The sequence below is a fragment of the Vibrio sp. R-1 genome (assembly GCF_035615595.1).
GTDB classification, from domain to species: domain Bacteria; phylum Pseudomonadota; class Gammaproteobacteria; order Enterobacterales; family Vibrionaceae; genus Vibrio; species Vibrio cholerae.
In genome coordinates this window covers 1-42,408 of sequence record NZ_WPDC01000028.1, presented here as the reverse complement: position 1 = coordinate 42,408, position 42,408 = coordinate 1, and the positions used below count along the sequence as shown (strand labels likewise).

The following is a 42,408-nucleotide window of genomic DNA, read 5'->3' as shown; positions in this document are numbered from 1 at the left end:
GTGTTTCGCGCCAGCTTTGCGAAAATGTTGGTACCTTTTACATCAGCGAATGCGAAAATACCCCACCCTCCCCCTCCCCTAGAAGGGGAGGGAACTGAATGGTGATCGTTTGAAGTTTACTGCTTATTTTGAATATCGAGAGCTGACACGTTTGTGGACAGAACCTTGTTAGACCTGATGCTCTAAAAGGGTTCTGTCATATTAGGAAAAGTATGTTGATTCCTTGATCGTTTGCTATGTGTTCCTCAGAACGGAAACTGCGACAATAATAAATTCTCACTAGTGGCAGGTAGGTGCATAACACCTTAACAACAAAAGAATATATGGGTATTTTTGTATGGAAAGCATCGATAAACGCCCAAAAAAATCAAGCAACCTACAACAATAATTATCTCTAGTCCGAGTTGAACTTTTGAATTTTGAGTATGATTTCTTCACCGTACTTTTGACACATGCGACGAACAAAAACGGGTTCAATATGTTTAGCAAAGCCTAACATTCCCTTTAGTTCATTGACCTCCTCATCGCACCTCAATTGCTGCAAGCTAAAACGATGTATCAACGAACTTATTTTTCTTTTACGCTTTCGTCCAAGCGACAATCGCCCATCATTCGTGATCGTGACTCCAGTGATATGCCTATTCACTTTCTTTGACGCGAATACAGTTTTATCAGTGTTAAACCGTAAGAAAGACATACTCGGCTGCTGCACTAACTCATTCAAGAACTTAGGGAGTTCAAACAAAATATCTGCGGTATTAGTACTAAAAGCTAAGTCATCTGCATAGCGCGTGTAAGTTATACCTTTACGTTCACAATACTCCGTAACTGCAACATCAAAGAAGTACATAACCGCATTTGATATAAATGGAGAGCTTGGCGCACCTATACTCAACTCTAAGGTTGACTCGCTTCTACTTGGCTTCCAAAACAACAATGAACTGAGTACAAATTTATCCACCTCAGTCAATGCCACATTGTGTTGTTCAAAGGTACTCAATAAAACATCAGGCTTAATTGATGGAAAAAAGTTAGTAAAATCCATCTTCAACAAGTACCTGTTGTAGCGATGCTTATTTGCATTTCTTTTAATACCAGTACCTGCTTCATAAGCCAACGCAGATCCATGTATAGGCAACACGCCCCTAAGCTCACTTATACATACTCTTTGTAGAGGCTTAACACTTTTTGATGGTTGAGCTATGAGTCTAGTGCCTCCACCGTTTCTTTTTGGTATTTCATACCGTTTGTAGCGAACGGGAGCTGATACGACAAATCTAGCGCACATAGCTTGAGGCATACCTGATAACTCTGAAATCTTATCCAAGATATTCATATCTATGATTGCCCCTTCAGAATTTCGTTAATTTTACCCTGTACAAGTCTACGTTTCTTGGTCGATTGACTTTCACCTTCCTGGTGAAGCATGAACGTCTGCTTTATCTCGACGAACTTAGATGACCTATCAAAAGTTGACATGTCTTTACATTTGCCAAATGTGAGTTTAGTAAGTGAAGGTTGGGTAGAAAAAAAGTAATCAACATGGCTATACGTTTTTTGTCCAACCAAGCCAATTTTCATCAATAAATACAACAAAGTAGACAATCTACGTTCAGTAATCCCCTCTATCCCTAAATCAGTCATACACTTCATAATTTCCTGCTTTTTGATTGGGGTACATAAAGAAACAATATCATGAATTAGAAAAGCGAGATGACCTGAGTTTTCCTCATCAAACTGACCTGTTTTAGGGCTGCTGTCTAACTTTTCTACAAGATCTCCGACAACTAGGTCGATGTCTTCATATGCTAGTTTACTTGAGTCTGGAAAGGGATAAGCTAGTACAGATTTACTCGAATTTGCTTTGAGTTGAGCTAATGGCCCTAGGGCAATAAAAGAATCCACACCATCGTAGTGCTCTTCGGGAATGTATACTAATAACTTATCAGATGTGCTCGCATGATTGCAGAACAACCCAAACTCGACCAAGGAGCCTGCGCTTTCAAGGCAGATAACAATCAGTGATGCAACATTTGCTATATCTTCTTCAAATTGTAGTAAGTTCGAATATTGACCTTTTTGAAAATAATCAGCAAAAGACTCAGCAACGACAGTATTCCTTTCAATTTCATCATGATGCTCATCGAGGTAAAGTAAAATTCTCTCTCTAAGGCTAGCTGGATATACAGAGGAACTAGACTCTATTGGGCCACCACAGATGAAAGTTATTCGAGGGGTAAAATGGACTGTAAATTTCCTAAAATCAAGATTCGTAAAGATACTAGAAAGTGCTAGCAAATAAGAATCTTGATTGGAAGGAGTAGAAGGCAACTGGCTGTCCTTTCTCAGTTGTTGTTATTGGACGTAAATTGTTAGTAATCGGAAATAACACAAGGCGAACTAGTCGCCTTGTGTTGCCTTTACCTAAAGGAAGCGCAAGCATCGCTTTGTGCGCTCCTGAGGAACGAAGGATCGTGCAAAGCGATGCTTGCGCAGCCCTAAATATCCTCAATAAACATTTGTCTGGCTGAGCGCCCGACAAGATTGAACAACGAATTCTCGTTTTTCAAATCCACGCGTAAAGGTGTAAGTATTATAACGGATATATAATTTCCCATCAAAGCTCTTTGTTTTAAATGAGCTAGATAATCACAAATTTGTACTACTAAAAGTAGTCCGTCATATACCACCCCAGTGCAAGACCCTCTTGCACTACTCCGTATTAGGGTTTGCACAGCAAGCTCTAGACTCAACATATCTTATGTAGGTTTTCTGTTGCTTAAACGCGTTTTGGGGCAAAAGTGGTATTCCCCCATCACTATCCCCCCATTCTTCTTAGAGAAAATTCCTCCACTCTTTTTATTTGTCGCACAAATATCTTTGGCCAACCAATAAAACCCAACTATGATGCATGGCGATTTTCACCACATAACGACAGAGAAATATTCATGAGTAAAAAAAGCATCGCGGCTTTGCTAGGCATTGGCCTTGTATCCATCGGCTTGCTTTATCAATTTTGGGGACGGGAGTTTATCGCTCAAGATCGCTGTTTAGATGCGGGAGGTGCTTACCAGCAAGCAACGCAAAGTTGTGATCACAGCATGGATGATATTGCCTACGATGCCTTCGATGGTGTGACCTACTATGGCGTGGTGGATGGTAAATCCGTCAGCTTGGAGATCATTGGTCACGGTGATGGCTATCGGATGTCTGTTGATGGGCAGGTGACGCTTGGGGAACTCAATACCGAGCGCGGCTTTGAACAAGATGAGAATGCATCACTGTTTATTCTTAATTGGCGTCAGCCAGAAATTGAGCAGATCAAATGGGTCAAACTCTCAAGTGATCATCAACGTCTGGTTTTGGTTGATAAGGATGGCAAGCTCGACACAACCGCGACATTGGCAGCCACAGACGCCACATCAAACTGAACCCTAAAATCCGTGTATAAAAAAGCCCGCTGACGAGCGGGCAAAGAGGTTGTCAGAGAGGCCTTGAGCCTCTCTTGTTGTAATACCAATTAAGCTTGGTTCGCTTTTACACGCGCATGCAGCTCTTGTACTGAAGTGACGGATGCTTTGGCATCTGCCGTTTGTGACATACAAGTTGCAAAGGCGGCGTTCAGTGTGGTGGTGTAGTTCACTTTATGAGCCAATGCACCACGGCGTAGCACTTTTGAGTCTTCAATTGCTTGGCGGCCAGAAGCCGTGTTCACAATGTAGGTGTACTCATGGTTTTTGATGCGATCCAGAATGTGTGGACGACCTTCATGCACTTTGTTAACCAGACGTGGGTTGATGCCCGCTTCGCCCAGAATCACCGCTGTACCGTGAGTCGCATCCAACTGGTAACCCAGTTTCACTAGCTTAGAAGCCAGATCCACCACACGCTGTTTGTCACCTTCACGCACTGAAAGTAGCGCACGACCACCTTCAGGGTAAACCGAGCCACAGCCCAACTCTGCTTTAGCATAGGCTTCAGCAAACGTGGCACCGACACCCATCACTTCACCAGTTGAACGCATTTCAGGGCCAAGCAGTGGGTCAACACCCGGGAACTTGTTGAACGGCAGAACCACTTCTTTAACTGAGTAGTAAGGTGGAATGATCTCTTTGGTGAAGCCTTGTTGCTCCAGAGTTTGTCCAACCATCACGCGCGCCGCGATTTTCGCTAGCGGAGCACCGGTTGCTTTAGAAACAAACGGTACAGTACGCGCAGCACGTGGGTTTACTTCAATCAGGTAAACTTCGTTGTCTTTGACCGCAAACTGAATGTTCATCAGGCCGCGAACACCGAGTTCAAACGCCAACTTCTCAACTTGCTCACGCATCTTGTCTTGGATTTCTTGGCTCAAGGTGTAAGCTGGCAGAGAACAGGCTGAGTCACCAGAGTGAACACCCGCTTGTTCAATGTGCTCCATGATGCCGCCAATCACAACACGCTCACCGTCACAAATCGCATCCACGTCCACTTCTGTTGCATCATCAAGGAAGCGATCCAGTAGGACTGGTGATTCATTCGACACGCTCACCGCTTCGTTGAAGTAACGACGCAGATCTTGCTCATCGTACACAATCTCCATCGCACGGCCACCCAGAACATAAGAGGGGCGAACCACGAGTGGGAAACCGATTTCACGCGATTTTTCAATCGCTTGCTCGATAGCGGTTACAGTTGCGTTGTCTGGCTGTTTGAGGCCTAAACGCTGTACCGCTTGTTGGAAACGTTCACGGTCTTCCGCACGGTCAATCGCATCAGGGCTGGTACCAATTACCGGTACGCCCGCCGCTTCCAGCGCGCGAGCCAGTTTCAGTGGTGTTTGACCGCCGTACTGCACGATCACGCCTTTTGGCTTCTCAACACGTACGATAGCCAGCACATCTTCTAGAGTTACAGGCTCAAAGTAGAGGCGATCTGAGGTGTCGTAATCGGTTGATACGGTTTCTGGGTTACAGTTAACCATAATGGTTTCGTAACCATCTTCACGCAGGGCAAGCGCGGCGTGTACACAGCAGTAGTCAAACTCGATACCTTGACCGATACGGTTTGGACCACCGCCCAGCACCATGATCTTGTCTTTGTCAGTCGGATTGGCTTCACACTCTTCATCATACGTGGAGTACATGTAAGCCGTGTCTGACTTAAATTCTGCCGCGCAGGTATCCACACGCTTGTAAACTGGGTGGATGTTGTATTGGTCACGCAGGCGACGGATTTCGTTTTCGCTCACGCCAAGTAGTTTTGACAAACGCGCATCAGAGAAACCTTTACGCTTCATCTTACGCAGTACATCTTGGTTCAAGCCCGCAAAGCCACCGGCTTTCACTTCCGCTTCCAGCTTCACCAGTTCTTCGATTTGCACAAGGAACCAGCGATCGATGTTGGTCAGGTTAAATACCCCATCCACTGACATACCGGCACGGAAGGCATCCGCGATGTACCAAATACGCTCTGCGCCTGCTTCTTTCAGCTCATAACGAATTTTGGTCAGGGCGTCTGGCGCGTCCAGATCCACTTTCTCATCCAGACCAGCCGCACCGACTTCCAAGCCGCGCAGTGCTTTTTGCAGTGATTCTTGTTGGTTACGACCAATCGCCATCACTTCACCTACTGACTTCATTTGTGTGGTCAGGCGGTCATTGGCGCCGGCGAATTTTTCGAAGTTGAAACGAGGGATCTTAGTCACTACGTAGTCGATGGTCGGTTCGAACGAAGCTGGCGTTGCGCCGCCTGTGATGTCGTTCATCAACTCATCGAGTGTGAAACCCACCGCCAGTTTTGCCGCCACTTTCGCAATTGGGAAACCGGTGGCTTTGGAAGCCAACGCAGAAGAGCGTGATACACGTGGGTTCATCTCGATGATCACCATGCGGCCATCTTTCGGGTTGATACCAAACTGAACGTTTGAACCGCCGGTTTCTACGCCGATTTCACGCAGTACCGCCAAAGAGGCGTTACGCATGATTTGGTATTCTTTGTCCGTCAGCGTTTGCGCTGGAGCGACAGTGATCGAGTCACCAGTGTGGATGCCCATTGGGTCAAAGTTTTCAATCGCACAGACGATGATGCAGTTATCGTTCTTATCACGCACCACTTCCATCTCGTACTCTTTCCAACCAATCAGTGATTCGTCGATCAGCAGTTCATTGGTCGGTGAAAGATCCAGACCGCGAGTACAGATTTCTTCAAACTCTTCACGGTTGTAAGCGATACCACCACCGCTGCCGCCCATGGTGAAAGAAGGACGGATGATACATGGGAAGCCGACCATATCGAGGACTTTGTACGCTTCTTCCATGCTTTTTGCGGTATCAGCGCGAGGACACTCTAGGCCGATCGATTTCATCGCTTTATCAAAGCGTGAGCGGTCTTCCGCTTTATCAATCGCATCGGCGGTTGCACCAATCATCTCAACGCCAAACTCAGCCAATACGCCATGTTTTTCCAGTGCCAGCGCACAGTTCAGCGCAGTCTGGCCGCCCATGGTGGGCAAAATCGCATCTGGGCGCTCTTTTTCGATGATCTTACGCACCACTTCCCAGTGGATAGGCTCGATGTAAGTCGCATCGGCCATTTCTGGGTCAGTCATGATGGTCGCTGGGTTTGAGTTAACCAGAATAACGCGGTAACCCTCTTCGCGCAGGGCTTTACACGCTTGCGCGCCTGAGTAGTCAAACTCACAAGCCTGACCGATAACAATTGGACCCGCACCAAGGATAAGGATGCTTTGAATGTCAGTACGTTTTGGCATTATCTACTACTCCAAATTAAGCGCGGAATTGTTTAATCAGTTCAATAAAGTGGTCAAACAGCGGTGCTGCATCGTGTGGACCTGGGCTTGCTTCTGGGTGACCTTGGAAGCTAAACGCTGGCTTGTCGGTACGATGAATCCCTTGCAGTGAACCATCAAACAGCGATTTGTGGGTTGCACGCAGGTTGTCAGGCAGAGTCGCTTCATCGGCTGCAAAACCGTGGTTTTGTGAGGTGATCATCACCACACCGCGATCCAAATCTTTCACTGGGTGGTTTGCACCATGGTGACCGAACTTCATTTTTACTGTTTTCGCGCCGGAGGCGAGTGCCAGAATTTGGTGACCTAGACAGATCCCAAAAACAGGAATGTTTTTCTCAAGGAAAACGCGTGTGGCTTCAATCGCATAAGTACATGGCTCTGGGTCGCCTGGGCCATTGGATAGAAACACACCGTCTGGATTAAGGGCGAGCACGTCTTCTGCTGAGGTTTGCGCTGGCACCACAGTTAAGCGGCAACCACGATCCACCAACATACGTAGGATGTTACGCTTCGCACCAAAATCGTAAGCCACAACATGGTAAGGCAGTTCGCTGTCCGCTTTCGCTTCAGGTAGGCCACCTTCTAGCGTCCATGAGCCTTGTTTCCACGCATACGCTTCTTTGGTGGAAACCACTTTCGCGAGATCCATGCCTTTCAGGCCCGGAAACTCTTTCGCTTTCGCCAGTGCTAATGCTTCATCCAGATTATCGCCCGCCATGATGCAGCCGTTCTGTGCGCCTTTCTCACGCAAGATACGAGTCAGTTTACGGGTATCAATGTCAGCAATACCGACAATGTTTTGTGACTTGAGATAATCAGAGAGGGATTGTTCACTGCGGAAGTTAGAAGCGATAAGAGGGAGATCGCGAATCACAAGGCCTTGAGCATGAATCGCTGTGGATTCTTCGTCTTCGGAGTTGGTTCCGGTATTGCCAATGTGAGGATAAGTAAGAGTAACGATTTGCTGGGAATAAGAAGGATCAGTGAGGATTTCTTGGTACCCCGTCATCGAGGTATTGAAAACGACTTCACCGACGGAAATACCATCTGCCCCGATGGACACTCCGCGGAACACTGTCCCATCTTCTAGGACTAACAGTGCTGATTTACTCAAGACAACCTCCAGAATAAAAATGCATCAAAAATAAATTATTTTGCAAATTCGTCTTCCTACTAGCCACGAGTTCATGCATTAGGATGCTATAGACAAATTGGCGATATTCTAGGGATGTGATCGGAGGCTGTCAACACAAGCCTAAAAATTTAATTTATCTTTACGAGAGTCTGATGAATTTATTCATCAAAACCATCAAAAAAACATCTTTACTCAGTCATTCCTGTCTATTCATCCCCCACTCGGTGAGAAAGAACATTTTAAAAATGGAAATAGGTGGCAAAAAAACAACCACACATAAAGCAATCGTTAACAAGCCAAGTTTTTATCAAAAAACAGAGACAAAACCACAAAACGCACACCAACAATACAAAATAACAACAAAACAAGCTTAGCTTTCGCTGAAAATGGATGAGAAGATTTTTAATCAAGTTTTAAGGATAAAAAAAACGCCAGCAGTTCGCTGGCGCATAATTATGTATTTAGAGGTCATTCAATCCGAGCACATCGGTCATGGTGTAGAAACCGGCGGGTTGCTCCGCGAGCCAAATGGCGGCTTTGACTGCACCATTGGCAAACGTCATTCGGTCAGTGGCTTTATGGGTGATCTCCACTCGCTCACCAATATCGGCAAACATGGCGGTATGCTCACCAATGATGTCTCCCGCACGAATCGTAGCAAAACCAATTTCATTGCGTGAACGCTCACCGGTGATCCCTTCTCGCGCGTACACCGCCACATCACTCAGTTGATTACCCATCGCATGGGCAATCGCTTCGCCCATGCCAATCGCGGTACCCGAAGGCGCATCGACTTTATGGCGATGATGAGCTTCAATGATTTCGATATCACAGTAGTCACCCATCACTTTGGCGGCTTTTTCCAGCAGTTTAAACACCAAGTTGACACCAACGCTGTAGTTGGGCGCCATGACAATCGGGATCTTCTTTGCTGCTTGTTCAATGGTTTGGCGCTGAGCATCGGTAAAGCCCGTTGTACCAATCACCAGTTTTTTACCATGCTGCTCACACAAGGCTAAGTTAGCTAAGGTGCTGGCAGGCGCAGTGAAATCAATAATCACATCAAACTGTTCAACGGCTTGCTCTAGGTTATCGACTAAAACAATACCTTGTTTACCGATACCGCACAGCTCACCAATATCAACGCCCACTAATGAGGATTCTGGACGCTCAGAGCCCGCGCCCAATTCGGAAAGCGGATTCTGGTGTGTTGCTTTTACCAGATTGCGTCCCATACGTCCTGCGGCACCCGCAATCGCAATTCTAACCATCTTGCTGTCTCCATTCTCCACTGCCTTGAGGCAGTTCCAATTTGTAGACTTAAACTACCAACTATCTTCCACTCTGGCTAGCCTCACAACTTGGCCAAGCGAGGAAAAAAACACTTAACCAAATTGAGCAATCACTTGCTGGAGTACAGGTTCATTCGCTTCAGGGAAACGGTAATTGGCCAAATCGGCAATTTTCACCCAACCGCCTTGCTGGCCTTCACGACCATGAGGCTGACCATCAAAAGCCGTCACGAGCATAAAATCAAAGCTCAGCGATTTGTCCGTATAGTCGAAATCAAAATGTTGGAAAGCTTGTTGCTCCGTCACGGTAATGCCGATCTCTTCTTCAAGTTCACGAACCATGGCTTGCTCTCGGCTTTCCCCCGCTTCCACCTTACCACCGGGGAACTCCCAAAAACCGCCTTTATGCAGATGGTCGGGACGTTTGGTGATGAAAATTTCGCTCTGATCTGAGTTGAAGATGATGCCTGCAACAATGTGGATGCGTTTCAAGGGGCGACTCCTGTATTTCTGGCTGACGTGAATTTCAGTTGTATACCCTTCCTACTCAAAGCCACAGCGGTGTTGGCTGTAACTTCAAGTTGTTTGGGTATAAAAAGAGTCGCCTTAGCGACTCTTTTATTTAATAAGGTGAAACTGGCTTAGTTAATTTGCCCGTGACACTGTTTGTATTTTTTACCGCTACCGCATGGACAAGGTTCGTTACGACCTACTTTGCGTTCATCACGCACCATAGGCTGGTTCGACTCGTCTTGCTCAGCATCATCAGCACTCGCGTGTTGCGCTTGTGCATGACGCGCCGCTTCTTCGGCTTGCGCGCGGCGTTGAGCTTCCATACGCTCCACTTCTTCTTGCTGCTGGACACGGACTTTGGACAAGACAGTGATCACATCCGATTTGAGTGACTCAAGCAGATCTTCAAACAGTTCAAACGACTCGCGCTTGTACTCTTGTTTCGGGTTTTTCTGTGCGTAACCACGTAGATGAATACCTTGACGCAAGTGATCCATCGCTGCCAGATGCTCTTTCCACAGTGTATCTAGCGTTTGCAGCATCACAGATTTTTCAAAGTTACGCATCACCGCAGGGCTAACCGCTTGCTCTTTGGCTTTATAAACCTCAACCGCTTGCTCGATGATGCGCTCACGTAGTGCTTCTTCATACAGCTTGTTGTCAGCGTCTAACCAAGATTGGATCGGCAGTGGCAGATCGAAATCGTTTTTCAGGCGATCTTCCAACCCTTTGATATCCCACATATCTTCCAGAGATTGTGGCGGAATGTACTCATCCATCACCGCATTCAGCACATCTTCACGGTTTTGCGCGATCATGTCGCTGATATCGTCTGCGCTCATCAGTTCATCACGCAGTTCGTAAACGACTTTACGCTGATCGTTCGCTACGTCATCGTATTCCAGCAACTGTTTACGAATGTCGAAGTTACGGCCTTCTACTTTACGCTGCGCTTTTTCAATCGAGCGAGAGAGCATTTTTGACTCAATCGCTTCGCCTTCATCCATACCGCTTTGGATCAATGCCGCCATACGATCAGAGGTGAAAATACGCAGTAAAGTATCTTCCATTGAGAGATAGAAACGCGATGAACCCGCATCACCTTGACGACCAGAACGACCACGTAGCTGGTTATCGATACGGCGAGATTCGTGACGCTCAGTACCAATGATGTGTAGGCCGCCCGCTTGCAACACTTGATCGTGCACTTGCTTCCACTCAGCTTTAATCGCATCAATTTGATCTTGAGTTGGGTTGTCCAGCTTCTCCACTTTGGCTTGCCAGCTGCCACCCAATACGATGTCCGTACCACGACCCGCCATGTTGGTTGCGATGGTGACTGCGCCCGGTTTACCCGCTTCAGCAACAATTTCCGCTTCTTTTTCATGGAACTTCGCGTTCAGAACATTGTGCTTGATGCCTGCTTTTTTCAGTGCATTGGAGAGCAGTTCTGATTTCTCAATCGAAACCGTACCCACCAACACAGGTTGACCTTTCTCAACGCGCTGTTTGATATCTTCAATGATCGCGGCAAACTTTTCCGCCTCAGAGCGATACACCACATCCGGCATATCGTTACGCACCATCGGCTTGTTGGTTGGGATAACGACCGTTTCCAAACCGTAGATTTGTTGGAATTCAAACGCTTCGGTATCAGCGGTACCCGTCATACCAGACAGCTTTTCATACAGACGGAAGTAGTTTTGGAAAGTGATCGAAGCCAGAGTTTGGTTTTCGTTCTGGATCTTCACCCCTTCTTTTGCTTCTACCGCTTGGTGCAGACCATCAGACCAGCGACGACCCGGCATAGTACGACCGGTATGTTCATCAACGATCACCACTTCACCATCGGGTGTCACGATGTAATCGACGTTCTTTTCAAACAGAACATGCGCACGCAATGCCGCGTTAACGTGGTGCAGCAAGCTAATGTTAGCGGGAGAGTAAAGCGTATCACCCTCTTGCATCATGCCGTTTTTCACTAGCAGCTCTTCAACGAACTCTTGACCCGTTTCGGTCAGGTGCACCTGCTTAGATTTTTCATCCACGGTGAAGTGACCGTCACCGCGGTACTCTTCCGAATCTTCTTTATCTTGCTTTTGCAGTAGCGGGATCAATTTATTGATACGGATGTAGAGATCCGAACTGTCTTCCGCAGGACCTGAGATAATCAGCGGGGTACGTGCTTCATCGATTAAGATCGAGTCCACTTCATCGACCACAGCAAAGAAGCGAGCACGTTGCACGCGATCTTCAGGGCGAAACGCCATGTTATCGCGCAGGTAGTCAAAACCAAATTCGTTGTTGGTGCCGTACAGGATGTCGGCTTGGTAAGCCTCTTTTTTAGCAGGCTGCGGCATGTTGGGAATATTCACGCCCACGGTCATGCCCAAGAATTCGAAAAGTGCTCGGTTGGTTTCTGCGTCACGTTTGGCCAAGTAGTCGTTGACCGTAACAATGTGTACGCCTTTGCCAGGTAGGGCATTCAGGTAAGCGGCCAGTGTTGCGGTTAACGTTTTACCTTCACCGGTACGCATCTCAGCGATTTGACCGCCATGCAGCACCATACCGCCAATCAGCTGTACATCAAAATGGCGCATGCCGAACACACGCTTAGACGCTTCGCGCACGGTGGCAAAAGCTTCTGGCAACAGTTGATCAAGGTTTTCGCCCTGTTCAATGCGTTGACGGAACTCGACAGTTTTGGCTTTTAGCTCTTCATCGGAGAGGGCTTCAAAGGCGGGTTCGTAGTTATTAATCTCTTTTACAATCTTGCGTAAACGGCGCAGTGTGCGGTCATTGCGACTGCCAATCACCTTTGTCAGTAGCTTAGTTATCATTTGTTGTGAATCTCTCTGTGCTAAATCGCTGTCTATCGACCTTGGAATGTCTTTAGTCTCTACCTATTTTCAACTAAGGATACTGAGATAAGTCATCTGTGTGAGATATTGTGATGACAGCGTTTATTTTCAAGGCACGCAGTTAATTAAGTGCTGCCTAGTTTAAGGAATTTTTGTCTCAACAACCAAGGTTCTCTATGATTTGTTGAATACGAGCTTGCGGTTTTGTGCACTAAGCCCAATGTTTACAAGGTTTCTCGCGCTTTTTAATTCATCTCAGCAAACTAAGATGTACGTTTCGGTGCGCCAAGAAGCGCGTTAGAATAGCGTCACACCAGCCAAAGGAGAATCCGATGCGTGATCACCGCCCTACCGCTACCGATGAGTTGATTCAAGCATCCAAACTCAAGCAGATCCAAGAGCATGCAAAAGCGATTTTGCTTATTAATCGCCAATTACAAGACATCCTGCCCAAAGGCTTAAAAACCCAAGTGCGCGCCGCCAATGTGCGCGGTGGTAATTTGGTGCTTGAAGCAGCCAGCGCAGCGCTCAAAATGAAAGTCGATTATGAGCGTTTACATATTTTGACTCAGCTTAGGCAAAACGGGTTTGGCCATTTGATCAGTATCGAAGTGCGAGTCAATCCTGAGTTGTATCGGCAAAGCAAAATCACCTCTGAGGATGCTCGGGCGGCAAATCCTCGCCCACCGCTCTCTGAACATGCCGCTCATGTGCTGCTCGCGATTGCCGATCAAGCTTCTGATAAAGTCAAAAAACGCTTACAGAGCTTAGCGCGTTTAGCGAAAGCAAATCAGAAAGACGATTGAACAGGTTACACTCACCGAATTGCGTTTAAATGCTATTGAATTTAAAAAAAAAATAAAGCCAGACATCAGTCTGGCTTTATTATGATTATTCTTTCTGAATGGCTTACGCGAGAACCATGTTCGGCTCAGCAAAAGCAACAGGTGAACCCACTTCTTCTTCGAAGGTTGCCCATTCCCATGCTTCTTGATCGGCCAATACCGCACGCAGCAGTTGGTTGTTCAAGCCGTGGCCTGATTTGTAGGCACGGAACTCACCAACAATCGCATGACCAGCCATGTAGAGATCACCAATCGCATCCAGCACTTTATGAGTCACAAACTCGTTATCGAAACGCAGTCCTTCTTCATTCAGGATACGGTAATCATCCAGCACGATCGCGCAATCAAAACTACCACCTAAGCAGAGGTTTTGTGATTGCAGATATTCGATATCACGCATAAAACCAAAGGTACGCGCACGAGAAATTTCTTTCACAAACCCTTGTGAAGAGAAATCAAACACGAGGCGTTGGTCATCGCCATCAATCGCTGGGTGGTTGAACTCAATTTCGAAATCCATACGGAAGCCGTTAAATGGAACAAATTCAGCCCACTTATCGCCATCTTCAATGCGTACAGGTTTCTTGATACGGATGAAGCGTTTTGGTGCATTGAGTGTTTGAATACCCGCTTGTTGCAGCAAGTAAACAAAAGGACTCGCACTGCCATCCATAATTGGAATTTCGGGTGCATCCACTTCGATAATCGCGTTGTCAATCCCCATCCCTGCTAAAGCAGCATTAAGATGCTCTACGGTAGAGATTCGTACACCTTGATCATTTACCAAAGCGGTACAAAGCATGGTGTCACGCACAGAAGCCGGATCGGCAGGGAAATCAACCGGTGGGTTGACGTCAGTACGACGATAAATAATCCCCGTATTGGCTGCGGCCGGGCGAAGAGTCAGCGTAACTTTACGACCAGAGTGTAAGCCCACCCCAGTTGTTTTCACTATTTCTTTCAGAGTACGTTGTCTGATCATCTAGTTGCCTCGATTTATTTAGCCACAATGAACGGCCGGCACAACACCGACCGACATCCTACCAGAATTCTGAACACTGTCAAATTACGCTGATATTTTAGTCAGCTTGACGTCTCAGGAAAGCCGGAATATCAAGATATCCGCTCTCTTTTTCTGGCTTTGGCGCGACACTCTGACTTGCCGAAGAGTGCGATGGCGCTGCTGCTGGTTGAGTTTTCACTTCAACTCTTTCATGCAAAGGCTGTGCCGCTTTCTCTTCCACGCGAGAAGTCACCGGAGCCGATACAGGTGCAACTTTAGATTTGCCACCTGCAACGAGAGTGATATCTGGCTTTTTCTCGTTACCGATACCGGTTGCCACGACTGTTACGCGGATTTCGTCTGCCATATCAGGGTCTAACGAAGTACCGATAACCACAGTTGCATTGTCAGAAGCAAACGCCTTAACAGTATTACCGACAGTTTCGAATTCATCCAGTCGCATATCTAGGCCGGCAGTAATATTCACCAGAACACCACGTGCACCAGCAAGATCGATGTCTTCCAGCAGCGGGCTAGAAATTGCCATTTCAGCAGCTTCTTCCGCGCGGTCTTCACCTCTTGCAACACCACTACCCATCATGGCGTGACCCATTTCCGACATCACAGTGCGTACGTCCGCAAAGTCGACGTTAATCATGCCTGGGCGAGTAATCAGTTCAGCGATGCCTTGCACTGCATTTTTAAGTACGTTGTTCGCGCTCGCAAAGGCTTCCAGTAACGTGATACCACGACCCAACACTTTGAGCAGCTTTTCGTTTGGAATCGTGATCAGTGAATCAACGTGCTTAGATAGCTCTTCAATTCCCTGCTCAGCAAAAGCCAAACGCTTTTTGCCTTCAAAGCTGAAAGGTTTGGTTACTACAGCAACCGTTAAAATGCCCAGCTCTTTTGCCACTTCGGCAATCACTGGTGCAGCTCCGGTTCCTGTACCGCCACCCATACCTGCTGCGATAAATACCATATCGGCACCAGTTAGGAATTCTTTAATGCGTTCTTTATCTTCTAGTGCTGCATCACGACCCACTTGTGGATTCGCACCTGCACCTAGACCTTTGGTGATATTGCCACCAATCTGAATAACAGTACCAACGCTCGTTTTGCGCAGTGCCTGAGCATCAGTATTGATACTCATGAATTCCACACCCTCGATGGATTCACGCACCATGTGTTCAACCGCGTTACCGCCGCCGCCACCCACTCCAACGACTTTGATTACCGCATCGTCAGACATTTCCATCATCGGTTCAAACATGTGTTATCTCCGTTTTTCCTGTCTCTCAGGTTAAAACTCTTTTTGTATCCAGTTGCGCAAGCGGCCTATCCAACCTGTCATAGAGGGTCGTTTAGGTTCCTGATATTCAGTATCGTCGCTGATTTGACTATCTCTTGCGTAATGAAGCAATCCCACTGCCGTAGAATGATACGGCTCTTTTACATAGTCGGTAAGGCCACTCACTTCCAGCGGTTTACCCACCCTAACTTGATTGCGGAATACGCGTTCTGCGCATGCCACTAAACCTTCTATTTGTGCTGCGCCCCCTGTCAACACAACGCCAGCAGCCAAATGGTGTTTGATGCCTTCTTTGCGTAGGGATTCTTGCACCGAATCCACGGTTTGATTAACCAGCCCCATTAATTCAGTGTAGCGAGGCTCAATCACTTCCGACAAGGTTTGTCGTTGCAAACTTCTTGATGGACGGCCGCCGACACTCGGTACATTGACCGTGTCGTCTTTGCTGACCAATTCACTCAGTGCGCAACCATATTTTACTTTAATTTCTTCCGCATCACTGACTGGAGTACCAAAAGCAAACGCGATGTCACTGGTTACCGCGTTGCCTGCGTAAGAAAATACTTCGGTATGACGCAGGGCACCTCCGGTCCAAATGGCGATATCCATGGTGCCAGCACCAATATCAACCACACAGACACCAAGCTCGCGCTCGTCTTCCGTAATCACTGCGTTGCTCGCCGCCAAACCGGAATACACCAATTGTTCAACTTTTAAACCGCAGCGTTCAACCGCTTTAATAATGTTTCTTGCCATATCATTATGGCAAGTGATCAGGTGCACACTCACTTCCATGCGAACCCCGGATAAACCCAGCGGATTCTTGATGCCTTCCTGATAATCTATGGTGAACTCCTGTGGAATAACATGCAGGATACGCTGTTCTTCACCAATTTTGATCGATTTTGCTGTATGGATCGCGCGATCCATATCTTCTTGGGAGACTTCTTCATCCGAAATCGTCCCCATTCCTTTCTCTATACGGCTGGCAATGTGCCGTCCAGAAATCGAAAGGAACACATGGCTGATTTTACATTCAGCCATCATCTCCGCTTGATCAATCGCCCGTTGGACCGATTTTACTACCGATTCAAGGTCGTTCACGCCGCCTTTATCCATCCCGCGAGATGGGCTACTGCCAGCGCCAATAATATTGATTTGACCATCAGGGAGTATTTCACCCACGAGAGCGGAGACGGTGGCAGTGCCTATGTCCAGACCAACAATAATGTTGTCATCGACAGTCTTAGTCATCGTTTTTCTCTTGTGTTAACTCTTGTTCAGGGAACCAACCCACCGCGGCTCCAGTATCATACCTGAGGTCGATATAGCTGACTTGTTCAGCTTTATTACCTAATTGTTTATAGAGCAAAAAGAAGCGCGATATTCGTTCTTCTAATGACTCTTTCCCCAATTCCAGACGAATACCATTGTCGAGAATAATTTGCCAAGCTCGTCGATCATTTAATACTAATGAAGAGATATTTAAACCTAGCTGAGCAAATTTCGGGTTGTAATCTCGCCATGCTTTTAATACTTGTGGCGCAGTGCCATCTGGCCCATATAATTTGACGTATTCACCATTTACTCGTGCAATATCGCCATAAAATACCGTGCCATTTTTATCTAATAACGCATTCGCATTCCACAGAGCTTCAACCTGATATTCGGTTAAATAGACTTTAATCGTATCTGGCCACTGTTTTCTTATCGATGCATGGGAAACCCACGGGATCGACTGCACACTCTCTTGCAGAACATTAATATCTTGTGACATAAATGTCCCGATATGATCTAAGCGTGCTAATACCCGCTGAACATCGAGAGCAGAAACATAATGTAAGTCACCCTGTAAAACGAGTTTAGAGAGAGGCAGACGTTGTTCGTCCCACATCCAACTGATCGTCGAATACAGCAAACCACCTATCAGCAATAGCACCACCAGAAAAAAACTCGCACCACAGGCATGTTGTTTAACTTGTGGTGAGCGGGTGATTCTCTGGCCTTCTAAAAGTACCTTGTTGATCAAAGCCCGGTGATCCTGTTATCGACTGGCAATTTGATTCCCTATTTCGTAGCGTCATAGAGGGTTAAAGCAATGACTTTAACCTCCGGATTATACTGAGGTGATCCAAAGTATCAAATACCCAACATCAGAAATCTGGGCTTGATACCAAGGAATTCACCAATGAGACAACCTTTAGGCTGTTTTAAATCTGTTGCATACGCCCGATATTGAGTTCAAGCGCGGCTAAATGCCTTGCTACTTTCCCGACATCGCCCGCGCCTTGCGTCAGTACCAAGTCACCATCCTGCAAGATATTGGCAAGCACCGAAGGTAAGGTTTGGCTATCCGGCACAAAAATCGGATCGATTTTGCCTCGGCTGCGGATAGTTCGACACAAAGATCGCCCATCAGCACCTGCGATAGGCTTTTCACCAGCAGCATAGACATCGAGCATGAGCAGTACATCAACTTGCTCAAGTACGTTGGCAAAATCATCATACAAATCGCGAGTTCGCGTGTAACGATGCGGCTGGAAAATCATCACTAAGCGTTTTTCTGCCCAGCCATTACGCGCCGCTTTAATCGTCACGTCAACTTCAGTGGGGTGGTGACCGTAATCATCCACCAGCATAGCGACGCCATTCCCGGTTTCAAACTCTCCAAGATGGTCAAAACGGCGACCTGTGCCTTGCGTATTGGCCATTGCGCGTAAAATCGCTTCATCGCGAATATCGTCCTCGGTAGCCACAGCAATAGCCGCAGCGGCATTCAGCGCATTGTGACGGCCGGGGATATTGAGCGTGATATCCAAATTCGCTTTGCCTTTACGTACCACGGTAAATTGGCCCTGCTGACCATTCTGGCGGTAATTTTCAATGCGCACGTCGGCATCTTCTGAGAATCCATAAGTGATCACTTGGCGGCTAACACGCGGAATAAGCTCACGAATCACCGGATCATCAATGCACAAAATCGCTTGCCCATAAAAAGGCAGATTGTGCAAAAAGTCGATAAAGGTCTGTTTAAGGTTTTCAAAATCGCCGCCGTAAGTATCCATATGATCCGCTTCGATATTGGTGACAATGGTGACCATCGGTTGCAGATGCAAGAATGAAGCATCACTTTCATCCGCTTCAGCGATCAAAATGCGGCTAGAGCCCAAACGGGCGTTGGTGCCAGCGCTTTTCACCAAACCACCATTCACAAAGGTCGGATCCAATCCTGCTTCAGAATAAATCTGAGTGACGAGTGCCGTCGTGGTGGTTTTACCGTGAGTTCCCGCGACCGCAATACCGTGGCGAAAACGCATCAGCTCTGCCAACATCTCAGCACGACGAACAATCGGGATGCGTTTTTCACGCGCCGCTTGGATTTCAGGATTTTGTTCATTAATAGCCGTCGAGACCACGACCACGCTTGCGTGAGCAACATTGTGCGCCTCATGGCCAATAAAAATGGTCGCGCCTTTGTCAGCTAAACGGTCAGTGACCGCATTCGCGGCCAGATCGGAGCCTGAAATTTGATAGCCTTCATTGAGCAGCACTTCCGCAATCCCGCTCATCCCCGCCCCGCCAATGCCAATAAAGTGGATCGCTTTCACACGGCGCATCTCTGGCACCATAGCGCGAATTTGGGCGAGGTCTTGGGTATGTTTAATCGTCATAATTCTGTTCTCGTTATTCGGTAATGGCGATGATCGCTTGCGCCACCACCTTGTCAGCATCTAATTTGGCGGCTTGGCGCGCCTTCTGTGCCATGGACAATAATTGTGCTCTATCGAGTTCGCGCACCACCTGGGTCAGCTTTTCCACACTCAATTCGGGCTGCTCAATCATTTTGGCTGCTCCACAAGCCACTAAATGATCAGCGTTGAGTGCTTGCTGGCGATCTTTATGCATGAAAGGGATAAAAATCGCCCCAACGCCCGCCGCTGAGACCTCTGAGACGGTCAATGCGCCTGAGCGACAGATGAGCAGATCCGCCCAAGCGTATGCATCTGCCACATCATCAATAAATTCGGTGACTTGCGCGCTTTCCACTCCGGCAGCAGCATAAGCCTCAGCCACGTCTTGTTGGCTGTTTTTACCGGCTTGATGACGGATTTCATAACCCTCACCTAATGCCGCCATCACCGCTGGCAAGGTTTGGTTTAGGATGCGGGCACCTTGGCTGCCACCCATGACTAAAATTCGAATAGCACCGTTACGCGTGGCAAAACGCTGCTCTGGCGCGGCAAGTTGCACCACATCTTGACGTACTGGGTTACCCACTACAGGCGCGTCAGCGAATGCTCCGGGGAAGGCTTGAAATACGCGGCGCGCAATTTTAGCCAGCCATTGATTGGTCAATCCCGCCACGGCGTTTTGCTCATGCAGCACCACTGGAATCCCCAGTAACCAAGCGGCAATCCCGCCGGGTCCGCTCACGTAACCGCCCATGCCGAGTACTGCATCTGGCTGATAAGCCAGCAAATGGCGGCGCGCTTGCAAAATCGCGTTCACAATTTGGAAAGGTGCTTTGAGTAAGCGCATCAGCCCTTGGCCGCGCAGCCCTTTGACTTGAATAAAGTCAATCTCAATACCGTGCTTAGGAACCAATTCCGCTTCCATTCGGTCAGCCGTTCCCAACCAACGAATTTGCCAACCCTGTTGCTGTAGTTGTTTGGCGACAGCTAAACCGGGAAATACGTGACCACCGGTTCCTCCGGCCATCACCATTAATTTTTTATTCTTGTTCATCAACTGTGATTTCTTCTGGTGCGTGGCGATCCGCTAAACGGCATTCATGATCGATGCGCAGTAAAATCGACACCGCCACTGACATAATAATTAAACTGGAACCGCCGTAACTGATCAGCGGTAAGGTCAAGCCTTTGGTGGGCACCATACCCGCTGCCGCACCGACGTTCACTAAGGTCTGAAACGCAAACCAAATACCGATGCCAAACGCGAGGTAGCCGCCAAACTGCTGATCATGTTGAAAGGCTTTTTTGCCGATAAAAATCGCTTTTAGTACCAAACTGAAAATCAGCACGAGCACTAATACCACGCCGATAAAGCCAAGCTCTTCGGCCAAGACGGCGAATACAAAGTCAGTATGCGCTTCAGGCAAATATTCGAGTTTTTGAATCGAATTGCCTAATCCTTGCCCAAACCACTCACCGCGGCCAAACGCCATCAAGGATTGAGTCAGCTGGTAACCGCTACCAAAGGGATCTTCCCACGGATCTAAGAACGAGGTCACACGGCGTACACGATAAGGTTCAGCGACAATCAGCGCGACCACCGCTAACACTCCTGCCACCATCAAGGCCAAAAACTGAGAGAGTTTCGCGCCGGCAATAAACAGCATGCCAAACAGTGTCACCAGCATTACGATCACGGTACCTAAGTCCGGCTGACCGAGCAGCAACACCGCGAGCGTACCAAACACCATGATAGGTTTTAAAAAGCCGCCAAAGAAAGTCTGTCGTACTTCATCATGCTTGCGTACCAGATAACCGGACATAAAGATAAACAGTGACAGCTTAGCCACTTCCGCTGGCTGAAGGTTAAAAAGACCGAGCGGGATCCAACGTGATGCACCGTTGACCGATTTGCCCACGACCAACACGACAATCAATAAGAAAAAGGAGATGCCGAGTAGTAACGAGCTGTATTTCATCCAGCGATCTAGAGGGACTTGTAACACCATGCTTGAGGTGAGAAAAGCCAACAGCAGAAAGATGGCGTGACGAAACATAAAGTGAAACGGTTGATCGGTTAGGCGAGAACTGATGGGAAATGAGGCTGATGTCACCATCACCAAACCAATCAGCATCAAGCCAAAAGCAATCCAGACCAATTGACGGTCAAACAGCGCCTCTGGTGAGGAGGTTCTCAACCAGTGGCTCAGTTTTGTGAAAGATCCGGATAAAAACAAGTGACTTACCTAACGCTTATGCATATTGCCGAGCGAGTTGGGCAAAAATATCCCCACGCGCCATAAAGTTTTTGAACTGATCAAAGCTCGCACAAGCGGGAGAGAGCAGCACCATATCCCCACTTTTTAATTGCGGGCGAATTGAGCGAATTATGCTCTCCATCGAGTCATAAAACCGAGCCGAAGGGTGCAGTGGCATAAATTGATGGCCATCCACACCAAAGCAGCACAATTGCACAGGCAATGTCGCCAATACGGGGGCGAGCGGCGTGAAATCCGCCCCTTTACCTACGCCACCAACCAACAAATAGAGCTGGCCTTCGATTTTTAATCCCGACAATGCTGCCAGCGTACTCGCAACATTGGTCGCCTTAGAATCATTGACCCACTTGATGCCGTGATTATCGGCAACCACTTGGCAGCGGTGTGTCAAACCCGTGTAAGACTTGAGTGCATCCAAAGCCAAACGGAAGTTTACTCCGGCTGAATCCAGCAAAGCTAACACGGTAAGTACGTTTGCCACGTTATGACGGCCAACTAAACTCAGCTCAGCACACGCCATGACGGCCTCATCGCGCGCAAAAAGGTATTCGCAGCCTTGATGTTGAGCAAGGCTAAATTGTGCCGCTTGCTCGACACCAAACGTCACCACTTGCAGATGCGCCGCGTGGTCAGGAAAGGTTTGAGTATCATCGGCATTCACCACTGCTGTTTCGGCATGATCGAAAATGCGCAGTTTGGCTTGGCGGTAATCCTCCATCCCCTGATAACGATCCATATGATCTTCAGAAAGATTGAGAAACGCGGCCGCTTTCAGTTTTAGGCTAGAGGTAGTTTCTAATTGGAAGCTTGATAGCTCAAGCACATACAGTTCAACGTCTGGAGAAATCAGATCCAGTGCCGGAACCCCAATATTGCCGCCTACCGCGGCCTTCACACCAGCAGCATTGGCTAACATACCACTTAAATCAGTGACGGTGCTTTTGCCGTTCGAGCCAGTGATCGCAATAACGGGTGTATCCACATGCCATGCAAAGAGCTCAATATCACCGACAACAGAAATTCCAGCGGCCAGCACTTGTTGGATTTCCGGCCTCGCCAACGCAATGCCTGGGTTGGTGACTACCAAATCGGCATTGAGTAACCACTCAAGATTCCACCCGCCACGGTGCAGTGCAACGTCCGACGAAAGCTGCTCTTGCCCCGGTGGTGTTTCGCGCGTATCGATAACCTGCACGGTTACCGACGGATGATATTTTCGCAGATAATTAACGACAGAGAGCCCGGTAATCCCGAGCCCTACGACGACCACATGCTGTATGCCTTGCCAACGGTCCATTGAAATTGACATCCTTAATCCACTTAACGAACTTTGAGTGTCGCTAAGCCAATCAATACTAAAACGATAGAGATGATCCAAAAACGCACGATCACACGTGGTTCTGGCCAGCCTTTTAATTCGTAGTGATGGTGAATCGGTGCCATACGGAAGATACGTTGTCCACGCAGTTTGTAAGAGCCCACTTGCAAGATCACGGACAGGGTTTCCATCACGAATACACCGCCCATGATCACCAACACAAATTCTTGGCGAACCAGTACCGCAATCGTACCTAACGCGCCACCTAACGCCAACGCGCCGACATCGCCCATAAATACTTGGGCTGGATAGGTGTTAAACCATAAAAAGCCTAAACCGGCACCGACCATCGCGGTACACACCACCACCAACTCAGAAGAGTGAGGAATATAAGGGATATGCAGATAGTTCGCGAAGTTAACGTTACCGGTCGCCCATGCAATCGCCGCAAATCCGGCTGCAACCAATACGGTTGGCATGATCGCCAAGCCATCCAGACCATCGGTCAAGTTCACCGCATTACTGGTACCAACAATCACGAAATAGGTCAGCACAATGTACATCAAGCCCAGCTGTGGCATCACATCTTTAAAGAAAGGGACCACCAACTGCGTTGCCGCCGTATCTTGGCCGTGCGCATACAGAGCAAACGCAACCACTAAAGCAATCGCAGATTGCCAGAAATATTTCCAGCGCGCGATCAAGCCATCGGTATTTTTGCGCACCACTTTACGGTAATCATCGACAAAACCGACCGCACCGTAACCGAGCAGTACCGCAAGCACAGCCCAAACATAAGGGTTAGTCAGATCGGCCCACAGCAGTACAGTGATGGTGATCGCGGCAAGGATCATCACACCACCCATGGTCGGAGTACCGCGTTTACTGAAGTGAGATTCAGGTCCTTCATTACGCACTACTTGCCCAATCTGCAGCATTTGTAGGCGCTTAATCATGCGCGGCCCCATCCACAACGAGATCCCAAGCGCAGTCAGAATGCTGACAATGGCGCGAAATGAGAGATATTCGAACAGACGGAAAAACGAAAAATATGGCTGGAGCAGTTCAGCAAGCCAAATAATCATGCAAATTTCTCCTTGAGAGCAGCGGCAATTTTACTCATCCCTGCACTGTTGGCACCTTTCACCAACAATACTTGAGTACGACCCTGTTGTTGTTCTATGTGCTGCTCAATAAATGTCATCATGTCCTGATGGGTAGCAAAGTGATGCCCTTGGCAAAGGTCGCTGATCACTTTTGCGTCCTTGCCATACGTCAGGACAAACTCAAAACCGAATGGTGCAGCATGTTCACCGACTTGCTGATGAAGTGCAAGACTTTCATCACCCAACTCCGCCATATTGCCCAAAATTAACCAGCGTACAGCGGAAAAGCTGCCTAACAGCTCCACCGCCGCTTTCATGGCTGGCACGCTAGCGTTATAGCTGTCATCAATAAGCGTGATATCGTCACGCAACTGTGCCATATCCACTCGACCTTTCACTTTGGATAAATGCGCTAAACCTTGACCAATTTCCGCCAAGCTCGCGCCCATTTCCAGTGATAACGCCGCCGCAGCCAGTGCATTGGCCACGTTGTGTTGGCCCATGATGCCCAACTCAACACCCACTTCACCAACCGGGGTAACCAAAGTAAAGCTAGCTATACCGAGCGCATTTAACCGCACATCACGTGGATAAAAGTCAGCATTGTGATCGGTAGCGGAAAATGTTTTCACGGTTTTGTCCGCCAGTACTGCTTTCCAGTAGTCACCACCGTTGCTGTCTAAATTAACAATCGCCACGGCACCCGCCTGTAACCCTTGATAGATTTCACCTTTAGCGCGTTTAACGCCATCCATCGAGCCAAAACCTTCTAAGTGCGCTGCCGCTACATTGTTGACTAGGGCGACATCCGGCTTAACCAAAGCGGTGGTGTAGGCAATTTCACCCACATGATTCGCCCCCAACTCAATCACGGCATAATCATCTTCGGCCGTTGAGCGCAGCAGAGTCAGCGGAACGCCGATGTCGTTATTGAAGTTTCCTTGCGTGTAAAGCACTTGGCCTTTCTGGCTTAAAATGCTGGCCACCATCTCTTTGACCGTGGTTTTGCCACAGCTTCCGGTGATCGCGACCGTAGGCGTTTGACACTGCGCATGCACCCAAGAGCCAAGCTGACCTAAGGCCTGTTTAGTATCGGCAACAACCAGTTGTGAACAGTGAGCATCGAGCTCACGCTCAACCAACAGCGCCACTGCGCCACCGGTTACCGCTTGAGAGGCAAAATCGTGCGCATCAAAACGTTCACCGACCAAGGCAACAAACAGCGCTTCGGCGGGAATAGTACGACTGTCCGTCGATACGGCACTGACCGCGCGATCCTCACCAATTAAACGAGCATTCAATACTGAGCAGAGCTGGGAAAGCATTACGCGAATCATGGTTGTAACTCCAGTAACTGTTGGGCGGTTTCACGATCCGAGTAGTGAATCGTTTCGTTGGCCAGCACCTGATAATCTTCATGTCCTTTACCCGCGAGCAGGATGATGTCTTGTGCGCCTGCATGCTGAAGCGCATAACTCGCGGCTTGGAAACGGTGGTGTTCGATATGAGCGCGCTCGGGGTGAGTCAGTCCTGCTACCATATCCGCTACAATCGCTTGCGGCGATTCACTACGTGGGTTGTCATCGGTCAAGATCACGCGATCGGCAAACTGCTCAGCAATCGCAGCCATCATCGGACGTTTACCGCGATCACGATCGCCGCCACACCCCACAATCGCCCATAACTGACCCGCACAATGCACACGTAACGCGCGCAGTGCTTTTTCTAAAGCGTCCGGCGTGTGCGCATAATCGACCACCATTTTGGCTTTTTGCTCACGTTGGAATAGCTCCATCCGTCCTAAGACAGGACGCAGCTTTGGCGCAGTGGCGAGCAGTGCACTTTTCTCAAAACCCAAGCTGAGCAAGGTTGCCAACGCCAATAACAAGTTACAGGCATTGAACTCACCAATCAGTGGTGCGTGCAATTCGCCTTCCCCCCACGAACTCTCAAAGTTCAGCGTAATACCGCTTTCAGCGTATGCCACTTCGCGCGCCCAGATGGCTTGCGCTGTGTTTGGTTTCGTCACTAAGGAAACCCCGATCGCCTGCGGCAATTGTTTGACCCATTGCGCGCCGACCGCATCATCGACATTAATAATCGCGTTTTGGCAGGCATGCTCACTAAATAGAGAGAATTTCGCGGCGGCGTAAGCCTCCATGGTGCCGTGATAATCCAAATGATCACGGCTCAAATTGGAAAAGACACCGGCCACAAAATGGAGCTTTTTCACGCGCCCTTGCACTAAACCATGAGACGAGGTTTCCAGCGCTGTATATTGCGCGCCTCGTTCGGCTAAATCACGTAAAGTAGCCTGAATTTGTAGTGCATTACCTGTGGTGTTGGCCGCAGGTTCAAGCGCATTTAAAAAACCGTTCCCCGTGGTGCCCATCACGGCAGCTTTATGACCGAGCAATTCGAGCCATTGAGCAATCAGTTGGGTGATGGTGGTTTTACCGTTCGTGCCCGTCACGCCAATCAGTTGATTGTGGTGGCCGCCATACAGACGCCCAGCCAACTCTGACAGATGTTGACCAAGTTCAGCCAAATAGATGACGGGGACACCTGCACGATACTCAACCCACCCATTGAGATGCTGAGCATCGGCTTCTGCCAACACAAGATTGGCACCTTGCGCAATGGCTTTATCGATAAATTGGCGACCATCCACTGCATGGCCTTGAATAGCCACAAAGGTATCCCCGCGCTCGATCTGGCGGCTATCCAGTTCAAGATGAGTAATGACCAGCGCAGCCAACTTAGGGTCGGTCAGCTCTAGCCATGGCGCGATCAGTTCGGAGATCGCTGAATGCGTGTTCATGTTCCGTCTCACACTATTATTTGTTTTGGAAGCGGTTTTCATCAGGAGCAATGTTGAGGATTTGTAATGCGCCCTTCATGATTTCCGAGAAAACCGGACCGGCCACTGCGCCGCCATAGTAAGAGTCGCCTTGCGGCTCATTGACCATGACCACCAGTGAAATTCTTGGGTCGCTCACCGGAGCCACCCCTGCGGTATAGGCAAAATATTCATCACTATAACCGCCCGCAATCGCTTTACGTGACGTACCGGATTTGGCCGCAATACGATACCCCGGTACCGCTGCACGCGTTGCCGTTCCGCCGGGCTGAGTTACCGTTTCCAGCATTTCGAGCACCTGATTGACATATTTAGGATCAACCACTTGGCGCGTCTCGCCATGTTGATCACCTTTAATAATATGAATAGGTTGGTATTTACCATGGTTGCCTAAGGTCGCGTAGGCGTGAGCTAACTGAATAGGCGTAATCGCCAAACCATAGCCAAACGATAAGGTGGCGATTTCAAACTGTGACCAACGGCGGCGATTCGGGAAAATACCGATCGTTTCGCCCACCAAATCCAAGCCAGACATTTCGCCCAAGCCCACCGAGCTATACATGCCCAATAACGCCTCTAACGGCATTTCTAAGGCTAATTTAGCCACACCAATGTTGCTCGACTTTTTCAAAATCAGCGTGAGATCGGCTTTGCCAACTTTGGAGGTATCACGCACGCGGCTACCGCCAATCTGCATGGTGCCATCTCCGGTATCTATGATGGTGTTTTTGTCGGCGATACCATTGGCGAGCGCCGCCAAGACCACAAAAGGCTTAACCGTTGAACCGGGCTCAAACGCATCGGTGATCACTCGGTTACGCATTTTAAAACTTTGCCAGTCGTTGCGATTATTCGGGTTGTAAGAAGGCGCATTCACCATCGCCAGTACCGCGCCGGTTTTCACATCCAACATCACTGCCGATGCAGAAGTAGCACGATAATCCGCCATCGCCTGTTTCACGGCACGAAAAGCGATCGCTTGTAAGCGCTGGTCGATGGTGAGCTGGATAGGCTTACCTTCTTCACGCTCTTCTAGGGCAATGTTTTCCACCACTCGCCCAAACTTATCTTTACGCGTCACGCTTTTACCTGACTCACCCGTTAGGGTGCTATCAAAGCTACGCTCTACCCCTTCAAGACCGTGGCCATCAATTCCGGTCACCCCGACTAAGTGGGCACTCACCTCACCTGCTGGATAATAGCGGCGTGACTCTTCTTTTAGGCCAATCCCCGCTAATTTGAGTTCACGGATGTATTTGGCCATCGCAGGGCTCACCTGACGTTGCAGATAGATAAAGCGGCGCGAACGGTTATCCTCGATTTTCTTCATCATCTCCTGACGATCCAGTCCGAGCACATCGGCGAGCGCATACCAACGGTCTTTCTCAACCAGGCCGCCTTCTTTATAAATAGCGACAGGATCGGCCCAGACCGCTTCGACTGGCACACTCACCGCTAACGCTTCGCCATTACGATCAGAAATAATGCCGCGCGCTGATTGCAAGGTTTTGGCACGAATCGAGCGCAAATCCCCTTCTTTAATCAGATTGTCAGGTTCAATAATTTGGATATAAGCCACTCGTGCAACCAAAGCGCAGAACGCCGTTAGCACAAAAAACAGCAGCAGATAGAAACGCCAGCGGATAAAGATAGGTGCAGGCTCAGCCGTGGTAACACGGGGAGAAACTCGGGAGGCTTTGGCTGGGGCTTTCTTCTTCATTTAAGGTTGATCACGACTTCTTTGTCTGAATCTGGACGTTTCATCTCCAGATCTTTTCTTGCTAATTGTTGTACTCGGCTGTGCTCAGCCAAAGCAGTTTCTTCCAAAATCAGGTTGCGCCATTCGTTATCGAGCCGCTCACGCTCCATAAAGGCTTGATCTTTAGCACTGATCGCCTGTCTGGTATGGTGAGTCATAAACACCACGCCCATAGCGCAGCTAAAAATCAGCACTAAAAGCAGCAAGGGCACCCGACCTACCGTCAGTAGATCGAGGGCAATTAACTTCGCGAGGTTCGGCGGCGACTGACGAGGCATAGTAACCCTCTACAGTTTTTCTGCCACGCGCAGAACAGAGCTGCGTGAACGCGGGTTAAGTTCGACTTCTTGATCCGATGGCTTGAGTGCCTTACCCACGGTTTTCATCTTGGCACTACCGAGCGCACGAATTTGCTCTTGGGTCAAAGGAAGGCCGTGTGGCACTTCTGGGCCTTGGCTCTCTTTACGCATAAAGCGTTTCACCATGCGATCTTCCAGTGAATGGAAACTGATCACGGACAGGCGGCCTTGTGGAGCCAGAATGTCAGAAGCGCCGCGCAATGCGGTATCAATCTCTTCTAATTCACTGTTGATGTAGATCCGAAAAGCTTGAAAAGCGCGGGTTGCGGGGTGCTTTTTCTCTTTGAAACTTTTAGGCGCCGCGTCGGAGATGAGTTTTGCTAACTGGCTGGTACGCGTCAAGGGCTCGTTGAGCTCATTTTCCCGATATTCGACAATGGCTTTAGCTATTCTGCGCGCATGTTTATCTTCACCAAACTCGCGAATCACCCAAGTGATGTCATCCAAGTCGGCTTGTGCCAACCACGCGGAAACTGGCATACCACTGGTTGGATCCATACGCATGTCGAGTGGACCATCTTTCATAAAACTAAAACCGCGCTCAGCATCATCCAACTGCGGTGAAGAAACGCCGAGATCGAATAACACACCATCGACTTTACCCACCAGATCATAACGCTGTGCGTATTCGGCAATACCCGAGAAAGGGCCATGGACGATGGTAAAACGCTGATCATCAATCTTCTGCGCTTCAGCAATCGCTTGCGGATCACGGTCAATGCTGTACAGACGACCTTCTGGGCCTAACTGAGCGAGAATGGTGCGACTGTGACCACCGCGGCCAAAGGTGCCATCGATGTAGATACCATCCGGCTTGATCGCCAATCCTTCAATCGATTCGTTCAATAATACAGAGATGTGTTGGAAAGAAGCAGTCATGATTTTCTCGTTGTGCTGGGCATGCCCGTCATATGGGTTAGTGTACCGATTTCAGACACTACCGCTAGCCATAAGCGTATACAGGACGTGACTTTGCGCTAAGTTTAATGGTTTTGCTACGACCTGAGTCAGCAAAAAGCAAAAAACCCACCATAACACAAGGCTATGATGGGTCTGCAATAGGTGGAGTCGACGTATAAGCCGGGTTCTGTTCCGCTTGCGCGGTAGTAGCCATTCCTCTAGGCCAGCAATCACTCACTGGCTCAAGCAACCTACCCGCCTCCTAACGCGAGCAACGCTATGTGGAGGCCTATTTGGTCTTGCTCCGGGTGGAGTTTACCCTGCTACGAACTGTTGCCAGTCGCACGGTGCGCTCTTACCGCACCCTTTCACCCTTACCTGATCCCATCCCGAAGGAGAGGCCATCGGCGGTTTGCTCTCTGTTGCACTTGTCGTAGGCTTGCGCCCCCCAGGCGTTACCTGGCACCCTGCTCTATGGAGCCCGGACTTTCCTCCCCCTTATCAGTCTCCCTGGCGATAGGCCAAGGGACGTCAATAAGGCAGCGACTACCCAGTCAACTCCGCGGCGGATTGTAGCGAGAAGTGTGAACAGAGTCCAGAAACAATCCGCCAGCGCGTTAAATCTCGGTTTAACTGCTTACTTTGCATTCAATTGGGAATCAAAGGCGAAAAAAACCGCTGCAAGCAGCGGTTTCTTCAATCAAACACTGTTTAACCAAAGCAGTGAATCAGAAATTACTTTTTCTTTTTCGCTTTGGCGTTTGGCAGGTCAGTGATGGTGCCTTCGAAGACTTCAGCCGCCAGACCCACAGACTCATGCAGCGTTGGGTGAGCGTGAATGGTCAGTGCGATGTCTTCTGCATCACAGCCCATCTCGATCGCCAGACCGATTTCACCCAGCAATTCACCACCGTTAGTACCTACGATAGCACCACCGATCACGCGGTGAGTCTCTTTATCGAAGATAAGCTTAGTCATACCGTCTGCACAGTCAGAAGCAATCGCACGGCCAGAAGCTGCCCATGGGAAAGTCGCCACTTCATAGTTGATGCCTTCTGCTTTCGCTTCTTTTTCTGTCTTACCAACCCAAGCCACTTCTGGCTCAGTGTAAGCGATAGATGGGATCACTTTTGGATCGAAGTAGTGCTTCTTACCAGAGATCACTTCTGCCGCTACGTGGCCTTCATGCACGCCTTTATGTGCCAGCATTGGTTGACCCACGATGTCACCGATCGCGAAGATGTGCGGAACGTTAGTGCGCATTTGCTTATCCACGCGGATAAAGCCACGCTCGTCCACTTCCAGACCCGCTTTCTCAGCATCCAGCAGTTTACCGTTTGGTACACGGCCAATTGCAACCAGAACCGCATCGTAACGCTCAGCTTGTGCTGGTGCGCTCTTACCTTCCATTGAAACGTAGATACCATCTTCTTTCGCTTCAACGGCAGTCACTTTGGTTTCCAGCATCAGGTTGAACTTATCTTTGATGCGTTTGGTATAGACTTTAACCATGTCTTTATCCGCAGCAGGGATAAGCTGGTCAAACATCTCAACCACATCAATTTTAGAGCCCAGTGAGTGGTAAACAGTCGCCATTTCCAGACCGATAATACCGCCGCCCATGATCAGCAGTTTTCCAGGCACTTCTTTCAGTTCCAGCGCATCGGTTGAATCCCAAATACGTGGGTCTTCATGCGGAATGAATGGCAGTTTAATTGGACGAGAACCTGCAGCAACGATCGCGTTATCGAAAGTTACGACAGTTTTACCCTCTTCGCCTTCCACTTCAATAGTGTTCGGGCCAGTGAATTTACCGTAGCCGTTCACTACGTTCACTTTACGCATTTTTGCCATACCAGCCAGACCACCGGTCAGCTGATTGATCACTTTTTCTTTCCACAGACGAACTTTGTCGATGTCTGTTTTTGGCTCGCCAAACACGATACCGTGCTCAGTCAGCGCTTTGGCTTCTTCAATCACTTTTGCAACGTGCAGCAGTGCTTTAGAAGGAATACAACCAACGTTCAAACACACACCACCTAGCGTGTTGTAACGTTCGATGATGACGGTATCCAGACCTAAGTCTGCACAGCGGAATGCGGCGGAGTAACCAGCAGGACCGGCACCAAGCACCACGACTTGGGCTTTAATTTCTTTGCTCATTTCGACCTCTTGTAGTCAATATCCCTAACAGGCTGATGGGTGTTCTATCTAGTTGTTTTATTTACAAACGAATCAAAAACGAATGTTTCAAATCAAGCATGTAAAACGATTACTTTCAGACCGCAACAGTTTACAGAGATGTTAATGGTGTGAAAAGTAAATCCATGTAGCCTGTGAGCTAGACAACAATTCAACGGAAAATCAGTTTCAACGTCAAATTGGGAGATAACCATTAAATCGGGTGGCTTTCGCCACCCGAGAATGCGCTTACAGTACCAGACGACGGATGTCGCTTAGACACTCGTTCAGGTAAGTAATGAAGCGTGCACCTTCTGCACCGTCGATCACGCGGTGATCGTAAGACAGTGACAGTGGCAGTTGCAGACGTGGCGCGAACTCTTTGCCGTTCCACACTGGCTTCATCTCAGACTTAGACACACCCAAAATAGCCACTTCAGGTGCGTTAACGATTGGGGTAAACGCTGTACCGCCAATGCCACCTAAGCTAGAGATAGTGAAACAGCCACCTTGCATGTCAGCTGCAGTCAGCTTACCGACACGGGCTTTCTTCGAGACTTCAGCCAGCTCTTTTGACAGCTCGTAGATGCCTTTCTTGTTCACATCTTTAAACACAGGAACCACCAGACCATTTGGTGTATCCACTGCGATACCGATGTTCACGTATTTCTTCAGGATCAAGCTTTCGCCGTCGTCAGACAGAGAAGAGTTGAACGCAGGGAAAGCTTCCAGCGCTTTCGCAGCGGCTTTCATGATGAACACCAGCGGAGTGATCTTCATGCCAGTGTCGCGCTTCGCTTCCATCGCGTTTTGCTCTTGACGGAATTTCTCTAGCTCAGTGATGTCTGCATTGTCCCATTGGGTCACGTGCGGGATCATCACCCAGTTACGGTGCAGGTTAGCACCCGAGATTTTCTTGATGCGAGACAGTGGTTGCACTTCGGTATCACCGAACTTGCTGAAGTCCACTTTTGGCCAAGGCAGTAAGCCCAGCGCTGCGCCATCACCTTTACCTGAAGCCGCCGCTTGCGCGCCAGATTCCAGACGTTTCAGCGCTTCTTTCACGTAGTTCTGTACGTCTTCTTTCAGGATACGGTTCTTACGGCCAGAGCCTTTTACTTTGGCTAGGTTAACGCCAAATTCACGAGCCAGACGACGCACGACTGGAGAAGCATGTGAGTACTCATGGTTTTCTTGGAATTCACCACTTGTTGCAGGTGCAGCCGCCGCTGGAGCCGATGCTTGAGCAGGCGCTGCCGCAGGTGCTGCTGCTTGAGCTGGTGCCGCGACTGGCGCTGCGCCAGCAACTTCAAACACCATGATCAGCGAGCCAGTTTTCACTTTATCGCCTGCAGCCACTTTGATCTCTTTGAGAGTTCCAGCAAAAGGTGCTGGTACTTCCATAGAAGCCTTATCGCCTTCTACGGTGATCAGAGATTGCTCTTCGCTGATGCTGTCGCCCACGTTAACCATGATTTCCGTTACGGTCACTTCGTCACCGCCGATATCAGGTACTTGAACTTCTTTCAGTGCTGCAACGGCAGGAGCAGCGGCTGCCGCGGGTGCCGCAGCTTGAACGGGTGCTGCAACTGGCGCAGCGCCGGCTACTTCAAACACCATGATCAGTGAACCTGTTGATACTTTGTCGCCCGCAGCGATTTTGATCTCTTTAACCGTACCAGCGAAAGGTGCAGGTACTTCCATTGACGCTTTGTCGCCTTCAACGGTGATCAGAGATTGCTCTTCCGCAACCACATCGCCCACTTTGACCATGATTTCAGTCACTTCAACTTCATCACCGCCAATGTCTGGTACTTGCACTTCTTTCAGTGCAGCTGCCGCTGGAGCCGCAGCAACTGGTGCTGCCGCTTGAGGCGCAGGAGCTGGTGCAGCCGCTGCTGCACCTTCCGCTTCAAAGACCATGATCAGAGAGCCAGTAGACACTTTGTCACCTGCCACTACTTTGATCTCTTTAACGATACCCGCTTGAGACGCAGGAACTTCCATAGAAGCTTTGTCGCCTTCAACCGTGATCAGAGATTGCTCTTCAGCCACTTTGTCGCCGACTTTGACGAGAATCTCAGTGACTTCAACCTCATCCGCACCGATGTCAGGTACATAAATTTCGATTGCCATTACTTTTCCTACCTTCAATTAAGCGTACAGCGGGTTGGTTTTTTCAGTATCGATGTCGAATTTCTTGATTGCTGCTGCAACCACAGACTTCTCAACTTCACCACGTTTAGCCAGTTCATTCAGCGCTGCAACTACCACGTAGCCAGCATTCACTTCAAAGTGACGACGTAGGTTTTCACGGCTATCTGAGCGGCCGAAACCATCCGTACCCAGCACTTTGTAAGACTGTGCAGGAATGAACGCACGTACTTGATCCGCGTAGTTCTTCATGTAGTCCGTCGCTGCGATAGCAGGCTCAGTACCCATCACTTGTGCGATGTAAGGCACTTTCACTTCTGCTTCTGGGTGCAGCATGTTGAAGCGATCACACGCTTGGCCATCACGCGCCAGCTCGTTGAATGAAGTCACAGAGTAAACGTCAGACGCTACGCCGTACTCTTCACTCAGAATTTGTGCCGCTTTACGCACTTCGTTCATGATGGTGCCTGAGCTCATCAGTTGAACTTTTGCTTTGTTACCTGCGTAAGTTTCCAGCTTGTAGATACCTTTACGGATACCTTCTTCAGCGCCAGCAGGCATTGCTGGGTGAGCGTAGCTTTCGTTCATCAGTGTCAGGTAGTAGAACACGTTCTCTTGCTCACCGTACATACGACGGATACCGTCTTGCAGGATTACCGCAACTTCGTAAGCGAAGGTTGGATCGTAAGAGATACAGTTTGGTACTGTGCCCGCCAGAATGTGCGAGTGACCATCTTCGTGCTGTAGACCTTCACCGTTCAGCGTGGTACGACCCGCAGTAGCACCCAGCAGGAAGCCACGCGCTTGTTGGTCACCCGCCATCCACGCCATGTCGCCAACACGTTGGAAACCAAACATAGAGTAGTAGATGTAGAACGGGATCATCGGCAGGTTGTTGGTGCTGTATGACGTTGCCGCCGCAACCCAAGATGACATGGCACCCAGCTCGTTGATACCTTCTTGCAGTACCTGACCTGACGTCGCTTCTTTGTAGTAAGAAACGATATCGCGATCTTGTGGAGTGTAGTTCTGACCGTGCGGGTTGTAGATACCGATTTGACGGAACAGACCTTCCATACCGAACGTACGCGCTTCATCCGCGATGATAGGAACGATGTTTTGACCAATGTTCTTATCTTTCAGCAGGATGTTCAGAGTACGTACATACGCCATAGTTGAAGAAATTTCGCGACTCTGCTCTTCCAGCAGTGGCTTGAACTCTTCCAGCGCAGGGATCACTAACTCACCCGTGAAGTTAGGTAGACGCTGAGGCGTGTAACCGTGCAGCGCTTTACGACGAGCGTGCAGGTATTCAAACTCTTTTGAGCCTTCTTCCAGTTTCAGGTACGGCAGGTTCTTCACTTCTTCATCAGAGATCAGATCTTGCAGGCCTAGACGGTTACGCATCGCCAGAACATGGGTCATATCCATCTTCTTCACTTGGTGCGCAATGTTCTTACCTTCTGCCGCATCACCCATGCCGTAACCTTTAACGGTTTTCGCTAGGATAACGGTTGGACGACCTTTGGTGTCTTGAGCGTTCTTGAACGCCGCGTACAGTTTAGATGATTCGTGACCACCGCGTTTCAGAGCGAAGATCTCATCGTCAGTCATGTCAGCAACCAGTGCTGCAGTCTCTGGGTACTTACCGAAAAAGTGCTCACGAACGTAAGCGCCATCTTTCGCTTTGAACGTTTGGTAGTCGCCGTCGATGGTTTCGTTCATCAGTTGCAGCAGTTTACCTGTGGTATCTTTCGCCAGTAGTTTGTCCCAGCCATTACCCCAGATCACTTTCACAACGTTCCAGCCTGCGCCACGGAACAGACCTTCCAGTTCTTGGATGATCTTGCCGTTACCCATAACAGGGCCGTCCAGACGTTGCAGGTTACAGTTGATCAGGAAGCATAGGTTATCCAGCTTCTCACGCGCAGCAAAAGAGATCGCGCCGCGTGATTCTGGCTCGTCCATCTCACCATCACCTAGGAAGGCGTATACGCGTTGTGCAGTGGTGTCTTTCAGGCCACGGCCATTCAGATACTTCAGGAAACGAGCTTGATAAATCGCAGAAATTGGACCAAGACCCATAGAGACGGTTGGGAATTGCCAGAATTCAGGCATTAATTTCGGGTGTGGGTAAGAAGGAAGACCTTTGCCATCCACTTCCTGACGGAAGTTGTCCAGTTGCTCTTCAGTCAAACGGCCTTCCACGAAAGCACGTGCGTAGATCCCTGGAGAGATGTGACCTTGATAGTAAACCAAGTCGCCACCGTCTTTCTCGTTTGGAGCACGGAAGAAGTGGTTGAAACAGGTTTCGTAGAAAGCAGCGGAAGATTGGAAAGAAGCCATGTGGCCACCCAGTTCCAGATCTTTCTTCGATGCACGCAGCACGATCATGATTGCGTTCCAGCGAATGATTGAACGGATACGACGTTCGATCGTAGTGTCACCTGGGTAAGCAGGCTCCTGCGCCGCAGGAATCGTGTTGATGTAGTTGGTGGTCACGCCTGTTGGCATGTCTACCCCATCCAAACGCGCTTTTTCCAGTACTTGTTCAAGCAGGTACTGCGCACGCTCTACGCCTTCTTCACGGACAACGGATTCAAGGGCAGCAAGCCACTCCTGAGTTTCCAGTGCATCTACGTCATGCTTCATGTCAGACATGGCGATCTATCCTTCTGTTGGTTGGATTTAAGTTGAATCGCAATGGCCGCTATTGCGGCTCATTACCTTGTTGAATTCGACGCAGAGATCGCTCACGGCGAGTCTGTTCACGAGTCAAATCCAACAACGTTTCTTCGATATAAGCTAAGTGAGAATGGGACATTTCACGTGCCTTTTCCGGCTGACCCGAAACAATCGCATCCACAATGTTAGCCCGGTGTTTGCTTACTTTCTCTACCGCTTCAGGGCGGCGATGTAAGAGTTTAAAATTCTGACGAATATTCTGCTCAAGCAGTGGACTCAGGCTGCGTACGATGTGCAGTAACACAACGTTGTGCGCCGCTTCAGTAATGGCAATCAAAAAGGCCATCACCCGCTCTGCTTCTTCATCCACATTATTCAATGCCTGAGCCTCCGCGATACGCGTGACACAGTGCTGAATGCGAGCAAAATCTTCTTCGGTACCACGCAACGCCGCAAAATAGGCGCAAATACCTTCCAGCGCATGACGCGCTTCCAGCAGATCCAGTTGAGTTTCGGAGTGGCTAGACAATAAATTTAGCAGAGGATCAGAAAAGCTCTGCCAAATTCGGTCACTAACGAATGTACCGCCACCTTGACGGCGGGTAAGCAAGCGTTTGGCTTCCAAGCGTTGTATGGCTTCTCTGATCGAGGGGCGAGACACTTCAAACTGTTTGGCCAGTTCGCGTTCCGGAGGAAGTTGCTGACCGGGTGAGAGTGTTCCTTCCACTATCAGTCTCTCCAGTTCTTGTTCAATCACATCGGAGAGCTTTGGCTGACGGATCCTTTGATAAGCCATAATTTATTGTTCTTCTACTCTTATTCTTCTTGCTGGCAATTGGTAATACCAATTTTAAGTTGGTGCAGAAATTAACATAATTAAAACGCCAGTGTCCAGCCGAAAATTGACCTAAATCATAGAACCGCTCACGCCCTAACAATCCAGCAACAATAGTTGATTAAAACAGCAAAAATATTGGTCAGACCAATTACAACTCATATACAGATGGGGACTTGATGGGCTAGAAGTGTCAGTTGATGACAATTTTTGAATAAATTGAATAAGTTGGATAAAGAGGGAGGCATCATCTTGAGAATAAAGCAAAGAAGAGATGCCCAAATCACTTGGCGTTGCTGGTTAGAATGGGATATTTCAGCGGCAGAATTCCCCCCTTTAATAGCAAGAGGAGAAACTCTACTTCGCTTCCAGATGATCAATCATGAGTTGCAATGATTGATTACCGCGAAACTCGTTGATGTCGAGTTTGTACGCCAAACGTACCGTTTTGACTGAGGCATCCGGCCAACGACGTAGGTCGACATTAAACGCAATCCCGTCGATCATCACATTGGTTGGAAAGCCTTTATACAGCGGCTCAAGCATCAGTTTGAGGTGTTTTTCGCCAACAAGTTTTTGGTGCAGCACTTTAAATTCACCATCAAATAGGGGTTCAGGAAACGCTTGCCCCCACGGGCCACCGGCACGCAGTAATTCGGCGGTATGCAGCGAAAACTCTTCCGGTTTCAGTTCGCCATCGCTGAGGATGATGCCTTTGAGTGCTGATTCATCCAGCTCTTCACGCACTAGCTGGTCAAACAATCGGCAAAAACGTTCAAAATTTTGCTCTTCAATAGTTAATCCAGCCGCCATCGCGTGACCACCAAATTTGAGGATGATGCCCGGGTTTTGCGTATCAATTTTATCTAGTGCATCACGCATATGCAGACCGGGAACCGAGCGACATGAACCTTTTAGCTTGCCATCACCACCTTCAGCAAACGCAATCACGGGTCGGTGGTATTTCTCTTTGATGCGCGAAGCAAGAATGCCGATCACCCCTTGGTGCCAATCGCGCTGAAACAGCACTAAACCGTAAGGCAGCTCGCGATCATCGCTCAGTTGCAAACGCTCACAAAACGCGACCGCCTCTTGCTTCATCCCCTCTTCAATCTCTTTTCGGGTTTGATTGAGGCCGTCCAGCTCACTCGCCATACGCCGCGCAGCGTGAATGTTGTTACACAGCAAAAGTTCAACGCCGAACGACATATCATCCAAACGCCCTGCGGCGTTAATCCGCGGCCCAAGCGCAAAGCCAAAATCAGCAGCGACCAAACGGCGCGCATCCCGTTTGGCGACTTCAATCAGAGCTTGAATACCGGGACGCGCTAAACCCGCACGAATACGCTGCAAACCTTGGTGCACCAAAATACGGTTGTTGTCATCCAGTGGCACCACATCGGCGACCGTACCGAGTGCCACTAAATCGATCAGTTCCATCAATTTCGGTTCAGCCATGCCTTGCGCGGCAAACCAACCTTGCTGACGCATGTGCACGCAAAGTGCCATCATCAAATAGAAAGCAACCCCTACCCCAGCCAGCGCCTTAGAAGGAAAAGCACACTGCTGCAAGTTCGGGTTTACCATAGCATCGACTTCAGGGAGTTCTTGTCCCGGTAAGTGATGATCGGTGACCACCACTTGCAGCCCTTTCTGTTTGGCGTAACGCACCCCTTCCAGTGATGAAACGCCGTTATCCACGGTCATGATCATCTCTGCGCCACGCTCAATCGCTTGATCAACTACTTCAGGGCTCAGACCATAACCATCTTCAAAACGGTTTGGCACTAAGTAATCGACATTACGACTACCGAGCATACGCAGCGCGAGCACAGAAAGCGCCGAACTGGTTGCGCCATCGGCATCAAAATCACCGACGACAATGATGCGTTTTTGCTCAGCAATCGCTGCAAACAGCAACTCAACCGCACGATCAATACCATGTAACTGTTTGAATGAGTGCAGCGCTTTGGCGGCTTTTTCAAGTTGTGCCACGTTGCTTACACCACGGCTCAGGTAAAGCCGACGTAATAGTGGGTCGATATGGTCGGGGAGAAGTGAGAGATCAGGTTCGGGGCGTCGCTGGATTTCTATCATGCTGTGACAGGCCAAAGTTGCCTCTGGCCTGTTTCCTTAATTAGTCGAAAATGAAAAACTATTGTGTGGCTTGCAGGCGTTGCAGCAATTGCGGCGCAGGCAAATAGCCGCCAACCATCTCACCATTGGGTAAGAAAATCGCTGGAGTACCGCTAATGCCGAGCTCGTGACCCAACATATAGTGCTGCGCGATGGTCTTTTGGCATTGGGGGGCGATATCTTTATCGGCGGTAATGGTTTTACGATTCACTTTCGCATCGTGCATCGCCGCTTTCGGATCGTTAGAACACCAGATGGCCGCCATTTGATCCGCGACTTGACCTTGCGGCCCCTGACGCGGGTAGGCGAGATAACGCACCGTAATGCCGAGATCATTGTACTCTTTGATCTGGCTGTGCAGACGCACACAGTAACCACACGTGATATCGGTAAATACGGTGATCGCGTATTTCTCATTGGGCGCTTTAAACTCAATCATGCTGTCTTGCAATGCGGCAATTTTCTTGGCGTTGAGTGGCGCTTGGCGTTTAGCCAGCACATCAACATAACCACCATTACCATCCAGCGCATAAAGAGTACCCGCGATAAAGTGCTCACCATCAGGCGAAGAGAACAACACACCGCCAGACGTTTGCACTTCAAGCAAGCCATTGATATCAGAGGGTTTAATCTCTTCCACTTGCAATCCGAGTTTGGCAAAGCGCTGCTCAAGCTCGGCTTTATTCAATTGTGCTGGTGCAGTGTTCGCTTGTACGTTGAATGCCATACTCAGTAAAGGAAATGCCAGCCATGTTAGTCGGCGCAGTACGCTCATGAAAATCACCTTATTTTCAAGCCCTTGGATGGTGCTCGTTGTGGAGTTGTTTAAGCCGCTCAGTGGCGACATGAGTATAAATTTGTGTCGTGGATAAATCACTATGCCCAAGCAACATCTGCACTACGCGCAGATCGGCCCCATAATTGAGCAAGTGAGTGGCAAACGCATGGCGCAATACGTGCGGCGAGAGTTTTTCCACATCAATTCCTGCAATAACCGCATAGTGTTTAATGCGATGCCAGAAGGTTTGCCGGGTCATCTGCTGACCGCGGCTACTGGGGAAAACGATATCCGACGTCTGCTCCCCCAGCAGTAAAGACCGTCCCTGCTGCAAAAAAGTTTCAATCCATTCAATGGCATTTTCGCCCATCGGCACCAAACGCTCTTTGCCGCCCTTACCCATGACTCGCACCACACCTTGGCGCAAGCTCATGTTTTCCATGGTCAGTGAGACCAGCTCTGTCACACGCAGTCCCGTAGCATACAGCAATTCCAGCATGGCTTTATCACGCAGCTCAAGTGGACTTTGCGGATCTGGCGCACTCAGCAAAGCTTCAACTTGCGCTTCGCTCAAATCTTTTGGTAAGCGCGTTGGCAGTTTCGGGCTCACCAACAGCGCACTCGGATCATCAGCGCGCACCTTTTCCCGATGCAGATATTGAAACAGGCGACGAATCGCCGACAACATGCGCGCTTTCGAGGTCGGTTTGTAATTTTGCTCCGACAGCCAGCTTTGATACTCCTGCAAACCAGCAAAGCTAATAAAATCGAGCCGATACTGGTTCTGCGCCATCCACTCTAATAGCTTACTCAAGTCATTACGATAAGACGCCACGGTATTTTCTGCCAAACCGCGCTCAAACCACATGGTATCTAAAAATTGTTCCACCAACCCTTGGTCGGGAGATAAGGCTTCGCTCACTCTATCCTCAGCTCTAGCTCTCTTTTTACTGGGCATTTAATAGCATAAAAATACGCAGGATGCAGGATATTGGCTGCATTCCGATCATTTTTATGGTTAGAATTTGCCATTCCTTCGCAGACAGATACAAATTATTGATGAAGATTGGTCTATTTTATGGCTCAAGCACCTGTTACACCGAAATGACCGCGGAGAAAATTCGCGCCATACTGGGTGAAGAACTGGTGGATATCCACAACGTAAAAGAATCGCCTCTCACTTTAATGAGTGATTACGATCTTTTACTGCTGGGCATTTCAACATGGGATTTTGGTGAAATCCAAGAGGACTGGAGTGCGGTATGGGATCACATCGGTGGCGTGTCGCTAAAAAACAAGTACGTCGCGTTGTTCGGCTTAGGCGATCAAGAAGGCTATGGCGAATGGTATCTGGATGCGATGGGGCTGCTGCACGACCAGATCAAGAAGAGCGGAGCTAACCTGCTTGGCTACTGGCCAAATCAAGGCTACCACTTTGAAGCATCTAAGGCTTTGACTGAAGATGGCAGCCATTTTGTCGGCCTCGCACTGGATGAAGATTCACAATATGACTTGAGTGACGAACGCATCGCGACTTGGGTCGAGCAAGTTCTGACCGAGTATCACGATGCGATTTAAGCCCATCCGTGAGCGCTTAATACCCCATCCTAGC

The 42,408-nt window shown here is 48.9% G+C and carries 32 protein-coding genes and 1 other RNA gene; 4 read left to right on the top strand and 29 right to left on the bottom strand.

Going from position 1 to position 42,408, the window contains the following annotated elements; translation table 11 throughout:
* Positions 1–394 precede the first annotated feature (394 nt).
* Positions 395–1,336 (bottom strand): retron St85 family RNA-directed DNA polymerase, encoded by a 942-nt coding sequence (locus GOU96_RS08395; protein WP_025628386.1) that lies wholly within the window; start codon positions 1,334–1,336, stop codon positions 395–397.
* Between the two features lie 2 nt (positions 1,337–1,338).
* The gene (locus GOU96_RS08390; RefSeq protein ID WP_001141272.1) at positions 1,339–2,331 is read right to left on the bottom strand and encodes a retron St85 family effector protein; all 993 of its coding nucleotides are present in this window, start codon (positions 2,329–2,331) and stop codon (positions 1,339–1,341) included.
* Positions 2,332–2,948: 617 nt separating this feature from the next.
* Here GOU96_RS08390 and GOU96_RS08385 point away from each other — a divergent pair.
* The gene (locus tag GOU96_RS08385) at positions 2,949–3,431 is read left to right on the top strand and encodes a hypothetical protein (protein ID WP_148537456.1); all 483 of its coding nucleotides are present in this window, start codon (positions 2,949–2,951) and stop codon (positions 3,429–3,431) included.
* Positions 3,432–3,520: 89 nt separating this feature from the next.
* Here GOU96_RS08385 and carB read toward each other — a convergent pair whose 3' ends face one another.
* Positions 3,521–6,751 carry a carbamoyl-phosphate synthase large subunit gene (gene carB, locus GOU96_RS08380; protein WP_113611791.1) on the bottom strand — a complete coding sequence of 1,077 codons (3,231 nt, stop codon included), beginning with the start codon at positions 6,749–6,751 and terminating at the stop codon, positions 3,521–3,523.
* Between the two features lie 16 nt (positions 6,752–6,767).
* Positions 6,768–7,907, bottom strand: coding sequence for a glutamine-hydrolyzing carbamoyl-phosphate synthase small subunit (carA, locus tag GOU96_RS08375; protein ID WP_000045131.1), 1,140 nt, complete (start codon positions 7,905–7,907; stop codon positions 6,768–6,770).
* A gap of 266 nt (positions 7,908–8,173) precedes the next feature.
* Here carA and GOU96_RS08370 point away from each other — a divergent pair, with 266 nt between their 5' ends.
* Entirely contained in the window at positions 8,174–8,302 is a 129-nt protein-coding gene (locus GOU96_RS08370) for a hypothetical protein (RefSeq protein ID WP_042987934.1), read from the top strand.
* Between the two features lie 87 nt (positions 8,303–8,389).
* Here GOU96_RS08370 and dapB read toward each other — a convergent pair whose 3' ends face one another.
* From dapB to secA, 3 genes are all read right to left on the bottom strand, one after another.
* Entirely contained in the window at positions 8,390–9,199 is an 810-nt protein-coding gene (gene dapB, locus GOU96_RS08365) for a 4-hydroxy-tetrahydrodipicolinate reductase (protein WP_000251590.1), read from the bottom strand.
* A 114-nt stretch (positions 9,200–9,313) separates the two neighbouring features.
* Positions 9,314–9,712, bottom strand: a complete 399-nt coding sequence (gene mutT, locus GOU96_RS08360) for an 8-oxo-dGTP diphosphatase MutT (protein ID WP_000821182.1) — start codon at positions 9,710–9,712, stop codon at positions 9,314–9,316.
* 149 nt (positions 9,713–9,861) lie between these two features.
* Positions 9,862–12,573, bottom strand: a complete 2,712-nt coding sequence (gene secA / locus GOU96_RS08355; protein WP_000628934.1) for a preprotein translocase subunit SecA — start codon at positions 12,571–12,573, stop codon at positions 9,862–9,864.
* Positions 12,574–12,926: 353 nt separating this feature from the next.
* Here secA and GOU96_RS08350 point away from each other — a divergent pair, with 353 nt between their 5' ends.
* Positions 12,927–13,400 (top strand): DUF721 domain-containing protein, encoded by a 474-nt coding sequence (locus GOU96_RS08350; protein ID WP_001204646.1) that lies wholly within the window; start codon positions 12,927–12,929, stop codon positions 13,398–13,400.
* A gap of 103 nt (positions 13,401–13,503) precedes the next feature.
* Here the strand turns inward: GOU96_RS08350 and lpxC are convergent, their stop codons facing one another.
* The 22 genes from lpxC to xerD form a co-directional block, all read right to left on the bottom strand.
* Positions 13,504–14,421: a UDP-3-O-acyl-N-acetylglucosamine deacetylase gene (lpxC, locus tag GOU96_RS08345; protein ID WP_000621097.1), complete on the bottom strand. Its 918-nt coding sequence runs from the start codon at positions 14,419–14,421 to the stop codon at positions 13,504–13,506.
* Positions 14,422–14,518: 97 nt separating this feature from the next.
* Complete coding sequence (ftsZ, locus tag GOU96_RS08340) at positions 14,519–15,715, bottom strand: cell division protein FtsZ (RefSeq protein ID WP_000462806.1); 1,197 nt, start codon at positions 15,713–15,715, stop codon at positions 14,519–14,521.
* A 30-nt stretch (positions 15,716–15,745) separates the two neighbouring features.
* Positions 15,746–17,008 carry a cell division protein FtsA gene (ftsA, locus tag GOU96_RS08335; protein ID WP_000169466.1) on the bottom strand — a complete coding sequence of 421 codons (1,263 nt, stop codon included), beginning with the start codon at positions 17,006–17,008 and terminating at the stop codon, positions 15,746–15,748.
* Positions 17,001–17,783 carry a cell division protein FtsQ/DivIB gene (locus tag GOU96_RS08330; protein ID WP_000608980.1) on the bottom strand — a complete coding sequence of 261 codons (783 nt, stop codon included), beginning with the start codon at positions 17,781–17,783 and terminating at the stop codon, positions 17,001–17,003. The genes ftsA and GOU96_RS08330 overlap by 8 nt, the downstream gene beginning before the upstream one ends.
* A 181-nt stretch (positions 17,784–17,964) precedes the next feature.
* Positions 17,965–19,425 (bottom strand): UDP-N-acetylmuramate--L-alanine ligase, encoded by a 1,461-nt coding sequence (murC, locus tag GOU96_RS08325; RefSeq protein WP_000152805.1) that lies wholly within the window; start codon positions 19,423–19,425, stop codon positions 17,965–17,967.
* Between the two features lie 13 nt (positions 19,426–19,438).
* A complete protein-coding gene (gene murG / locus GOU96_RS08320; RefSeq protein WP_113601751.1) occupies positions 19,439–20,500 on the bottom strand; it encodes an undecaprenyldiphospho-muramoylpentapeptide beta-N-acetylglucosaminyltransferase in 1,062 nt (353 codons plus the stop codon).
* Positions 20,487–21,683, bottom strand: coding sequence for a cell division protein FtsW (gene ftsW / locus GOU96_RS08315; protein WP_000480004.1), 1,197 nt, complete (start codon positions 21,681–21,683; stop codon positions 20,487–20,489). Before ftsW ends, murG begins: the two co-directional genes overlap by 14 nt.
* Before the next feature lie 16 nt (positions 21,684–21,699).
* Positions 21,700–23,022, bottom strand: coding sequence for a UDP-N-acetylmuramoyl-L-alanine--D-glutamate ligase (gene murD / locus GOU96_RS08310; RefSeq protein WP_258501943.1), 1,323 nt, complete (start codon positions 23,020–23,022; stop codon positions 21,700–21,702).
* Between the two features lie 23 nt (positions 23,023–23,045).
* The gene (gene mraY / locus GOU96_RS08305; protein WP_000587839.1) at positions 23,046–24,128 is read right to left on the bottom strand and encodes a phospho-N-acetylmuramoyl-pentapeptide-transferase; all 1,083 of its coding nucleotides are present in this window, start codon (positions 24,126–24,128) and stop codon (positions 23,046–23,048) included.
* Entirely contained in the window at positions 24,125–25,486 is a 1,362-nt protein-coding gene (locus tag GOU96_RS08300) for a UDP-N-acetylmuramoyl-tripeptide--D-alanyl-D-alanine ligase (protein ID WP_054104086.1), read from the bottom strand. Before GOU96_RS08300 ends, mraY begins: the two co-directional genes overlap by 4 nt.
* Entirely contained in the window at positions 25,483–26,970 is a 1,488-nt protein-coding gene (gene murE, locus GOU96_RS08295) for a UDP-N-acetylmuramoyl-L-alanyl-D-glutamate--2,6-diaminopimelate ligase (protein WP_258501931.1), read from the bottom strand. The genes GOU96_RS08300 and murE overlap by 4 nt, the downstream gene beginning before the upstream one ends.
* Before the next feature lie 16 nt (positions 26,971–26,986).
* On the bottom strand, positions 26,987–28,729 hold the full coding sequence (locus GOU96_RS08290) for a penicillin-binding protein 3 (protein WP_000725937.1): 1,743 nt from the start codon (positions 28,727–28,729) through the stop codon (positions 26,987–26,989).
* Complete coding sequence (ftsL, locus tag GOU96_RS08285) at positions 28,726–29,046, bottom strand: cell division protein FtsL (protein ID WP_001137975.1); 321 nt, start codon at positions 29,044–29,046, stop codon at positions 28,726–28,728. The genes GOU96_RS08290 and ftsL overlap by 4 nt, the downstream gene beginning before the upstream one ends.
* A 9-nt stretch (positions 29,047–29,055) precedes the next feature.
* Positions 29,056–30,006 carry a 16S rRNA (cytosine(1402)-N(4))-methyltransferase RsmH gene (gene rsmH, locus GOU96_RS08280; protein ID WP_258501932.1) on the bottom strand — a complete coding sequence of 317 codons (951 nt, stop codon included), beginning with the start codon at positions 30,004–30,006 and terminating at the stop codon, positions 29,056–29,058.
* A 181-nt stretch (positions 30,007–30,187) separates the two neighbouring features.
* An RNA gene (rnpB, locus tag GOU96_RS08275) (RNase P RNA component class A) lies at positions 30,188–30,589 on the bottom strand.
* A 173-nt stretch (positions 30,590–30,762) separates the two neighbouring features.
* Positions 30,763–32,190, bottom strand: a complete 1,428-nt coding sequence (gene lpdA, locus GOU96_RS08270) for a dihydrolipoyl dehydrogenase (protein WP_000031534.1) — start codon at positions 32,188–32,190, stop codon at positions 30,763–30,765.
* A 267-nt stretch (positions 32,191–32,457) separates the two neighbouring features.
* Positions 32,458–34,344 (bottom strand): pyruvate dehydrogenase complex dihydrolipoyllysine-residue acetyltransferase, encoded by a 1,887-nt coding sequence (aceF, locus tag GOU96_RS08265; protein WP_267781869.1) that lies wholly within the window; start codon positions 34,342–34,344, stop codon positions 32,458–32,460.
* A gap of 18 nt (positions 34,345–34,362) precedes the next feature.
* Positions 34,363–37,023 carry a pyruvate dehydrogenase (acetyl-transferring), homodimeric type gene (gene aceE, locus GOU96_RS08260; RefSeq protein ID WP_002044561.1) on the bottom strand — a complete coding sequence of 887 codons (2,661 nt, stop codon included), beginning with the start codon at positions 37,021–37,023 and terminating at the stop codon, positions 34,363–34,365.
* A gap of 49 nt (positions 37,024–37,072) precedes the next feature.
* Entirely contained in the window at positions 37,073–37,843 is a 771-nt protein-coding gene (gene pdhR / locus GOU96_RS08255; RefSeq protein ID WP_000331318.1) for a pyruvate dehydrogenase complex transcriptional repressor PdhR, read from the bottom strand.
* Positions 37,844–38,239: 396 nt separating this feature from the next.
* Entirely contained in the window at positions 38,240–39,979 is a 1,740-nt protein-coding gene (gene recJ / locus GOU96_RS08250) for a single-stranded-DNA-specific exonuclease RecJ (protein ID WP_267781872.1), read from the bottom strand.
* Between the two features lie 58 nt (positions 39,980–40,037).
* Positions 40,038–40,793 carry a bifunctional protein-disulfide isomerase/oxidoreductase DsbC gene (dsbC, locus tag GOU96_RS08245; RefSeq protein ID WP_267781874.1) on the bottom strand — a complete coding sequence of 252 codons (756 nt, stop codon included), beginning with the start codon at positions 40,791–40,793 and terminating at the stop codon, positions 40,038–40,040.
* 16 nt (positions 40,794–40,809) lie between these two features.
* Positions 40,810–41,718 carry a site-specific tyrosine recombinase XerD gene (gene xerD, locus GOU96_RS08240; protein WP_001287472.1) on the bottom strand — a complete coding sequence of 303 codons (909 nt, stop codon included), beginning with the start codon at positions 41,716–41,718 and terminating at the stop codon, positions 40,810–40,812.
* 137 nt (positions 41,719–41,855) lie between these two features.
* On the opposite strand from xerD, the gene fldB reads away from it, so the two are divergent.
* Entirely contained in the window at positions 41,856–42,374 is a 519-nt protein-coding gene (fldB, locus tag GOU96_RS08235) for a flavodoxin FldB (protein WP_000690112.1), read from the top strand.
* Positions 42,375–42,408: the final 34 nt, after the last annotated feature.

Excerpts from the sequence above, each read along its gene's own strand:
- GOU96_RS08395 (WP_025628386.1), bottom strand. The coding sequence starts at position 1,336 with ATGAATATCTTGGATAAGATTTCAGAGTTATCAGGTATGCCTCAAGCT.
- GOU96_RS08385 (WP_148537456.1), top strand. The coding sequence starts at position 2,949 with ATGAGTAAAAAAAGCATCGCGGCTTTGCTAGGCATTGGCCTTGTATCC.
- carB (WP_113611791.1), bottom strand. The coding sequence starts at position 6,751 with ATGCCAAAACGTACTGACATTCAAAGCATCCTTATCCTTGGTGCGGGT.
- GOU96_RS08370 (WP_042987934.1), top strand. The coding sequence starts at position 8,174 with ATGGAAATAGGTGGCAAAAAAACAACCACACATAAAGCAATCGTTAAC.
- dapB (WP_000251590.1), bottom strand. The coding sequence starts at position 9,199 with ATGGTTAGAATTGCGATTGCGGGTGCCGCAGGACGTATGGGACGCAAT.
- secA (WP_000628934.1), bottom strand. The coding sequence starts at position 12,573 with ATGATAACTAAGCTACTGACAAAGGTGATTGGCAGTCGCAATGACCGC.
- GOU96_RS08350 (WP_001204646.1), top strand. The coding sequence starts at position 12,927 with ATGCGTGATCACCGCCCTACCGCTACCGATGAGTTGATTCAAGCATCC.
- lpxC (WP_000621097.1), bottom strand. The coding sequence starts at position 14,421 with ATGATCAGACAACGTACTCTGAAAGAAATAGTGAAAACAACTGGGGTG.
- ftsZ (WP_000462806.1), bottom strand. The coding sequence starts at position 15,715 with ATGTTTGAACCGATGATGGAAATGTCTGACGATGCGGTAATCAAAGTC.
- ftsA (WP_000169466.1), bottom strand. The coding sequence starts at position 17,008 with ATGACTAAGACTGTCGATGACAACATTATTGTTGGTCTGGACATAGGC.
- murC (WP_000152805.1), bottom strand. The coding sequence starts at position 19,425 with ATGACGATTAAACATACCCAAGACCTCGCCCAAATTCGCGCTATGGTG.
- murG (WP_113601751.1), bottom strand. The coding sequence starts at position 20,500 with ATGAACAAGAATAAAAAATTAATGGTGATGGCCGGAGGAACCGGTGGT.
- murD (WP_258501943.1), bottom strand. The coding sequence starts at position 23,022 with ATGGACCGTTGGCAAGGCATACAGCATGTGGTCGTCGTAGGGCTCGGG.
- mraY (WP_000587839.1), bottom strand. The coding sequence starts at position 24,128 with ATGATTATTTGGCTTGCTGAACTGCTCCAGCCATATTTTTCGTTTTTC.
- GOU96_RS08300 (WP_054104086.1), bottom strand. The coding sequence starts at position 25,486 with ATGATTCGCGTAATGCTTTCCCAGCTCTGCTCAGTATTGAATGCTCGT.
- murE (WP_258501931.1), bottom strand. The coding sequence starts at position 26,970 with ATGAACACGCATTCAGCGATCTCCGAACTGATCGCGCCATGGCTAGAG.
- GOU96_RS08290 (WP_000725937.1), bottom strand. The coding sequence starts at position 28,729 with ATGAAGAAGAAAGCCCCAGCCAAAGCCTCCCGAGTTTCTCCCCGTGTT.
- ftsL (WP_001137975.1), bottom strand. The coding sequence starts at position 29,046 with ATGCCTCGTCAGTCGCCGCCGAACCTCGCGAAGTTAATTGCCCTCGAT.
- rsmH (WP_258501932.1), bottom strand. The coding sequence starts at position 30,006 with ATGACTGCTTCTTTCCAACACATCTCTGTATTATTGAACGAATCGATT.
- lpdA (WP_000031534.1), bottom strand. The coding sequence starts at position 32,190 with ATGAGCAAAGAAATTAAAGCCCAAGTCGTGGTGCTTGGTGCCGGTCCT.
- aceF (WP_267781869.1), bottom strand. The coding sequence starts at position 34,344 with ATGGCAATCGAAATTTATGTACCTGACATCGGTGCGGATGAGGTTGAA.
- aceE (WP_002044561.1), bottom strand. The coding sequence starts at position 37,023 with ATGTCTGACATGAAGCATGACGTAGATGCACTGGAAACTCAGGAGTGG.
- pdhR (WP_000331318.1), bottom strand. The coding sequence starts at position 37,843 with ATGGCTTATCAAAGGATCCGTCAGCCAAAGCTCTCCGATGTGATTGAA.
- recJ (WP_267781872.1), bottom strand. The coding sequence starts at position 39,979 with ATGATAGAAATCCAGCGACGCCCCGAACCTGATCTCTCACTTCTCCCC.
- dsbC (WP_267781874.1), bottom strand. The coding sequence starts at position 40,793 with ATGAGCGTACTGCGCCGACTAACATGGCTGGCATTTCCTTTACTGAGT.
- fldB (WP_000690112.1), top strand. The coding sequence starts at position 41,856 with ATGAAGATTGGTCTATTTTATGGCTCAAGCACCTGTTACACCGAAATG.